The organism is Jannaschia donghaensis (genome assembly GCF_001403795.1).
Taxonomy (GTDB): domain Bacteria; phylum Pseudomonadota; class Alphaproteobacteria; order Rhodobacterales; family Rhodobacteraceae; genus Jannaschia; species Jannaschia donghaensis.
Map to the genome: position 1 here is coordinate 348,715 of NZ_CXSU01000005.1, position 54,706 is coordinate 403,420.

The following is a 54,706-nucleotide window of genomic DNA, read 5'->3' on the forward strand; positions in this document are numbered from 1 at the left end:
ATCGTGAGTGATGAGCAGCAGCGCCATGCCTTCGTCGCGGACCAGATCGCGCAGCAGGTCGAGGATTTGCGCCTGTGTCGTCACATCCAGGGCGGTCGTCGGTTCGTCCGCGATCAACAGGCGGGGACGGCGGGCGATGGCCAGCGCGATGCAGACCCGCTGCCGCTGACCCCCGCTGAGTTCGTGGGGGTACCGACCCAGTGGAATTGCCGAAAGACCGACGCGGTCCAGCTTTTCGCGCGCGATGCGCAGGGCTTCGGAGCGGGGCGTGCCGTTCAGGCGCAGCGTTTCGGACACCTGCGCGCCGATGCTGTGGACGGGGTTCAGGGCGGTCATCGGCTCCTGAAAGATCATGCCGATGTCGTTGCCCCGAATGCGGAGCCATTGGCGTTCCGTCACCGTCGTCAGGTCGATGTCGCCCATGCGGACGGCACCGGCGGTCGTGGCGCCTTTCGGCAGCAGGCCGATCATGGCGAGCCCAGTCAACGATTTGCCGGACCCGGATTCGCCCACCAGCCCCGTGATCTCGCCGGGGCGCAGCGTCAGGGACACGTCGCGCAGAATCGGGGTGCCGTGGATCGACAGCGAAAGCCGGTCGAGCGTGAAGAGCGCATCGGCAGGCGCGACCGTCGCCGGGGCAAGCGACGCCAAGGTCATGCCCGGACCCGCCGCAGACGCGGGTCGAGCGCATCGCGCAATCCGTCGCCCAGCAGATTGAGACCGAGGACCAGGAAGACGATGGCTAGCCCCGGCAGCAGGGCCAACTGCGGTTCGGTATAGATCATCGTCTGCGCATCGGCGAGCATCCGGCCCCAGCTGGGCGTCGGGGGCTGCGCGCCCAGGCCGATGTAGGACAAGGCCGCTTCGGCCAGAATTCCCAGAGAGAACTGGATGGTCGCCTGCACGATCAGCAGGTTGGCGATATTGGGCAGGATATGCTGTGCCGAGATCAATATACGCCCCTTGCCCGCCACCCGCGCCGCCATGACGTAGTCGAGCGTCCACAGCGGCAGCGCACCGCCGCGCGCGACGCGGGCGAAGACGGGGATATTGAAAATGCCGATCGCCAGGATCGCGTTGAGCGCCGAAGGGCCGAAGACGGCCGTGATCAGGATCGCGATGACCAGCGACGGGAAGGCGAAGATCAGATCGTTGCCCCGCATGATCACCTCGTCCAGCCAGCCGCCGCTGTGCGCCGCGGCCAGCAATCCCAGCGGCACGCCCAATCCGACGCCGATGCCGACCGCCACCAGGGCGACGGCGATTGACGTGCGCGCGCCGGCCATCAGCATCGACAGCATGTCGCGCCCGAAATGGTCGGTGCCGAAGAGGTGCAGGACCGACGGGCCGAGGTTTCGCTGCGAAATGTCCAGGACATCGGTGTCATGCGGCACCCAAACGACGCTCGTCAGCGCGGCGAGGGCGAAGATCGCCGTCAGGACCGCCCCGATGCGCATCCCGACGCTCATGCCCCGCGCCGCAGGCGGGGATCGGCAAGGGTATAGGCCAGTTCCACCGCGAACGTGACGGCGACGACCGCGAAGACCAGCAGCATCGTCACCGATTGAACCACGATCAGGTCGCGCTGGGTGATGCCCTGGAAGATGAGACGGCCGAGGCCGGGCAGAAAGAAGACGTTCTCGATAATGATTGCACCCGCCAGCAGAAAGCTGAATTGCAGGCCAAGGATCGTCAGCACCGGAATGGCCGCGTTGCGCAGGGCGTGGCGGATCGTGGTCGCGCGCCGTGACAGGCCCTTGGCGCGTGCGGTTCGGATATAGTCCTGGTCAAGTGTGTCGATCAGGGCCCCGCGCAACACGCGCGCCAGGATCGACGCCTGCGGCAGGGCAAGGGCCACGGCCGGAAGGGTCAGCGCGCCAAGTGCTGCCACCGGGTCGGACCAGCCCGGAAAGCCGCCCGCCGAAACCCAGCGAAGCTTGACCGCGAAAACCAGCACCAGAAGCATCGCGAACCAGAAGTTCGGGACCGCGATGCCCAGCTGCGTCGCCCCCATCACGCCCCAGTCCGACGGACGCCCCCGGCGTGTCGCGGCCAGCAACCCGGCGGGAACGGCGATCACGACCGTCAGGATCAGCGCATAGGCCGCAAGCGGCGCACTGACCCCGATACGGTCGACCACCAGGCCCGCTACGGGCACGCGGTAGGTGTAGGAGGTGCCGAAATCACCCGTCAGCATTTCCGCGACCCACGCGAGGTAGCGTTGCGGCAACCCGCCCTCCAGCCCCAGGTCGGCGCGCAGGGCGGCGACGGTGTCGGGCTGCGCGTTCAGGCCCAGCATGAAGGCCGCCGGATCGCCGGGCACGGCCTGCAGCATCACGAAGATGACCACGCTCGCCACAAGGAGGGAGGCGGCCATGGAGGCCAGACGGGTCAGGATCATGCGCACCATGGGCCGAACGCTAGACGGCGGGGCGCGCGGGGGAAAGGGCGCTCAGACGGCGCGCAATTCCACCAGGTGATCGTGCACATGCATGACATGCGCCTTGGCGTAGGCATCCTTGGTCAGCGCGCCGTAGGTGAAGTGTGGGGCCGGATCGGGATCGAAAGCCTGAAATGCCGTTAGGCTGTCGATCAGGCGCAGGCGTGCGGCGTCGGCACCGGTTGCGTCAAGAACCTCGCCCGGGATCGGCGCGGCGGTGTCGTGCGACATCTGTCCCCGCGTCTGAAAGACATTGAACGCCAAGGGGCCGACGGTGTGGCGAAAGAGCGCCGATTTGAGATCTGGATAGCCGCTCATGGAAAACTCGACGCTCTGGGCGAGATGGTTGAGCGTGCGTGCGACGTCCCAGCTGCTGGCGGTTTCAATACCATCGGCGCGCAGCCCGTGAAGCTGAGCCAAGAGACGGTCCATGCCAAGCTCGGGATGATCGCGCGGCACGGCAACATAGGCCAGGCCACCGGCCAGGGCGGTCGCCCCGGCGGCGGTCAACGACAGAATGGCGGTGCGGCGTTTCATCGTGAAACGGTAGGCGTCGAAAGGCGACCGGGCAAGCGGCCGATTTAATGGAACTGTCATCCGCCTGTCATCCAGCGGTCACGGCGACAGATCACTGGAGAGTTGCGGTTGCATCAGGCATTGCCCGACCGCTGCGCCCAAGACGATGCCACGGCGTGATCGCATTGAATGTTCCAAGGCCGATATTTCAGAAGGCATTTTCAGGAAGATCCGGCCCCGGCGTTCCCCGCGCCGGGGTCTTTTCGTCAATCCTGCGCCCGCAGCACGCCGGCGGGTCGCGCGGCCAGGGGACGCCACGCGAAAGCCAGTCCGGCCAACAGGGTGGCGAGCGCGCCGCCGACCACGATCAAGAGGGCCGAGCGCCATTCGAAGCTGTACGGGGCCTCCATCACGAAGGTCAGGATGCCCCAGCCGGCCAGCGCACCGACGACGATGGCGACCACCCCCGCCGCCGCCCCCAGCAAAGCGGAGCGGAGCGCGAAACTGGTCAGGATGGTCGCGCGCGTGGCCCCCAGGGTCTTGAGGACCGATGCCTCGAACGTGCGACCGCGTTCGCCCGCCGCCGCCGCCCCGATCAGCACGATGAAACCCGTCAGCAACGTCGCCCCCGCGCCCCAGGACGTGGCGGCGGCCAGTGCCCCCAGGGCTTCGGTCACCAGGGCGATGGCGTCGCGCACGCGGATCGCGGTGATGTTCGGCGCATCGCCCGCCACATCGCGCAGGATGGCGGCTTCGGCGGATTCCTCGGCGTAGACGGTCGACAGCCACGTGTGCGGCGCGCCCTGCAGGGCGGCGGTGTTGAAGATGATGACGAAGCCGATCCCGCCCGAGGAAAAATCGACCTCCCGGAAATTGGTGACGGTGCCGGTGATGTCGCGGCCCAGCACGTTCATCGTGACCGCGTCCCCGATCTCCACGCCCAGCTCCTCCGCCTCTTCGCGCGCGAAGCTGATCTGGGGGTCGCCGGTATAATCTTCGGGCCAGAATTCTCCGGCGACGATCCGGGTGCCGTCGCCCGGCGTATCGGCGAAACTGATGCGGCGGTCGCCGCGCGTGACCCAGTGGTCGAATTCCGACGCGGGCGTTCCCGCGATCGACCGGACGACACCGCCCAGCATTGGCGCGGTATCCACGCGGCTGACGGCGGGGTCATTCTCGACCCGGTCGAGGAAGCCTTCGATCTGGTCGGGTTGAATGTCGACGAAGAAATACGACGGGGCGATTTCGGGCAAGTCGCGGTCGATGGCGGCGCGCATGTTGGCGTCGATCTGACCCACCGCGGCCAGTACGGTGAGACCCAGGCCCAGCGACAGGACGACGGCCGTCGCCTCGCCGCCGGGACCGCCGACGGACCCAAGGGCCAGACGCAGGGCGGGCCAGCCGCGCACGGCTTTCGTGCCGGCCAGCATCCGCGACAGCCGGCGCACGCCCCAAGCCGCGCCGATCAGCAGCGCCAGCGCAAATGCGATTCCACCGGCGGAATACAGCGCCAGCATCGGAATGCCCGACAGCAATGCGGAACTGGCGACAAGGGCGACCACGGCCACGGCCAATGCCACGATGTAGCGCCGGCGCGGCCAGACGCGGGAGGTGCCGGTCGCGTCGCGGAACAGGCTGGCGGCGCGCACCTGTTCGGTCCGCGCCAGCGGCCAGAGCGTGAAGATGAGCGCGGTCAGGGCACCGTAGAGCGCCGCCTCGAAGAGGGGCCCCGGATGGACGCCGAGGGCGACGGGTACGGGCAGGCGCGCCTCGATCAGCGGGCCGACGGTGATCGGGATGAGCGTGCCCAGGACCAGGCCGATGGCGATGCCCAAGGCAGCCAGAACGCCGATCTGCATCAGATAGGCGGCGAAGATCACCCGGCCTTCGGCCCCCAAAGTCTTGAGCGTTGCGATGACGCCGGTCTTGCGGTCGAGATAGCTGCGCACGGCCGCCGACACGCCCACGCCGCCGACCGCCAGGCCCGCCAATCCGACGAGAACGAGGAAACTGCCCAGTCGGTCCACGACCCGCTGCACCTGCGGGGCACCGTTGCGTCGATCGCGCCAGCGCGCGCCGCTGCCCTCGAATGCGGTCTCCAGCTCGACCTCCAGCGCGTCAAGCTGCTCGTCCGTGGCACCGGGGATCAGCATTCGGTACTTTACCTCGAACAGGCTGCCTTCGGAGACGAGGCCCGATCCTTCCAGTGCGGCGGTCGAGACGATGGTCCGGGGGCCAAGGCCAAAGCCCGCACTGCCCGCATCGGGTTCGCGCGTCAGAAGCGCACGCAGCGTCAGCGCCCGCGTGCCCAGATAGATCGGATCGCCGATTTCCAGGCCCAGCCGGTCGGCCAGAACGGGATGGATGATCGCGCCGTCGTCGGCCAGCGCCTGCGCCACCGGGATCGGCGGGTCCAGCGTCAGCGTTCCGGTCAGCGGATAGAGATCGTCGACGGCCTTTACCTGCGTCAGCGCGCGATCGGCCTCGCGTCCCTCGCCCGTCGCGGCCATGGAGCGGAAATCATAGACTTGGCTGACGGTGCCGACCGCGTCGAGCAGGGCGCGTTCCTCCGGCGTGGCGGCGCGGTAGTCGAACTCCACCTCCGCATCGCCGCCCAGGATCACGCTGCCTTCCCGCTCCAACCCGGCAGTGATCGACACGCGGACGGAGCCGACGGCGGCGATGGCGGCGACGCCCAGAGCCAGACAGGCCAGGAAGATGCGAAAGCCCGACAGCCCCCCCCGCAACTCGCGCCGCGCGATGGTGGCGGCCTGCGTCAGCCAGATCATTCGCCGACCTTCGCGTATCCGGTCGTCGCGGCATCGGTGACCCGCAGATCGGGGGTGTTGCGGGTTTCGGCGTCCAGTCGACCGTCGACCAAACGGATCGTGCGGTCGCAGCGGGCCGCCAGATCGAGTGAGTGGGTGACCATGATCAGCGTGGCACCATGGCGATCCCGCAGATCGAACAGCAGGTCCATGATTGCGGCCCCCGTCGCCTGATCCAGGTTGCCGGTCGGTTCGTCCGCCAGCAGGATGTCGGGGCGCGGGGCGGCGGCACGGGCCAGGGCGACGCGCTGCTGTTCGCCGCCGGACATCTGTGCGGGGTAATGGTCGGTCCGGTGACCCAGGCCGACAGCGTCCAACTCCGCCTCCGCCCGCTCGAACGCATCGGCCGCACCGGCCAGTTCCAGCGGCGTGGCGACGTTTTCCAGCGCGGTCATCGTCGGGATCAGGTGGAAGGATTGGAACACCACCCCCATATGAGAGCGACGAAAGCGGGCCAGCTGGTCCTCGTCCATCGTGGTCAGGTCGTTGCCAAGTGCCAGGACCGATCCGCCGGTGGCACGTTCCAGCCCGCCCATCAGCATCAGGAGAGACGACTTGCCACTTCCCGACGGACCCACCAGCCCCAGCGTGTCCCCCTTGGCGACCTCCAGTGAGATGCCGTGCAGGATGTCCACCATTCCGGCGTTGCCTTGCAGCGAGAGTTCGACGTCGGTCAGGGACAGGACCATGGGGGTCTCCTTCGGGGGGGCGGCTGTGAGTGGATATGGGGTATTCGCACGAATGAACAAGACGGTTCACTTTTCGTTGGCTGCCTTGTTTTTAGGCGGGGCTGCGCAGGCGGACACCTTTCAGGTGGTGGCCCTGGGCGACAGTCTGACGGCCGGCTACGGCCTGCCCGACGACCAGGGCTTCGTTCCGCAATTGCAGGCCTGGCTGGACGCCGCGGGCGCGGACGTGGAGGTCGTGAACGCGGGCGTTTCGGGTGATACGACGGCGGGCGGATTGGCGCGGCTGGACTGGTCGCTGTCCGAGGAGACGGATGCGATGATCGTGGCGCTGGGCGGCAACGATTTGCTGCGCGGCGTGCCCGTCGCGTCCAGTCGAGGCAACCTGGAAGCCATCCTGGAGACGGTCGCGGTAGAGCGGGACCTGCCGGTCCTGTTGATCGGATTGGAGGCCCCGGCGAACTATGGCCCCGACTTCCAACAGGATTTCAACGCGATGTATTCGGAGCTGTCCGACGGATACGCCACCCTGCTGGAGCCAAATTTCCTGGGTCCGCTGGTGGCGGAGGTGGACATGGCGACGGCGCGGGCACGCTACATGCAAGGCGACGGCATCCATCCCAATAGCGCGGGCGTCGGCGTCATCGTGGAGGCGTTCGGCCCGCGTGTCCTGGACTTGATCGAAGCCGCCACGCCCTGAAGGGCAAGCGCCCCCGCCGGGGGGGGGCGGGGGCGCTGCGGCGACGTGCCGGCGGGGAGAGTCTGGGCGCGTCGGATCCTGAGGATTACTCGTCTTGTGCGCTTTCGGCGGCGATGTCCGCGAAGATGTCGGCGGCGCGCGTCGGCTGACCGGAATAGCGGGTCGCGCCGTTCAGGCCGCGAATGTCGTCCTGGCTGTCGGCATCGGCGTTGAAGATCGCGAAAGCGACGCCCGAATTGCCCGAGCGGCTGGACACGGTGACGCCGGTGCCGCCGTCGGTCAGGATGCTGCGGCCGTCCTGGCTGTCGGCGTCCTGGTTGAAGTGGGCGATGGCGGCGGCGGGTCCGGTGGCGACCTCGGCATAGGCGGGGGCGGTGAGGGCGGCGGCGAGGAGGGCGGCGGTAATGGTTTTCATGGGTCTTATCCTTAGATGCGGTGGACCGCGGGTTGATGCGGCGGATCCGGTTGAGAGGTGCGGGGCGCGGTGTGTGCCCTGCCGATGGGAGAGAGATACGGGTCCGTGAGCTGTCGTTCAACAAACGGAAGCGTGAGAATTGTGGGATATAGGTGCGCTTGCGCACAGACGCTGGTCTGACCCGCACCGCCCTCACGGGGCGTGGTCCGATTTTGACGCGCGCGTGAGCGGCGGGCGGAAAACTGAAATGGAAGGCGTGGGTCGGCGCGTCCGCAAACCTGGACCCGCGATTCGAACCGGATGCCTCAATGGCTTCGGATGCGATGCGGGTCCGCCCGTGCGCAGACGTCGGCCAGTCCGTCCGCCTTGCTCCGACCCCTCTCCTGCGGCAAAACCGGCCAAAGTCAGGGAGGCTTCGACATGACCCACATCCTCGCCATCGACCAGGGCACCACGTCCAGCCGTGCGATCCTGTTCGATGCGGACATGAAGATCGCCGCGACCTCCCAACAGGAATTCACCCAGCATTTTCCCGACAGCGGCTGGGTCGAGCACGAGGTCGAGGATTTGTGGCGGACCGTCGCCGAAACCTGCCGGGATGTCATGGACAAGACCGGGCTGACCGCATCCGATATCGCGGGCATCGGCATCACCAATCAGCGCGAGACGACCGTGGTCTGGGACCGGGACACGGGACAGGCCGTGCACCGCGCGATCGTCTGGCAGGATCGGCGGACCGCCGATTTTTGCCGCGAGATGAAGCACCATGAGCCGATGGTGATGGCGCGGACGGGCCTGCTGATGGATCCGTATTTCTCGGGCACTAAGCTGCGTTGGATCCTTGAGAACGTCGATGGCGCACGGGCGCGGGCCCGGGCGGGCAAGCTGCTGTTCGGGACGGTCGACAGCTATCTGATCTGGAAGCTGACGGGCGGCGTGCGCCATGTCACCGACGCGACGAACGCCGCGCGCACCATGCTGTACAATATCCACGAAGGACGCTGGGACGCGGAGATCTGCAAGCTGCTGGACGTGCCCATGGATATGCTGCCCGATGTGCTGGACTGCGCGGCCGACTTCGGGACGACGGACCTTCTGGGGGGCAAAACCCCGATCCTTGGGGTCGCGGGCGATCAGCAGGCGGCGACGGTCGGGCAGGCGTGTTTCGGCAAGGGGATGCTGAAATCCACCTATGGCACGGGGTGTTTCGCGCTTTTGAACACCGGCGATAGGCCCGTGACCTCCACGCACCGCCTGCTGGGCACGATCGCCTATCAGCTGGACGGGAAGCCGACCTATGCGCTGGAAGGGTCGATCTTTATCGCCGGGGCCGTGGTGCAATGGCTCCGCGACGGGTTGGGCATCATCGGGCAGGCGTCGGACACGCAGCCGCTGGCCGACAAGGCCGATCCGCAGCAGCGTCTGTATCTGGTGCCCGCCTTCACCGGCCTTGGCGCGCCCCATTGGGACCCTGACGCGCGGGGGGCGATCTTCGGGCTGACACGCGGATCGGGGCCTGCTGAATTCGCCCGCGCGGCATTGGAGTCGGTCGGCTATCAGACGCGCGACCTGTTGGAGGCGATGCGGGCGGACGTGCCGGATCTGGACGAAACCATCCTGCGCGTCGATGGCGGGATGAGCGCGTCGGATTGGTCGATGCAATTTCTGTCCGACATCCTGGGTGCGCCCGTCGACCGGCCAAAGGTGTTGGAGACGACGGCCCTGGGCGCGGCGTGGCTGGCGGGAATGCGGGCCGGGGTCTATCCCGATCAGGAGGGGTTTGCCCGGACCTGGGCGTTGGAGCGGCAGTTCGAACCAAAGATGGACGAGGATGAGCGGGCGACGCGCTATGCCGGATGGCAGGACGCGGTGGCCCGGACCCTGACGCGCTAGGGCCGGATCAGCCGATCCTTCAGATCGTCCAGCGACGACACCCCGATCTGCGTCATGTTGGATTTCATGTCCGCGGTCAGAATATGGTGCAGATGGTCGATCCCCTTGGGGCCGAACGCGGCCAGGGCGAAATACCACGCCTTGCCAAGGAAGACGAAATCCGCCCCCAAAGCCAACGCGCGCAGAATATCCAGTCCGCCCTGGATGCCGGAGCAGAAATAGACCGGAACGCGCCCCGCGACCCGCTCCGCCACCGGCGGCAGCGCGTCCAACGCGGCGGGCCCGCCTTCGAACTGACGACCCGAGTGGTTCGATACCCAGATCGCATCGACGCCAAGGTCGATCAGACGCGCGGCATCGTCCGGATCCTGCACGCCCTTGACCACCAGCGGGCCATCCCATTCGGCGCGGATCGCCTCGATATAAGACCAGTCGGGGAAGCCACGGATCAGCCGGCCCGCATGGGTGAATTTGTCCGCGCCCCTGGCCCCTTTGGAGTAGCTGTTGGGAAAGACCATTTCCGGCATCCCCATGCGCGCCATGCCCATGGCCCAAACGGGCGACGCGATGATGGATGCAACGATGCCGGGCGTCATCACCGGCGGCATCGACACATGGGCGCGGCGCTGGCGTTCGCGGCGGCTTTCGCCCGGCACGTCGACGGTGACGACCAGAACGCGCCAGCCGGAGGCCTTGATGCGGGCCAGCATGTCGCGGCGGATTTCGGGATCATTGACGGGGTAGTGTTGATACCAGCCCAGGTCGCCGACGATGGGACCCGTGTCTTCGGGGGTGGCGGCGGCGACGGTCGATTGGCCATAGGGCATCCGCAGGCGACAGGCGGCTTCGGCCATCAGGCGTTCCGCATCGGGCCAGAGCACACCGGCCAGACCCACGGGTGCGATGCCGAACGGCGTGGGGTTCGAATGTCCAAGGGTTGTGCAGTTCAGGTCGGGCGTAATCTCCCCCTGCAGGATCGCGGGGCGAAACCGGACCGCATCGAGGGCGGCGCGGTTCTGGGCGACCCCCAACTCCCGCCCGGTGCCGCTGTCGAGGTATTCGAAAGCGAAATGTGGCATGCGGCGCTTGGCGCGTTTGCGAAGGTCGGAGAGGGCGGGGTGCGTGACGTCAAGATCCATTTCCGCAACGTGCACGGTTCGCGCGCGGGGGGCCAGCCCCCCGAAACCGCACGCAATATCCCGAAACCAGAGAAACGCTGCGTTCAGCGGACCCTGAGGACGATCTTGCCGATGTGATCGCCCGCTTCCATGCGCGCATGGGCGGCGGCCGCATCCTCCAGGTCGAACACCTGATCCATCACTGGGGCGACGGTGCCCGCCTCGAGCAGCGGCCAGACCTTTTCACGCAGCTTTTCGGCGATCCGCGCTTTGGCCAGGACGGACTGTGGCCGCAGGGTGGAGCCGGTGACCGTCAGCCGGCGGACCATGATCTGTGCAAAGTTCACCTCGGCCGATGCGCCTTGCAGGAGGGCGATCTGCACCAGGCGGCCGTCATCGGCCAGCGCGCGCAGGTTGCGGTTGATGTAATCGCCGCCGACCATATCCAGGATCAGATCCGCGCCGCCCGCGTCGCGCAGGGCCTGCACCCAGTCGGTATCGCGGTAGTTCATCGCCTCGGCCCCCAGGCCATCGCAGACGGCGACCTTTTCGTCGGAGCCGGCGGTCGCGAAGACACGTGCGCCGAAGGTGCGGGCCAGCTGGATCGCAGTTGTGCCGATGCCGGACGTTCCGCCGTGAACGAGGAAGCGTTCCCCCCCGCGCAGGCCACCGCGGTCGAAGACATTGGTCCAGACGGTGAAATAGGTTTCGGGCAGGGCGGCGGCCTGCGCCATGGACAGCCCGTCGGGGATGCGCAGGGCGTGGTCGGCGGGGGTGGTGACATATTCGGCATAGCCGCCGCCGGGCAAAAGCGCGCAAACCCGGTCGCCCGCGTTCCAACGACTGACGCCAGCGCCCACGCCGACGACGGTGCCCGAACACTCCAGCCCCGGCAGATCGCTTGCCCCTTTGGGCGGATCGTACGCCCCCGCGCGTTGCAGCGCGTCTGGCCGGTTCACGCCGGCATGATCGACCGCGATCAGGATTTCGCCGGGGCCGGGTACAGGCACGGGACGTGTCGTGGGGGTCAGCACCTCCGGCCCGCCGGGGGCGGAGATTTCGACGGCGCGCATCGTGTCGGGAAGGGGCATCGGGCGTCTCCTGCTGTGTCTTGCATCGCTAGCAGGCCGGGATGGGCTCATCCAGAGCGGGTCGGGATGCGTAGAAGGCAGATGATCCAGATATCCCTTGCTTTGAATGTGCTGATCCTGATCCCTGTCACATGGGGGCTGCTGGCTGACAGCGCGGGAATGGCGCAGGCCTTCGGCCCCGATCAACCGTCACGTCGCATCCTGCTGGCGGTCTATCTGGCGATCGCGGCATGCAGCGCGGCTCTGCTGCTGTGGCCGGGCGGGCGGATGCTCGTGCCGGGTCTGCTGGCGGTTCAGGGGATCTACAAGGTGCTGACGGTGCCTCTTCTGGGGATCGGGCATCCGGTGGTGGTGACCAACCTTGGGATCGTTGTCGTGCATGGCGTGACGCTCGCGACGATCCTGCGCTGACATCCGCCGACCGCCAGGCGGTCGGGAACGATCCGCCGGATCGGGCGTTGATAGAGCAGAAACCCTGCAAGGAGAGATGACATGGCGAACGAAAACCAGACCGAAGGCAAGCTCAAGGACATCGGCGGCAAGATCAAGGAAGAGATCGGCGACGCCTTGGGCAACAAGGATATGGAAACCGAAGGCCAGGCCGATCAGGTCGAGGGCAAGGTCCAGAAGGGCGTCGGCGACGTCGAGGAAGACTTCAAGAAGAAATAATCGGCGCGAATGCGACGATCGACGGAAGGGCCGGCTGCAACCGGCCCTTTTTCATGTGCTCAACTCGGGTCGCGCCAGCGGCCGGGCAGGTCGGACCGCGGCCCGCGCGTCGGGGCCTTGATACGGTCCAGAATCATGTTCGGGCCGACCATCAGGCGCGACAGGATCGGGGATTTGCGCGCGCTGGCCTTCACCTTCTCGATCTGCATGACCCCGTCGATGCGCCGATCAAGGAAGTCCCAGGTGTCGCGAAACCCCTCGCTTTCGTCGCCCAGCCAGTAAAGTATCGTCGCCGAATAGACGCCCGACAGGGTGCCGCGTTTGGTGTACCAATTCACGTCGTTCGACGTGTCGCCCAACGCCTCCCATATCGCATCGGACGTGCCCCAAAGCGCGCGCAGCCCGTCGGCGGCGTGCATGGGCAGCGCAAACAGCGTCATGCCGCGGCGCACGGCTTCGCGGTTCTGGTTCGCGATTTCGATCCGGGTGCGTACGGCATGGGACACGCGGTCGCGGTAGCGCATGTCCGACATATCCTGCGCGCGGATCTGGGCCACCATGCGCGCGTCGTCGCGGGCATGGAACGCCAAAGCCAGGTCGAGCGCGCCGCGCGGGCAGGCGGCGCGGCCCTGTGCGGGGGTAATGTCGGCGTCTTCGACAGCGGCGCGGAACGTGGCCTCCGACCAGCCGTCGAAGGCGACATGGGGCAGGGCGGCGTCGAGCAGGCGGTCCTTGAGATCGGTCATGGCGTCCCTTCGGGGTTGCGGCAGGTGGATGCTGGACAAGATAGTGTCGTCCGCCTATATCGCCACTTCCTGCACGGATTTATCCGACCCACTCAAACCTAGAAAGGTGGTGAAAACCACATGCAGGTTAGCGTTCGTGACAACAACGTCGATCAGGCCCTCCGGGCTCTGAAGAAGAAGTTGCAGCGCGAGGGTGTCTTCCGCGAGATGAAGCTCAAGCAGCATTTCGAGAAACCCTCCGAGAAGAAAGCACGCCAGAAGGCCGAGGCCGTCCGCCGTGCCCGTAAGCTCGCACGCAAGAAGGCTCAGCGCGAAGGGATGATGTAAATCTTCCCGGCGTATGCCGCAGAATATCCCCCGGATGGCCCGCGCTGTCCGGGGGTTTTCATTTGTGCACGGTGGTCCAGGCAATGCCCGCCGACAGCATCGCCAGCGCGGCCCCGACCCAGGCGGCCAGCGCAAATCCCGCCACCAGATCGCCCGCCAGCACCAGACCCAGAAGTGCCGTGGCGACCAGACCGCCGATTCGGCTGATGGCGTTGTTCACGCCCGACGCGACGCCGGCCCGGTCTTCGCCTGCGCTGGACAGGACGGCGGTGGTAAGGGGGGCGACGGCAAGGGCCATACCCAAGGCCAGCGCCAGCAGACCCGGCAATAGATCGGTCGCATACCGCACGCCGGTGCCGGGCAGCTGCGTCAGCCAGCCAAAGCCCGCCGCCACGAGCAAGGCTCCGACGGTCAGCATCGCGCGGGTGCCGAACCGATCGACCAGCGCGCCACCGGTGAACCGCGACAGCCCGCCGATCAGAACCGGCAGTGGCAGCAGGGCCAGACCGGCAGCGGACGCGCCGTAGCCCAGGTCGGAGATCAGCATGTAGGGCAGAAGCAACATTAGCCCGCCAAGCGCGGCGTAAAGGAAGAAGGTGAAGAGGGTCAGGCCCGAGAAGGCCGCGTCACGAAACAGGGTCAGCGGTACCATCGCACGACCCGATTTGCCGTGTTCGACGGCGACGAACGCCAGGATCATGGCCGCGCCCCCGGCAAGGGCCGACAGGACCGCGGGCGACATGCCCCGTTCCGGCAGCGCGACAAGGCCCCAGATCGCGGCCAGCAGCCCGACGGACACCAAAGCCGCGCCCGCAAGGTCCAGCGGCGCGCGGTCGCCCTCGGCACCGTGGCTTTCCCGGATTCCGCTCTGGGCCAAAACAAAGGCCACGGCAGCGATCGGCAGAACCGTCACGAACGCCCATCGCCAGCCCGCCACATCGACGATCCAACCGCCCAGAACCGGGGCCAGCGCCCCCGCCGCCGCCCCCGCGCCCGCCCAGGTGCCCACGGCCCGTCCGCGGGCAGGGCCCGAAAACGCCTCGGCCAAGATCGCAAGGGACGTGGGTGCGATCAGGGCGGCGCCCACGCCTTCCAGCACACGGGCGATCAATAGGACGGGAAAAGACCAGGCGACCGCGGCCAGCAGACAGGATGCGGCGAAAAGCAATAGACCGCCCTGGAACACCAGCTTGCGCCCGTAATGATCGCCAAGGGCCCCGCCCAAGAGAACAAAGGCCCCCAACGGCAGCAGGTAGGCGTTGACGATCCACTGCGCGCCTGCGGGACCGGCATCGAAGGCCCCCTGCATCTGAGGCAGCGCCACGTTGATGATGGACCCGACGACGAAAGCCAGACTGGACGCGATGGTCGTCGCGATCAGCGTCGCGCGCGGGTCGTGGTCGCGCGGCGCGCAGTCGCGCATCGGGGTGCAAGGCAATGGCAGCGCGTTCGTCATGGCAATCTCCGCCGCCGAGCTTTGCAGATCGGCCGGGGTCTGTCATCCGGGCGCGCGTCAGCCCGCCGTCGTCTCGAACCCGTCGTCGGTGACGCGCGTGACCGTGGGCCGTTCGGGCGAATGGGGATCGACGGTGTCGTCGAATCGCTTGGTTTCGCGCACGCCGGGTACGGCGGCGAAGTCCTTCATGATGCGGTCGGGATACCAGCGGCGTTTCACTTGGGTGAAGCCCAATTGCTGCAGGATGCCGGAGATCGACTGCCCGCAGGTCGCCTTGGACGCCGGCCCATGCGCCTGCACCAGTTGCAGCGCCTGTGCGGCGAGTTCGGGCGAGACGCTGATTTCCTGGCTCACCAGGTGATAAGTCGGCCGCGCGTGGTAGTCGATGTAGAACTCCAACATCGTCGGCGTGATCCCATAGAGGACGTCGCCGCGTTCGGGGGCTGTGGGATGCCGCCAGGTTCCGGCCGGATCGAAGATGACCCGCTGATCGCCCGAAATCATCAAGGCGGAGTGCCCGCCCGCGCCGGAGCGATTGTTGATTGCCGTCAGCAGCGTCAGGGTGGTCGGCCCGGACGCCCGGTAGGCGCGGTTTTGAACCTCGGACAGTGGAGCGTAGATATTGTCCGCCCCGCAAGCCGCGAGCAGCGGCAGAAAGACCATCACGGCCAAGGCACGCAGCATTGCCGTCAAGTCCGGAAGATGGCCAGGAGGATCAGCAGGACGATGATCGCGATCACGGTCCATTTGGTGAAAGTCATGAACCCGGCAAAGGTCTTCTCCTGCTCGGTGGTGTCCATGCTTCCGGGTTTGTGGTCCTCGGCCATGTGGCGTTCCTTCGGTCGTCTCTGGTATCGGATGGGCGTCGTCTAGCCCATGTGTCAGGCGGTGTCACGACGTCCCGTCGGCCCCATCCCCGGCGTCTTCGCCTTCTTCGAGAGCACGGGCCAGCCGGAAACCGATGCGTTCGGGTTTGGGCTGATCCGCGGGCTTGGGGATCGCGCGCAGCAGCACGTTGAGTTGGCTGACGTGTTGAAGCGCCTGCATCGCATTGCCGTCCTTGTCGACGCCGGAAAACGTCACCAGATCGGGGGCGCTGAACCCCACGCCCTGAATGCGCAGAGTGCCCGACGGCCCGCCTGCGAACCCCATTGCGGAGACGTGGTCATCGTCCAACGTTTCCTCGAAGGCCTTCAGTTGCAGGATGACGCGCTGGAAGGCCCATTCGGCGGGGCTTTTGGCGGGCTTTGCGGCGACCTTGGCCGGCACCGGCACCGCATGGTCGCGACCGTCCGCGCGCAGATCCGCGCAGCGGTGCAGCGCGGCCCCTTCCATGGCGTCGGCGGTGGTGTGCGGATCGTTCATCGGCGCACCTTGGGCAAAGTCCGCGTTCGGTGCAACTCACCAACCCGTCAGCGGGGGATCAGATGGCCTGCCAGAGCCAGACGCCATCGTCGCGCGTGGTGCGACGCACACGTCCCGTCAGATGCAGATGCTGGATATGGGCAATCGCCTCGAAGAAGGCGAGGCCGTAGAGATCGCCAGTGATCTTGCGTTTGAACAGCGGCGCGAAGCAGTCGCCGCCGGTGCGCGGCTTGGCCAGATGGGCGTGCAGCCGGTCGAGCGCGGTGACGTGGTTCTGTCGCAGCGATTTCATCCGGGTCGGAAGGCCGCGATACGGCAGCTTGTGACCGGGCAGCACCATCTGATCGGGCCGCGCGAGCGGGGCAAGCCGATCGCAGGCCGCCAGCCAGTCACCGATGGGGTCGGCGTTCGTTTCCGACGGATAGAGGCCAAGATTGGGCGAGATACCGGGCAGAAGCTGATCGCCGCCCAGCACCAGATCGCCGCCGACTTCGTAGAGAACCGCATGTTCCGCCGCGTGGCCGTCGCCGCGCGCCACCGCCGCCCGCCGAACAGGATGTCCTCCCCTTCGTGCAACCGGGTCACACCGACGGGCAGGGGGGCCACGATGTCCGCGAAGTTGAACGGCCGCTCGGTCGCGCGCTTGGCCATGATGTCGGCGTCCATGCCCCAGCGGCGGCAGAACGCGATGGTTTCGGGCGTGGGCAGGGGTTGATCGTCCAGCGTCAGCATCCGCGCCATCAACCACGCCGTGCGCGTCATCAGAAGCTCGGTGCCCAGGGATTGCAGCCATCCGGCCAGACCGACGTGGTCGGGATGGTGGTGCGTGACGAGAAGTCGGGTGATCGGATCGCCGCCCAGCGGGCCGGCGCGCAGCTTTTGCAGGATCGCCCGCGTCCGTTTGGTGTCGAACCCGGTGTCGACCATGGCCCATCCATCGTCTTCGCGCAGGAAATAGATGTTCACGTGGTCCAGAGCCATCGGCAGCGGCAGGCGCGCCCAGAGAACGCCCTCGGACACCTCCGTCACCTCGCCTTCTGCGGGGGGCGTGGTCCAGGGGAACGTCAGCCCGGCATAGCCGTCGGGCAGGGTGTCATCGGGCATGTCACCCCCTCTTCTGGCCATAAACACGTCGGGGAGCGGGAGGGGCTGCCCCCCCCGCCCCCAATTTTTTAGGCTGCGATCACATCTGTGGACACGGCATACAGCTCCGCCGCACCGGTCCGGGCCTTGGCCATTTCGGCCATGGCTTCGGGGATCATGCGCCCGGCAGCATAGGCAGCCAGCGGCGCGCGAGTCGTTTCGGCAGCGGCGGCCTTGAGGTGATAGAACGCGCCCAGTACCCGGGCGAACGCCCCCAGATAGGACACAGCCCCGGCGAAGCGGTCCTGCATGTCCTGCTCCAGCATCCATTCCGTCAGCTTGCGCAGATGCGTCGCGGCGGTGGTCAGGTCGTCGTTGCCGAAGGCCTCCACCTCGTCCAGCAGGGCAAAGGCGGCGGCCCCACGATCCATCAGTTTACGCCCCACCAGATCCATCGCCTGGATGCCGTTGGTGCCTTCGTAGATCGCGGTGACACGCACGTCGCGCAGAAATTGAGCGGCCCCCGTCTCCTCCACGAAGCCCATTCCGCCATGCACCTGGATGCCGTCGCCCGCGACCTTGATGCCGGTGTCGGTGCCGAAGGCCTTGGCGATAGGCGTCAGGAACGCGCCGCGTGCCTTCCATGCGGCATCCCCCGTGGCCTTGGCCATGTCGAGCGAGACGGCGCAATCCATCGCCAAGGCGCGGGTCGCGAAGATGTCCGCCTTCATCGACAGGACCATGCGGCGCACGTCGGCGTGTTCCAGGATGTGGTCGGCGTCGCGGCCCGTCTTGCCCTGCTTGCGATCCATCGCATACCCGATGGCGTGTTGCAGCGCGGCCTCGGCCACCGACAGACCCTGAACGCCGACGCCCAGGCGCGCGTTGTTCATCATGGTGAACATCGCGGCCATGCCCTTGTGCGGCTCGCCCACCAGCCAGCCGGTCGCGCCGTCGTATTGCATCACAGCCGTGGGGGAGCCGTGCAGGCCCAGCTTGTGTTCCAGCGACACGACCTTGAGCGTGTTCGCGACGCCCGGTTTACCGTCCGCGTCGGGTATCCACTTGGGCACCATGAACAGGCTGATGCCCCGCGTGCCTTCGGCACCATCGGGCAGGCGGGCCAGAACCAGGTGGCAGATATTCTCGGAAAAGTCGTTGTCGCCCCAGGAGATATAGATCTTTTGGCCGGTAACCGCATAGGTTCCGTCGCCGTTGTCTTCGGCCTTGGACTTGAGCGCGCCGACGTCTGATCCGGCCTGTGGCTCGGTCAGGTTCATCGTGCCGCACCATTCGCCAGACACGAGCTTCGGGATATACAGATCCTGGATCTCGGGCGAGGCATGGGCCTCGAGCGCTTCGATCTGGCCCTGGGTCATCAAGGGGTTGAGTTGCAGCGCCAGACACCCCGACCCGATCATCTCGTTCACGGCCATCGTCAGGGTGATGGGCAGGCCCATGCCGCCGTACTCCGGGTCCGCCGACATCCCGATCCAACCGCCGTCGGCGATCGCACGGAACCCGTCGCCGAAGCCGGGCGACGTGCGAACGACGCCGTTTTCGAGGGCGGCGGGCGTGATGTCGCCGGCGCGGTTCAGGGGGGACAGCACCTCTTCGCACATCTTCCCGGCTTCGGTCAGGATCGCCTCGACCATGTCGGGCGTGGCCTCGGCGAAGGTATCGGTGGCGGCGACGCGGTCGAAGCCGACGATGTGATCGAGCACGAAACGCAATTCAGAGACGGGCGCGCGATAGGGCATGTGAAACCTCCCAATTAGGGGCAGGGACCGGTATGGGTCCGTGAATTGCACGAATACTAGGGCGCAGGCGCGCATGGCATCAACTGAAACACGACGTCACGGCCCCCGCGTCTTCGGGCCGCAGGAAATCGCGGCGGCGGCGGACGTCCTGCGCGGCGGCGGCCTTTTGGCCTTCCCGACCGAGACGGTCTATGGCCTTGGGGCCGATGCGACCGACGGGCGCGCGGTCGCGCGCATCTTCGCGGCCAAGGGGCGACCGGCGTTCAACCCGCTGATCGTGCACGTCGTCGACAAGGCCGCAGCCGAGGCCTTCGCCGTCTTCGACGCGGCTGCCGACGATCTGGCGATGCGGTTCTGGCCCGGTCCGCTGACGTTGGTTTTGCCCCTGCGTGACGACCATGAGCTTTCGCCCTTGGTGACGGCCGGCCTTGAAACGGTCGCGGTGCGGGTGCCGGCGTCACCTTTGGCGCGCGATCTTCTGGGCCGGGTCGGACGGCCCGTTGCGGCGCCTTCGGCAAATCCGTCGGGCCGTGTGTCGGCGACGCGGGCGATCCATGTGATCGAAGGTCTGGGCGACCGGATCGACGGCGTGCTGGACGGCGGGGCCTGCCGCGTCGGTCTGGAATCGACGATCCTGCGAACCGCACCGCTTGCCCTGTTGCGCGAAGGCGGATTGGCCGCCGAGGAGATCGAGGCCGCGCTGGGTCATGTTCTGACGCGTGACGTCACGCCGGGAAAGGTGCAGGCCCCGGGACAATTGTCGTCCCATTACGCGCCGGGGCGGCCCGTGCGATTGAGCGTGACCGACCGGGACCCGGATGCGGCGCTGCTGGGCTTTGGTCTGGTTGCCGGCGACCTGACCCTCTCGGCGCAGGGCGACCTGGTGGAGGCGGCGGCGAACCTGTTCGACCACCTGCACGCGATCGACCGTCTGGCCGGGGCGGCGGGGAAGACCCGGATCGACGTCGCGCCGATCCCCGAAAAGGGCCTGGGGCGCGCGATCAACGATCGATTGCGTCGCGCGGCGGCCCCGCGCGCGCCAAAAGGATGATGCGGCGGCCCCGCGCGCCTGATCTCGCAACGCCGACTGCCATCTTCATGCCGCAGGCGTGATTTCCAATGGATGCCACGCTTCGCTAGCACAGGTCCACCATGCTGACCTTTTTTCGTCTTCTGACCCTATTGCTCCTTCTGGGCCTCGTCGCCCCGACTGCGCGCGCGCAGGTCGCGGACGTGTCGCAGATCGTTTCCGTCGAGGTGGTGCCGGGATGGCGGCGGGCCGACGGCACCCACGTCGCGGGTCTGAAAATCCGTCTGGCACCTGGGTGGAAAACCTACTGGCGCAGCGCGGGGGCCGCCGGAATATCGCCGCGCATGGACTGGCGCGATTCGCGCGGTGTCCGTTCGGTCACGCCGGCCTGGCCCACGCCCACGGTCTTCCGGCAGGGCGCGGCGCTGTCCATCGGCTACGATCGCGATTTCGTCCTGCCGCTTCTGATCGTGCCGGGACGTGGCACGCCGGAGCTGCGCGGGCGCCTCGACATCGGCGTCTGTGCCGACATCTGCCTGCCCGCGCAGATCGATGTTGCCGCCGTCCTGACCGGGTCCGCCACGCCCGATCGCGCGTTGGAGGCTGCCTTGCGGGACCGTCCCCGCCGGGTAAACGCACGCGCGCGCTGCCTGCTTCGACCCATCGACGACGGCTTCGCCATCACCGGGCAGATCGACGTGCCGTCTCAGGGCCGTGCCGAGGCGGTCGTGTTCGAGATGGCCAACCCGAACGTCTGGGTGACGGACGCGCAGGTCACCCGGCGCGGCGGGCGAATCGACGCAACTTCGCAGCTTTTGATGGCGGGCAACGGAACGTTCGGGGTAGACCGAAGCCAATTGCGAATGACGGTAATCGGAACCCGAGGAGCGGTCGAGGTGTTTGGCTGCACGGGTTGAAACTGCTCGACGATGCGCAAATCCCCGCCGATCACGGCATAATGTCGCGGTTGGCACATCTTTCCCTTGAAGCACGGCGCGCACCGTTACATTTTGATTTACGGATGAGGAGAGTACGCATGGCCGACAAGCAAAGCGCCCTTGGCAAAGCGATCGACGCGGTGACCGACCGTCTGTCGGAACTTCTCGACTCCCTTGGACCGCAACCCGAGCGGATCCGCATTCCGGTACGCAATGACGACCGGCGCGGTCCACGCTAAGTCAACAGCTGCATAAGTATTCGATCAGCCGTGTCCCAAGGGATGCGGCTTTTTCATTTCCCACGTCAGGAATCAGCGGCGCGTCAGGACGCCGCGCGACGCAGCAGCGGGCCGGCGACGGGCACCTTCTTGGGCTTCACCGTCAGACGCGACAGCATGTCGGCCAGCTCCGGCTCATCGACCAGATCGGCGGCCTTGGACAGCGAGAACCACTTGCGGGTCCGCGCGTCGCGTTCCTTCCAATCCGTCTTCAGCTTTTCAACGATCATCGGATAGACGCGAACGCGGCACGGCTGCGGCGTGCCATCATCCATGATCTTGTCATAGCCGTAGGTGCCGAATACCTCGCGCGCGATATGGCCCTTGGCCCCGGCCTCCTCCAACGCTTCGATCGCCGCGGCGGCCCAAGGCTTCACATCCTTCATGGTCCACCCTTTCGGCACGACCCATCGGCCCGTATCGCGGGAGGTTATCATCAGGACTTCGACTTCGTTGTTGTCGTTCCACCGCAGCGGCAACGCTGCGATCTGTTCTCTTGCCTTGGCCACATCTGCTCCTTGGATGCTTGTGCATCCTTTCGCCAATCATCCCATATAAGCGATTCGTTTGCAAATACAGCCGCTGGATCAGGTGGATATCAGGCCCGCCACCCCGGCAATCGACGCGACCGTCCGCCATGGCGCGAAGTCGGGGATCGGCGTCGTCTGATAGCCGCCCTCGACGTGGACGTACGCAATTCCCGCCGCCCGAGCGGTGCGCCAGTCGGTGATGGAATCGCCCACGTAAAGCGTCGCGACCGGGTCCGCGCCCAGATCGGCGACGACCCGCAGCAGCGGAGCGGGATCAGGCTTGCGCTTCGGCAGGCTGTCGCCGCCCAGCACGGCGTCGAACGGACCCAATGGCAACGCGCGCAGGATGGCATGGGTCGGCCCTGCGGGTTTGTTGGTGCACAGGCCCAGCTTCAGACCCTGCGCCGCCAGCGCGTCCAGCAGATCCTGCGCGCCGTCGTAGGCGGTTGTGCCGATCATCGGATCGCGGCCGTAGTGGCGCAGGAAGACCGCCAAGGCGTCGGGATGCCGCACCGGATCCGCCCCTGCCCAGTGCAGGCACCGCTCCACCAGTTTGGGGGCACCGTTGCCGATGAAGCCGATCACCGTGGCAAGGTCGGGGCGCGGCAGGCCCAGATCGTCCATCGTGGTCCCGGCTGCCAGACAAAGACCGGGCGCGCTGTCGATCAGGGTGCCATCCAGATCGAAGACCACGGCTTGCAGGGGCCACGTCGGGGCGACTGGCGTCACGGGCAGGGTGCGCCGGCGTCGGCCCAGGCCAGGATCGCTGCGACAGTTTCTTCGGGTGTGCCGGGGGCAGGCTCCAGCCCCGGCCCGGGCGTCCAGCCCCACAGAACCAGCGGATCGTGCCCGACGTGATCGGCCACCTCGGCCAAGGTGCGGCCGCCGTTGCGATCTGGGTCTTTCAGTTGTTCGCAGATCTGGGCGGGTGTCCGCGCCGCCCATTGCATTTCGACCGGGGGCAGGGCCCAACCCTCGGCCCCGGGCGCACTGCCCTCCAGCACGCCGTTGCGGTTGGTGTGACAGGTCGAACAGGGCAACGTCTCGATCCCCATCCGGCTTTCGCCGCCCTGCATGTGGTAGCCATGGGGCTGTGTGCCGCCCGCTTCGGTGGACCACAGCGGAATGCCGTCGGCCCCGACATGACAATTCGCGCAGCGCGGATGCAGCAGCACCTCCGCGATTGGGTCGAAACTCTGCGCGGCGGCAGGCGCGGCCAGGGCGCAGAGGATCAGAAGCGCCCTCATGCGAAGCGCACCGATTTGGCGAAGGGCATGTCGCGCAGGCGCGTGCCGGTCGCCGCGAAGATCGCGTTGGCCAACGCGGGTGCGGCGGGCGGCAGGCCCGGTTCCCCTGCGCCACGGATGGTGGGCAGGGTTTCCAACGTGCGAACTTCTACCTGCGGGGTCTGCCACAACCGCATGCTTTCGTATTCGTGATAATTGGTCTGCTGGATGCGATGATTGTCGAACGTCACCTCCGCGTGCATCGCATGGCCCAGCCCGAACAGCGCGCCCCCCGACAACTGGCTTTCCAGGTTCACCGGGTCCAGCACCTGTCCGACGTCCGCCGCGATCCACAGCTTGTCGAGGCGGATGCCCGCCTCCGTATCCGACACTTCGATGATCTGCGCGCAGGGCACGCCGAAGGCGATGGTGAAGGCCACGCCCCGGCCCTTGCCGTCGCCCAGCGGGCCATTCCAGGACGCCATGTCGGCCACGGCCTCCAACACGCCGCGCGACGCGTCGTCGTGCAGCAAGCGCAGGCGTTCGGCCACCGGGTCGGCCCCGGCCTCGGCAATCAGCTCGTCCAGCAGGCTTTCGATGAAAAAGCCGTTGTGCGACGCACCCACGGACCGCCAGGACGACACGCCGACGCCGGCCGGCACCCGGTATCCGGTGATCCGCCGGTCGGGGATGGCATAGGGTGCATCCCACGCCGCGGCGACGATCGCGACGTCCGGACCGACGGCCGGAAGCCCCGCGCGCCCGATCTGGCTTTCGGTCACGGAATGCGCGGCGATCGATAGGTCCAGGCTGCGCACCTGTCCATCGTCGACCGTGCCGCGCCCGCGCGCGATTGCCATGGGGCGCAGGAAGCCGTGGGTCATATCCTGTTCCCGGCTCAGCGTCAGGCGCACGGGGCGTCCGGGCACCTGCACCGCGATTTCGGCGGCCTGTTGCACCCAAAGGTAATCGAGGCGGTGCCCGAAGCTGCCGCCCGACGGCTGATTGTGCACCTGCACCAGATCGGCGTCCTGCCCGGTGATGGCGGCGACGGCATCGCGCACGAAGATCGGCACCTGCGTCGCCGTCCAGACCTGCGTGCCGCCTTCGGTGTAAAGGACGGTCGCATTGGCCGGCTCCAACGGGGCATGGTGCAAGAATGGCGCGCGGTATTCCGCGGTCACCAGGTCGCCCGGGGCGGCGTCCACGTCGCCGTCGTCGGCAAACCGGCTGTCCTGGGCATCGTCGATGAAGGCGGCGGTATGCGCCTCCCACATGGCGTCGCTGTCGGCGGGGCGACCCGTGGGCACGTCCCATTCGATCGCCAGCGCGCGGGCCGCGGCCATCGCGCGCCAGGTGTTGTCGGCCAGCACGGCGAAACCGTCGGTGATCGGTACCACGTCCTCCACCCCGCGCATCGCCCGCGCGGCCGCATCGTCCACCGATACCACGCCGCCATCCATGGCGGGATTGGTGACGACCGTCGCATGGATCATGTCGTCCAGCACCAGATCCCCGCCGTAACGGAAGGTGCCGGTGGACTTGGCGACCATATCGGTGCGCCGCATGTTTTTGCCCAGCCATTTCCACCCTTCGGCCGCGCGGGGGGCGACTTCGATCGGGTCCAGCGCCGCCGCCTCCTGGGCCAGATCTGCATAGGGGACCGCGTCGCCGGTCGGCAGAATGACTGCGCCGCCTTCGGTGCGCAGATCGGCGCGCACGAAAGCGTAGCGGTTTGCGGCGGCCTGTTTCAGCGTCTCGCGTGCGGTCGCGCCGGCGGCACGCAGGCGGTCGTACATGTCGGGCACCGTGGTCGACCCGCCGGTGATGTGCAGGCCCAGAAACTTCGCCGCCGGGCCAGCCGCGCTGCGCCCCACACGCGACACAAGGCCGTCGTTCCAGGCCGCGAACGGCATCCCCTCGGCGGCGACCTTGCCGTTGTAATAGGCACCCGACGCAGGCCCGAACGACGTGCGCACCGTTTGCGGATCGACGTCCAGCTCCTCGGCCAGCAGATACGTCTGGATCGAGACCGCGCCCTGCCCGACATCGCTGCGCGGGGTGATCAGCGTCACACCGTCCGCGTCGATCATCACATAGGGGTTCAGCGTCGTGGCCCCTTCGGGCAGATCCGCCAGCAGCGGATTGTCGACCGGCTTGCGCCAGGCATAGACGCCGAAAGCCACGCCGCCGGCAACGGCGGCGGAGCCGATCAGGAAACTGCGGCGGGCGATTTTTCCGACACTTGCCATCACGCGCCCTCGCTTTGAATGGCGCGGCGAATGGCGGCGCGGATGCGGGGATAGCTGGCGCAGCGGCACAGGTTGCCCGACATCGCGGCGTCGATCTCCGCGTCCGTGGGGGCGGGGTTCAACGCCAGAAGGCTGGCCGCCTGCATCACCTGCCCCGACTGGCAATAACCGCATTGCGCGACCTGTTCATCGATCCAGGCCTGTTGCACCGGATGCGGCGCATCCGGCGTGCCCAGCCCTTCGATCGTGGTGACCTCGGCCCCCTCGACCTCTTGTGCCGTGATCTGGCACGACCGCACCGCCAACCCGTCCAGATGCACGGTGCAGGCCCCGCAGGCATCGATGCCGCATCCGTACTTCGGGCCGTGGATCCGCAACTCGTCGCGCAACAGCCACAGAAGCGGCATGTCCGGTTCTACGTCCAGATCGTGGGTCGTGCCGTCGACGGTGAGTTTCATCGGGTGCCTCCTGCGCGTTCGCCTTGCCACAGATACGCCTGACGCGGCGCGGCGCAAACCGTTCGATCCCGATTTCGTCTGCCCCGCCCCGTGACGTCGGGTCGGCGTGGCGCTGGACCTGCCCCGCGCGATGCGGCAGGACGGTGGGATGACAGCCGCGATGCCCGTAACGTCCGACCTTGCCGATGATTTCGCACGCGACGGCGCGGTCATCCTGCGCGGCCTGTTCGCGGATCACGTTCCGGCGCTGCGCGACGCGGTCACCGCGAACCTGGCCGACCCCGGCCCCCACGCCGGCGAAAACACCGCACTCGGAGAGGCGGGACGCTTCTTCGAGGATTACGTGAACTGGCACCGCTTCCCTGCGTTCGAGGCGGCGGCCCGCGACCCCGTGATCGCCGGCACCGCCGCCGCGCTCATGGCATCGCAGCGCGTGCAGTTATTTCACGAACACGTTCTGGTGAAGGAGCCGGGGACGGCGCGCCCGACGCCGTGGCATCAGGATGCGCCGTATTATTTCGTCGACGGGCGCCAGACCGTCAGCTTCTGGGTCCCTCTCGATCCGGTGCGCGACGCGACGCTTCGGCTGGTTGCGGGATCGCACCTTTGGGAAAAGCCGGTTCTGCCGACCCGCTGGCTGTCGCAGGAGGCGTTCTTCGCCGGCGACTACAGGCCCATCCCCGATCCGGACGCCGAGGGGATGCGCGTGGTGGAATGGAAAATGGAGCCTGGCGATGCCGTCGCCTTTTCGTTCAACACCCTGCACGGCGCGCGGGGCAACGTGGCGGGCGCGCGGCGGCGGGCGTTCTCGCTGCGTTACGTCGGCGATGACGCCCGCTACGTCGAACGCCCCGGCCCGACGTCGCCACCGTTTCCCGGTCACGGCCATGCGCCCGGCGACCGGCTGCGCGACGATTGGTTCCCGACCGTCTGGAGGACGACATGACGACACCCCCCGGCGGCCTGCCGCCGCAGACCGCGCTGATGACCGGGCGCGCCGTTTTCACCGAAAGCTACGCCGTGATCCCACGCGGCTGTCAGACCGACATCGTGACCTCCATCCTGCCCGGCTGGACGGGGATGCGGATGTGGATGCTGGCGCGCCCGATGTCCGGGTTTTCAGAGACCTTTTCGCATTATCTGGTCGAGTTGGAGACCGGCGGCGGCTGTCAGGCACCCGAGGTCGATCCGCTGGCGCAGTCGATCCTCTATGTCGTGGACGGCACCCTGACGCTGCGCGTTGATGGGACCGATCATGCGATGACGGCGGGGGGCTATGCCTATGTGCCCGCGGGGACCGACTGGTCGGTGAATGCACCGCAGGACGCCCGGTTTCACTGGATCCGCAAACGCTGGGTCGCGGCCCCCGGCACCACGACCCCGCCCGCCTTCGTCACGCGGGAGGCGGACCACGATCCCGTCGCCATGCCTGGCACCGACGGGCGCTGGGCCACCACGCGCTTCGTCGATCCGTCGGACACGGACCATGATTGCCACGTCAACATCGTGACGTTTCAGCCGGGCGGCCTGATCCCGTTCGAGGAAACGCATGTTATGGAGCACGGTCTCTTCGTGCTGGAGGGCAAGGCCGCCTATAAGCTCAACCGCGACTGGGTGGAGGTGGAGGCCGGCGATTACATGTGGCTGCGCGCCTATTGTCCGCAGGCCTGCTATGCTGGCGGGCCGGGGCAGTTCCGCTATCTTCTCTATAAGGACGTGAACCGGCATGCGGCGTTGGGGGGTGTGCTGGGCTGACGCAGCGGCACGGCGTTGGCAGGGGCGGCATAATCGTGATACGCGCCCAAAGGAACAGGCGAATGTTCGTTTAGGCGCGCTTCGCAAGCGATGTGAGGATCACCATGCGCCAGACCTACGACCTGTTCATCATCGGCGGCGGCATCAACGGCTGCGGCATCGCGCGCGATGCGGCCGGTCGGGGCCTGTCGGTCGGTCTGGCGGAAATGGGCGACCTGGCGGGTGCAACGTCGAGTTCGTCGACCAAGCTGTTCCATGGCGGCCTGCGCTATCTCGAATACTGGGAGGTGCGGCTGGTGCGCGAGGCGCTGCGCGAACGCGATATCCTGATCCGCAACATGCCCCACATCTCCTGGCCGCTGCGCTTCGTGCTGCCATTGTCACCCGATATGCGGTTCGAGGGGGGGACGCCGACCTCCAAGCTGATCGGTACGACCATGCCCTGGCTGCGGGGGCGTCGGCCCGACTGGCTAATCCGGGCGGGTCTGTTCATGTACGACAGTCTTGCCAAGTCGAAACTCTTGCCCGGCACCAAGACGATATCGCTTGTCGATACGCCCGAGGGCGCACCGTTGGAGGACCGCTTTCGCAAGGCGTTCGAATATTCCGACGGCTGGGTCGAGGATTCGCGACTGGTCGTGCTGAACGCGCGGGATGCGGCGAACCGGGGCGCGGACATTGCCGTGGGCACCAAGGTCGTGTCGGCGGAGCGTGACGGCGACGAATGGCTGGTGACCTTGTCGGGCGAACGCGAAGGCCAGATCCGCGCCAAGATGCTGGTGAACGCGGCCGGGCCCTGGGTCGGCGATGTTATCGCCGGCGTCGTGCGGTCGAACGCCAAGGAAGGCGTGCGCCTGGTGCGCGGGTCGCACATCGTGACCAAGCGACTCTACGATCACGACAAATGCTATTTCTTCCAGGGGGCCGACGGGCGGATCATCTTCGCGATCCCCTACGAATACGATTACACCCTGATCGGCACGACCGACGCCGAACATCACGATGCCGATGAAAAGCCGGTCTGCACGCCGGAAGAACGGGCCTACCTGCTGGATTTCGCCAACGGCTATTTCAAGCGCGACCTGACCGACGCCGACGTCGTCTGGACGTATTCCGGCGTGCGCCCGCTGTACGACGACGGCGCGACATCGGCCACGGCGGCGACCCGGGACTACGTGCTGAAGGTCGACTCGGGCGGGGCGCCCGTCCTCAACATCTTCGGCGGCAAGATCACCACGTTCCGCAAGCTGGCCAATGCCGCGATGGACAAGATCGGCGATCATCTGACCATAACCGGTCCCTGGACCCACGACGCACCCTTGCCGGGCGGCGATTTTGCGGTGGGTGGACAGGGCGCGCAGGTGATGGCGCTGCAAGCCGCCTATCCATTCCTGACCGACCATTGGGCGGTGCGGCTGGTGCGGGCCTATGGCACGCAGGCGGCGGACGTCTTGGGCACCGCCAAGGACGCGGCCGACCTGGGACATGACTTCGGGCACACGCTGACCGAAGCGGAAGTCATCTGGCAGATGGACCGCGAATGGGCGCGCACCGCGCAGGACGTGCTTTGGCGGCGCACCAAGCTGGGATTGCGGCTGAGCGCGGCCCAAGTGACCACTTTGGAGGCGTTCATGGCGGGCCGGTCGCCGCAGGATTGATCGCTGCGAGAATCACGCTGCGGTGCCGCTGCCGGTCTGGTTTACGCAACGGCATATAAAACGGGCAGTGCGATTTCAATTCGCCGCAAAACCGGGCATTCAAATTCGCAAAGCCGTGAATGCGGCCCTGTCGCTTGCCTGTGGCGAACCCCTGTCCCGAACGTCGGTCCGGTCAAAACAGGGGATCACCGATGACGTATCGCAAAGCACTTCTGAGCCTGCCGCTTCTGCTCGCCTCCACCGCCGCCCATGCGCAGGCCGATTGCCCGGTCAAGGTCGGCGTCCTGCACTCGCTATCGGGCACGATGGCCATTTCGGAAACCACGCTGAAGGACACGGTCGAAATGCTGGTCGACCGCCAGAACGAGGCCGGCGGCCTTCTGGGTTGCGATATCGAGGCGGTGGTCGTCGACCCGGCCTCCGACTGGCCGCTGTTCGCCGAGAAAGCGCGCGAGTTGCTGACGGTGGAGGAGGTCGACGTGATCTTCGGCTCCTGGACCTCCGTCAGCCGCAAATCCGCGCTGCCGGTGCTGGAGGAATTGAACGGCCTGATGTTCTATCCCGTGCAGTACGAAGGCGAGGAAAGCTCCAAAAACGTCTTCTACACCGGTGCCGCCCCGAACCAGCAGGCCATTCCCGCAGTCGACTACTTCCTAGAAGAACTGGGCGTCGAACGCTTCGCCCTGCTTGGCACCGACTACGTCTATCCGCGCACGACCAACAACATCCTGGAAGCCTACCTGAAGTCCAAGGGTGTCGCCGCCGAAGACATCTTCGTCAACTACACACCGTTCGGCCACTCCGATTGGGCCACGATCGTGGGTGATGTGGTGGAAATGTCCGAAGACGGTCGCCCCGTCGGTGTCATCTCCACCATCAACGGTGATGCCAACATCGGGTTCTACAAGGAACTGGCCGCGTCCGAAATTTCCGCCGACGACATCCCCGTCGTCGCCTTCTCCGTGGGGGAGGAGGAATTGTCGGGCCTCGACACGACCGATCTCGTCGGCCACCTGGCGGCCTGGAATTATTTCCAATCCGCCGAGACGGACGCCAACGCCGAATTCATCGCCGCCTGGAAAGAGCGGATGGGCGAAGATCGCGTGACCAACGACCCGATGGAGGCCCATTACATCGGCTTCAACATGTGGGTGAACGCGGTCGAGGCCGCCGGGACCACCGACGTCGATGCGGTCCGCGACGCGATGTATGGACAGGAGTTTCCGAACCTGACCGGCGGCACGGCCGTGATGCTGCCCAACCACCACCTGTCTAAGCCTGTCCTGATCGGGGAAATCACCGAAGACGGCCAGTTCGACATCGTGTCCCAGACGGCGGAGGTCGAAGGCGACGCCTGGACCGACCATCTGGTCGACAGCGCCAAGCTGACCTCCGACTGGCCGGGCCTGGGCTGCGGAATGTACGACACCGAGGCCGAGACCTGCGTTCAGATCCAGTCCAACTACTGATCTGACCTGAGCCGAAATCGCAGGGCGGGGGTTCACCCCGCCCTGCGCGCGTGGCGGGGTGAACCCCGTCCTACGGGAATATAAAATGCGCTTTCTCCTCGCCCTTGCCGTCGCCCTGTTGACGTCGCCTGTCGCGGCACAGACCGGCCCGGTTCAGGCCCTGCTTCAGACCCACGCCGAGGACATCGCCAAGCCGTCGCGCCGTACGATCCAGCCCGTGCTGGACGATCTGGCCGCCAGCGACCTGCCCGCGATGCCCGATTTCCTGGAGGCTTGGGCCGATAAGGGCGTGGTGCGGCACGACGCCGACGGCCTGTTTTTCTACGGCACCCGCGAGGGCGATATCTATGCGCTGCGGTCGGTCGAGGATGGCACCGACGTCGGAGAGGTCGCCCGCCGCGACGCCTCCGAACTCAAACCGAATGCCGGGGTGCGCAAGCTGATCGCGACGGCCCTCGTCCAGTTTCAGCTCAACGATCCGGACCCGGATCGCCGCCGTGCCGCGCTCGATTCACTCTCCCGCAATCCGACACCCGACCTTCTGGCCCCCCTGCGCGCCTCCATCGAAGCGGAGGAGGATCGCCTGATCCGCAACCGCAAGGAGGCGCTGGACCGTCTGATCACCATCCGCTTCGGCACGGACCAGACCGCGCGCCTGACGGCCATCGACTGGATGGCCGACCGCATCTCGCTGGAGGCGCGGGCCGCGCTCAACGCCGTGCTGACCACCGACCGCATTGTCGGGACCCCGCCCGAAGGTGCCAATATCGCCCGCACCCTGCAGGTCGGCACCGACATCACCGCAGAGGTCGCACTGGACCTTCTGGCGGACGAAGGCATCGTCCCCGATGCCGTGTCCCGCGCCGACCGCGATGCGGCCCTGGTCGCCAACATCGCCGGGGCTGCGGTCGCCGGCACGCCCGTCGCGCAACTCGACACCGAAGAGGCGCGCTGGACGGCCTATGCCGCGCTGTCGGGCACGGGCCTTGCCCCGCCGCGACCGCCGGTGGACGCGGCGGCGATCCTGCTGGCGATGAACCCGATCACCGAGGTCTACGACGAAGCCGACCCCGCCATAACCGAAGCCGCCGTGGCCGCGCTGGCACAGGTCGATGCCCGCGTGGCGCGCGCGCAAGCGGCGGACATGACGCTGGATGCGGTGTCGCTGGCGTCGATCTACTTCCTCGCCGCGATCGGGCTGGCCATCACCTTCGGTGTGATGGGTGTCATCAACATGGCCCACGGCGAATTCATCATGATCGGGGCCTATACCGGCTACGTGGTTCAGCAGATCGTGCCCGACTACACGTGGTCGCTTGTCATCGCCCTGCCGCTGGCTTTCGTGGTGGCGGGGGCGGCGGGTGTCGCATTGGAACGGCTCGTCATCCGCCACCTTGCCCACCGCCCGCTGGAGACCTTGCTCGCGACCTTCGGCATCTCGGTCGCGCTGCAGCAGATCTTCAAGAACATCTTCGGCACGCAGGCGGTGCCGCTCACTTCTCCCGACTGGCTGGCCGGGGCGTGGAGCCTGAACGACGTGGTGGGCATCAGCTATATCCGCATCGCGATCTTCGTGCTGGCCGCCGTCTTCCTGGCTCTCCTCGTCTATATCCTGCGCCGCACCCGCTTGGGGCTGGAGGTCCGGGCCGTGACGCAGAACCCCGGCATGGCCGCATCGCTTGGCATCGACCCCGACCGCGTGGGCATGGCGACCTTCGCGCTGGGGTCGGGCATCGCGGGGGTTGCTGGCGTGGCCATCGGATTGTTCGCGCAGGTGACATCCGAAATGGGCGCGGGCTACATCGTGCAGTCCTTCATGACGGTCGTCGTCGGCGGCGTGGGGTCGGTCTTTGGCACGTTGGCCGGGGCCGGCCTGATCGGGGGGCTGCAAAAGGGGATCGAATGGCTGAACCCGTCGAACACGCTGGCCGCACAAACCTACATGATCCTGTTCATCATCCTCTTCATCCAAGTCCGCCCCCGCGGGATCGTGGCGCAGAAGGGCAGGTTCGTTCAATGACCGACGCTGCCTCTTCTTCCGGCCAGAAATACCTCGGGGGTGCGGGGGCCGGCCCACGTCCGCTGATCGCGCGCGCGGATGTCCTCGTCTTCCTGTGCGCTCTGGCGTTCGTCACCATAGTGGCGACCCTGATGGCGCAGGCGGGATGGGTCTCGACCTCCTTCGTCAAACTGCTGGGCAAGACGCTGTGCCTGTGCATCGCCGCCCTCGCCATGGACCTCGTGTGGGGCTTCACGGGCATTCTGTCCCTGGGCCATTTCGCCTTCTTCGGGATCGGCGGCTACGCCATCGGCATGTGGCTCATGTGGAGCCGGACCGAGGGCATCGTCCTCGAAACCCTGTCCCGCGCACCGCTCCCCGCCACCCCGCTGGAGATCGAGGAGGCCATCGGCAGTCAGATCTTCGGCGTCGTCGGATCGTCAGATGTTCCCGCCCTGTGGACCTTTGCGGGATCGCTGCCCCTGCAACTGGCCTTCGCCGTTCTTGTCCCCGGCGCGATCGCCCTGATCTTCGGATGGCTGGCGTTCCGCAGCCGGGTGGTCGGCGTTTACCTGTCGATCCTGACGCAGGCCGGCACCCTCGCCCTGTCGCTGTGGCTGTTCCAGAACGACAACGGATTGCGCGGCAACAACGGCCTTTCGGGGCTGCAGAACATTCCCGGCCTGTCGGGCACCCCGCAATCCACCCTGTCGCTCTGGTTTCTTTGGGGGTCTGCCGTGGCATTGGCCCTCGCCTACCTTCTGGCCGCCTGGACCGTGTCGGGGCGGTTCGGCTCCGTCCTGCGCGGCATTCGCGACGACGAGGCGCGGGTGCGGTTCCTGGGTTACGAGGTGGAGCGTTACAAGCTGGCCGTCTTCACCGGGACGGCCATGGCCTGCGGCGTCGCGGGTGCCCTCTACTATCCGCAGGCGGGCATCGTGAACCCAGCGGAAATCGCGCCCATCGCGTCGATCTACCTGGCCGTCTGGGTCGCAATCGGCGGGCGCGGGCGGCTTTACGGCGCGGTCATCGGGGCCGCGGTCGTCAGCCTTGCGTCCAGCTGGTTCACCGGCGGCGGCGCGCCGGACATCGACTTGGGCTTCTATGAAATCAAATGGACCGATTGGTGGCTGGTTCTGCTGGGCCTGTCCTTCGTGGCCGTCACGCTGTTCGCGCCCAAGGGATTGGGTGGTCTGGTGGATTTATGGACGGCGCGCCGCGCCATGCGACGACAGGGCGATCTGGGCCCCGACCAAGGGGCCTTGCGAGCCGAGGAGGAAAGCCGGTGAGCGCGCTTCTGGAGGTGTCCGGCGTGACCAAGACGTTCGATGGGTTTCGCGCGATCGACGATCTCAGCTTCTCGGTCAACGAACCCGAGCTGCGGGCCATCATCGGCCCGAACGGGGCGGGCAAGACGACGTTCATGGACCTTGTGACCGGCAAGATCCGACCGGATGCGGGCACGATATGCTACGGCGATCTGTCGCGCGACCTGACGAAGATGTCCGAGGCGCAGATCGCGCGGGCGGGCATCGGGCGCAAATTCCAGAAACCCACCGTGTTTGAGGATCAGACGGTCGAGGAAAACCTGACCATGGCCCTTGCCGCCCCACGCGCGCCCTTTGCGGTTCTTTTCCGACGCACCGATGCGCGGGTTGCGGCGCGGGGGGCCGCGGCGCGGGTCGGGTTGGAGGACCGGATGCAGACGCCCGCCGGCGTCTTGAGCCACGGCCAGAAGCAATGGCTGGAGATCGGGATGCTGCTGGCGCAGGAACCGCGCCTGCTGCTGGTGGACGAACCCGCCGCCGGCATGACCAGCGCGGAGCGGGAGCGGACGACGGAAATGCTGGTGGAGGCGGCGAAGACGCGCGCCGTCGTGGTGATCGAGCATGACATGGAATTCGTACGCCGCCTGAATTGCCGCGTGACGGTCCTGCACGAAGGCCACGCGCTGGCCGAAGGATCGCTGGACCACGTCTGCGCCGATCCGCGGGTGATCGACGTCTATCTGGGACGACAGGAGGCGGCGGATGCTTGAGGCGCGCAACGTCACGCTGTTCTACGGGGGCAGCCAGATTCTGCACGGCATCGACCTGACGGCCAGACCCGGCGAAATCACCTGCGTCATGGGCCTGAACGGGACGGGCAAGACCTCGCTCCTCAAGGCGCTGGCGGGACGGCATCCGATGCGGGGCGTCGTTACGCTGGACGGCGACCCGTTGCCGCCGGGGGCCAAGGCGCGGGCCCAGGCGGGCATCGCCTATGTGCCGCAGGGCCGGGAAGTCTTCCCGCAGCTGACCGTCGCCGAAAACCTCGCCACCGGGTTCGCCTGCCTGCCCAAGGCGGACCGACGGGTGCCGGGGGAGATCTACGATCTGTTCCCCGTGTTGCGCGATATGGCCGGGCGGCGCGGCGGCGATCTGTCGGGCGGGCAGCAACAGCAGCTGGCCATTGCCCGCGCGCTTGTGACCAAACCGCGCGTCCTGCTGCTCGATGAGCCGACGGAGGGGATCCAGCCCAATATCATCGCCCAGATCGGGCAGGTGATCGCGGGGCTGCGTGATGCGGGCGACATGGCGATCGTCCTGGTCGAGCAGCGGTTCGATTTTGCCTGGGGCCTGGCCGACCGCATCGTGGCGCTACGGCGCGGTTCCGTCCTGCGCGACGAGATACGGGCCGGCGCCGACCGCGAGGCGATCCTGGCGGATGTCTCGGTCTAGAGAGGCCATTTGGGAAAAGCGGCCCTAGGTCGGCGCGTCCTGCCGGATCAGGCCCTCGCGCTTCAACTCGGCCCAGAGATCGGGCGGGATCGTGGCCGCGGCGGCGCGCAGATTTCCTTCGGATTCCGCAACGCCCTGCCCGCCGGGGATGACCGACAGCGTGGTGGGGTGAAGCAGTGGAAATTGGAACGCGGCGTCGATCAGACGGACGCCGTGATCGGCACAGATGGCGTCGATGCGGCCCACACGCGCCTTCACCTGCGCGGTGGCGGGTTCGTAGTCATAGAAGCTGCCGTCGACCGGGCCGGTGGCCAGAATCCCCGAATTATACGGCCCGCCCGTCACGATGCCGACGCCCCGCGCCGCGCACAGCGGCAAAAAGGACGTCAGCGCCTCCTGCTCCAGCAGGGTATAGCGGCCGGCCATCAGGAAGATGTCGAAGTCGCCGCGATGCAGAAGCTGCTCGCAAACCTCCCATTCGTTCACGCCCGCGCCGAAGGCCTTGATGGTGCCGTCCAGACGCATCCGCTCCAACGCGTGATAACCGCCTGCCATCAGTTGATCGACCTTGGCGTTCACGTTGGCGCGCGATCCCTGGTTGGGCACGTCGATGTCATGGGCGAAAAGCATGTCGATCCGGTCCACGCCCAGCCGTTCCAGGCTGAACTCCACCGATCGCATCACGCCGTCATAGCTGTAGTCGTAGATTTCGGTACGGGCGGGCACCTCGAACCATTTGCCATGTCCGTCGCGGGTCGCTTCGGTCGCGGGCTTCAGAAGCCTGCCGACCTTGGACGACAAGACGTATTCGTCACGCGGCTTGTCGCGCAGAAATCGGTTGAGCCGTGTTTCCGACAGGCCCAGGCCATAGAGCGGCGCGGTGTCGAAGTACCGCACCCCACCGTCCCAAGCACTTTGCAGCGTGGCCTGAGCTTCGTCATCGGTGATCGCGCGGTAGAGGTTGCCCAGCGGCGCGGTGCCGAACCCAAGTTCGGTAAAGGTCAGACCACCGTTGCCGGTGCGGTCCCAATGGCGGGTCCTGAGGGCTTCAGTCACAATATCGAACCTCCGTGAACCGGGCGCGCAGGGCGCGGACATCCGCAAGAACCGTTTCCGGGTCGTCGCGCAACGCGCGGGCGAACAGCGCCATGATGGCGGGGGCATCCGCCGGTGTCACCCCGCGCCGGGCCAGTTCCGGCGTGCCAAGGCGCAGGCCGTTCAGATCGCTGTCGACCCCGGGCAGGGGCAGGCCGATGCCGCAGGTCAGGAAGCCTGCCCGCTCCAAACGCCGCGCTGCTGTCTGGCCCCCGCCCAGGGTCCGCGCGTCGATGGCGAACTGGTGGCTGCGCGTGCCGCGATAGACGTCCAGCCCCTCGGTCGTGGCGGCCTTGGCCAATGCGGCGGACAGGTCGATCATTGCGCGCGCATAGGCTTCGCCGCGGCTGCGCCAGTCCTGCAGGGTGATGCCAAGTGCCGCCGTCTTGCCGGCGTCGAAATTGGCGGTCAGGCCAGGGAAGGCGATGGCCTCGATCTTGTGTGCCACATCCGCATCGTTCGATACGATCAGCCCGCCCGCCGGACCGCCCAGCGATTTATAGGTGCTCATGGTCATCACATGCGCGCCCTGTGTCAGCGGGTTGTCCCAGGCACGCCCCGCGATCATGCCGCACAGATGGGCGGCGTCGAACATCAGATGCGCGCCCACGGCATCGGCGATGGCGCGCACGTTTGCGACGGGATGCGCAAACAGGTTGAGCGACTGGCCCAGCGTGATGATCCGGGGGCGCACGCGTTCGGCCATCGCGCGCAGCCCGCCCACGTCGACGGTGTATCCATCCGCATCGACCGGAGCCTCGTGGATGTCCAATCCATAAAGCCCCGCGCAGCCCGCACCGTGATGCGTGACGTGACCGCCGATCGATGCGGGCGGCACGATGATCGCGTCACCGGGTTTCGCCAGGGCCATGAACACCATCAGGTTGGCGATGGCCCCCGACGGCACCCGCGCCTCCGCGTAGGTCGCGTCGAAGACGGCGCAGGCAAGGCGATGGGTGATCGTCTCGATCTCCTCGATCTGGTCCAGGCCCATCTCGTACTTGTCGCCCGGGTAGCCGAGCGATGGGCGGCTGCCGATGCCCGAGGCCAGCAGCGCCTCGGCCCTTGGGTTCATCACATTGGTCGCGGGGTTGAGGTTGAAGGCCGTGTCGTGAGTGATGACGGCGGCGCGGGCCAGATCCTCGATCCGGGCGGCGGGATCGGTGGGCAGCGCGATGGCGTCGATGCGGGCGCGCACGACGTCCGGCAACCAGGGGCGGGGGGCGAGGTCGGTCATGGATGTCTCCTTCCCGCCCATGTCGCCGGGCGACGGCCCTTCGGTCAATTCGTGTTTCGCGCGAATGAGCGGGCCGGCATGTCCGCAGCGACCGTCGGTCCGGATTGCGGAAGGGGGGCACGACGGCTAGCGTCGCGCCGGGGGGAACGCGGATGTCGATACTGGTCTTCGGGGACAGCAACAGCCATGGGACGGTGCCGCTTGCGCATCTGGGCGGCGTGGCGCGTCATCCCCCGGCGGCGCGCTGGCCCGACGTGATGGCGCAGGCGCTTGGGACGTCGATCATCTGCGAAGGGCATCCGGGGCGCACCACGGTGCACGACGACCCGATCGACGGGGCGCATAAGAACGGAATGCGCGCGCTGCCGGCCCTGTTGGAAAGCCACCGCCCGCTGGATTTGGTGATCGTCATGCTGGGCACCAACGATTGCAAGGCGCGGTTCGGTCTGCGCGGTTGGGATATCGCGGCGGGCGTGGGCAAGCTGGCGCAGGTGGTGCAGGCGTCCAACGCCGGGCCCGAGGGTCGGACACCGCAGGTGATGCTCGTCGCGCCCGTGCCGGTGGAGGAGGCGGGGGTGCTGGCCGAGATGTTTCAGGGCGGGCGCGTCCGATCGCGGGCCATCGCACCGGCCCTGCGGGACGAGGCCGCGCGGCTGGGCTGCGCCTTCTTCGATGCGGGCCGCGTGGCGCAGGTGGACATGACCGACGGAGTTCACATGGCGGCGGATGCGCAGGCCGCCCTGGGCCTGGCGATGGCCGATGCCGTCGCTGCGATGTCGAAGGAGACATGACATGCTGATCGGACTTCACCCGGCGCTGAACGCCGACGTCCTGCACGCGCTGCGGGCCATGGGGCACGGCGATACGCTGGTGCTGGTGGACACGAATTTCCCGGCGGATTCGACCGGGCGACGCACGACCTATGGCCGGTCCTTGTCGATGGAAAACGTCGACACGCGCGATGCGATGGACGCCATCCTGTCGCTGTTTCCGCTGGACAGTTTCACCGACGATTTCGCCGCTACCATGGCCGTCGTCGGCGATGCGGCGACGGTGCCGCAGGTCCATCTGGACGCCAAGGCCGCGCTTGAGGCCGTGGGCGAGACGCGCCGGGTTCCGGCGGTCGAACGCTTCGCCTTCTACAAGCTGTCCAAGGCCGCCTATGTCATCATCCAGACCGGCGAACGCCGCCCCTATGGCAACGTGATGCTGCGCAAGGGCATCGTCGGACCCGACGGGCGGGCGGGCTGATGGGACATGTCGCGATCCTGGGCGTTTTCGTCGCCGACACCACCTTCAATGCCGACCGCCTGCCGCGTATCGGCGAAACGGTTCTGGGACACTCCTTTACGCTGGGGCCCGGCGGTAAGGGGTCGAACCAGGCGGTCGCGGCGGGTCGCGCGGGGGCGGACGTGCATTTCATCGCCCGCATCGGGCGCGACCCCTTCGGAGATATGGCGCGTGGGGTCTGGGCCGACGCCGGCGTGACGTCCGCAGTGATCGAAAGCGAGGAGGCGACGGGGGCCGCGATGATCTTCATCGAGGCGGCCACGGGCGACAACGCCATCATCGTGGCACCGGGTGCGGCCGGGGGGATCACCCCGGCGGATGTGGAGGCACGGTCGGACGTGATCGGCGGCGCGTCGGTCTTCGTCACGCAGCTGGAGCAACCGATGGATGCCGCGATGCGCGGCCTGCAGATCGCGCGGGCGGGGGGTGCGGCGACGATCCTGAACCCGGCCCCCGCGGCGACCCTGCCGGACGGGATGCTGGCGCTGTGCGACTACGTTACCCCAAATGAGACGGAAGCCGAGGCGTTGTCGGGCGTGGCCGTGCGCGACCTGCCGTCGGCACGGGCGGCGGCAGATACTCTGCTGGCGATGGGCGTGGCGCGGGCGGTCATCGTGACGCTGGGCGCGCAGGGGGTTCTGTACCACGACGGCGACCGGTCGGTGTCGATCCCGGCGGTGTCCGCCGGTCCGGTGGTCGAGACGACGGGGGCCGGCGACGCCTTCAACGGCGCTTTCGCCTGCGCGCTGGCCGAGGGGATGGATCCGGTCGCCGCCGCCCGCTTCGGGTGTGCCTGCGCCGGGATTTCGGTGACGCGACCGGGGGCGGCGGCGTCCATGCCGTCGCGGGCGGAAATCGACGCGCTGCTGTGATGCGACTGCCACCCGACGGTCCGAACATGCGCAAGATGCCGGTTGTCACGTCACAGCGGCCATCACCCCGCGAAGTTCCGCCAGCCCGCGCATCCGACCGATGAGCGGATAACCGGGGGCCGAGGCGCGGGTCAGATCCGACAGGATCTGCTGACCGTGATCGGGACGCATCGGGATGGCGTGGTCGGCGCGCCCGTCATCGCGGCGGCGCGCTTCCTCGGCCATCAGGGCCCGGATGGTGGCGACCATGTCGGTGTCGCCGTCCAGGTGCAGCGCTTCGTGAAACCCGGTGCGCGCGCCGTCGGGTATGCCGTCCCGGCGCGTGTTGCGCAGATGGGCGAAGTGGATGCGATGGCCCAACGCCCCGACGAAGGCGACCGGGTCGAAGGCGGGATCAACGCCCAGCGATCCGGTGCAGAAAGTCACGCCGTTCGCGGGTGTGTCGACCGCCTGGATCACGGCCGCATAATCCGATTGCGACGACATCACCCGCGGCAGACCCAGAAGCGGGAAGGGCGGATCGTCGGGGTGACAGCACAGCCGCAGGCCCAGCTCCTGAGCGAGGGGTGCGACTTCGGACAGGAAATCGATCAGGTTGACGCGCAACCCCGCCGCGTCGATGTCGGCATAGGCGGCAAGATGTGCGCGCACCTCCTCCAGCGTCCAACCGTCGTTGGCGCCCGGCAGTCCGGCAACGACGTTGTCGACCAGCGCCTTGCGGGTGGCATCGTCCATCGCGGCGTGGCGCGCATGGGCGGCATCGCGCAGGGCATCGCCATAATCGTGCACGGCCCCCGCTCGGTTCAGCAGGCACAGATCGAAGACCGCGAAATCCGTCAGGTCGAAGGCCATGGCATTGCCGCCGTGGGGCATGGGCCTGCGCAGGTCCGTCCGGGTCCAGTCGAGAACGGGCATGAAATTATAGCAGATCGTCTCGATCCCGCAGGCCGCGAGGTTTCGCAGCGAGACCCGGTAAGCGTCCAGATGGTCGGCCAGGTCCGGACCTTGCGTCTTGATCGCCTCCGAGACTGGCAGGCTCTCCACCACGTCCCAGCCCAGACCCGAGGGCGTGCCATCCGGCAGGAATGCGATCGCCCGCTGCCGGTCCTGGATTTCGGCGGTCGACCAGACCGCGCCGGGCGGGATGTGGTGCAGGGCCGTCACCACGCCTTCCACCCCGGATTGCAGCATGTCGGCTGTCGTGACCGCATCCTGCGGGCCGAACCATCGCCAGGTCTGTTTCATCGCGTCCCCTCCGCCATCATCTGCGCCGTGATCGCCAGTTCCATCGTCTTGAAGGCATGGGCCTGCGGCATCGCCGTCTGCGTCCGGTCGCGGACGTCCGCCAGCAGCCGCGCGAAATAGGGCAGACCGGCACCGGATGCGTCGATCTTCCGACAGGTGTCGCCGTTGACCAAGATCAGGTGGTCGGTGCCGGGCGCGCCGCCGACGTCGACGTATTTGCGAAGCTCGATATACCCTTCGGTTCCCAAGATCGTCAGCCGCCCGTCGCCCCAGGTCGGCAGGGCGTCGGGCGTGTACCAATCCACGCGGATGTAGCCGTGGGCCGCGTTCGGTCCGCTGCCCGATTGCAGCACGATTTCCCCAAAATCCTGAAGTCCGGGCCGATCGCGGTTGGCGTAATTTGCCGCATGGGCGCAGTGGATCGTGGCATCGGTGCTGCCGGTCAGGACCAGGAATTGGTCGATCTGATGACTGGCAATGTCGGTCAGGATGCCGCCATATCGCGCGCGCTCGAAGAACCAATCGGGCCGGGTCGCCGCGTTCAGGCGGTGGGGGCCCAGGCCGGTGGTCTGCACCACGCGCCCGATTGCGCCCGCCGTCACCAGATCGGCCGCGCGGGTCATCGCCGGCACCTCGAACCGCTCCGAGAAGTCGATGGACCAGATGCGCCCCGTCCCGGCCTGCGCGGCGCGGAGCATGTCCAGCTGATCCAGCGTCGTGCACCCCGGCTTGTCCGTCATCACGTCCTTGCCCGCCCGCATCGACGCCACGGCCAAATCGGCGCGGTCGGCGGGCACGGCAGAAATCACGATCAGGTCGATGTCCGGGTCCGACACGATGGCGTCTCGGTCGCGAAACGGCACGTCGGGGAAGCGTTCCCGGAAACCGGGCAGGGTTTCGGGCGTGCCGTCGGTCCACCACGCAGCGAAGACCGCGCCTTCGGCCATCAGGTTCGCAGCCATGCCGTAGATGTGCCGGTGGTCGAGGCCGAGGGCCGCAAAGCGGATCGGTCGGGTCATGGTCGCACCTCCACCGCGCATCCCCGGGCCGAGGAACGGACGATCGCATCGATCAGGGCATGAACGCGCAACGCTTCGCGCCCGGTGCAGGCGACGGGGCAATCGTCGCGCAGGGCGGCGGCAAAATCCTCGATCACGGCCCGATGCCAGGCATGGGTGAAGGCCATTGGATCGGCCCCGCCGCCCGTGCCGGCCGCATCGCCCAACGTCTCGGTTGTGCCATCGGCCCAAGTCAGCGTCAGCTGCCCCGAGGCCAGACGGGCGGAGCCTTGTGTGCAGTGCAGGGTGATGCTCTCTGCGTCGCCCGGACGGCTGGCGGTGCTTGCCGTCAGGCTGCCGACGGCCCCGGAGGCGAAATCCAGGCCGGCGGTCACGAAATCCTCCGCTTCCATCGCGTGCAGCCGGGTCGTCCGTGCCATGGCCTGCACTCGGGCGACCGGACCGGTGTAGGTGAGGGCCAGGTCCAGCGTGTGGATCGCCTGACTGATAAGAACGCCGCCGCCGTCGCGGGCATAGGTGCCGCGTCCCGGTGCGTCGTAGTAGGATTGGTCGCGCCACCAGGGCACCGCGATGTCCACCGCCGCGATCGGCCCCAGTCGACCGGTAGAGAGGAGATCGGCCAGATCGCGGGACGCTTGCCGCATCCGGTGTTGGAACACGATGGCAAGCGGGACACCCGCCGCCTCGCAAAGTTCGACAATCCGCGTCGCCGCATCGGTCGTCCGCTCCACCGGTTTTTCCATCAGGATGGGTTTGCCAGCGCGGGCCAGCGCGGGCACGATATCCGCCCGCGCGTTCGGCGGTGTGCACAGGATGGCGAAATCCACGTCCGACGCGGCAAGTGCGGGCAGGTCGTCGAAAACATGGGGGACGCTGCCGATGATCGGTGCCACCCGGTCGGCGAAGGCGCGTGCGCGGGCGGGGTCGCGCGACAGCACGCCCGAAAGCGTGACGCCCGTCGCATCGTGCAGGGCGCGCACGTGGGTTTCCGCCACCATGCCAAGACCGATCAACGCTGCCTTCATCCCGCCTCCTGCGGTCAGGGGTGGGGTGCGGCCGCGCGGCTGTCAAGACGGGTGGCGTCTGATCCGAAAGGTGCCGTCAACCGACGGCGAGGCCGGCATGGGTGTCGAGCAGGAATTGGGAGGAGATCGGTCCGCTGGCCGCCCCGACGGCGCGGGCGCCGATGCCGATGGTGCCCCCCTCGATCTGCGGCGCGATCAGGCCGCGCACGTCCTGGTTCGCCAGATAGCGGCGCACCCGCTCCACCAACTCGGTGCGAATGGCGGGGGGGAAGGCCCCGTCGATCAGCACCGCTTCGAAGTCGATGACGGCGCAGATCGACAGGCAGGCGCGCGCCAGCTCCTGCGCGATCTGGCCGAGCCAGGGGTCGACGTGACGGGCGATGCCGCCCCAATCCTGCGGTTGGGCCCATAGAATAGCAGGGTCGATGTCCGATTCCCGCAATCGCCGTTCCAGCGTGTGGATGGAGGCCGTATCGACCAGTTGCTGGCTTTCGCCGTTCGGACCCAGCGTGGGGAGTGAGCCGAGCGCGCCGGCATTTCCCTGACGCCCCTCATAGACGGAATGGTTCAGAACGACGCCGCCGCCGACGAAGGCCCCGACGAAGAAATAGGCGTAATCGCGGAATTCCTTGCCGCGCCCGAAGATCTGTTCGGCCTGACAGGCGGCGGTCGCATCATTGGTCAGGGCCGCGGGCAGGCCGGTGACCGCGCAGGCCCGCGCGCGGATGTCGACGCCCGCCCAGGCGGCGAACGGCCCGGTCCGCTGCGGCGCGTCGCCGGTGGCCTGCAATTCGAACGGGGCGGCGACGCCGATCCCGCACAGACGGCCGTATTGCGTAGGCGAAAGGTCGGCTGAAATCTCGGACGTGGCGGCGTCAAGGAAGGCGAAGACGGCCGCAGGCTCCGGCCCGTCATAGGTCAGGCGGCGCGTGGCACGCGCCACGCCTGCCAAGTCCAGCAGGACCAGTTCGGCAGAGCGTCGACCGATCTTGAGACCCCATGACAACGCCCCGTCCGGCGACAGACGCATGGGGCGAGACGGTTTGCCGACCTTGCCGCGCACAGGCTCCCCGCGTTCGAGGAGACCGTCGGCCTCCAACCGTTTGAGGATCGCGGACACGGTGGGCGGCGACAGACCGGCGCGCCGGGACAGATCACTTGCCGGAAGCGATCCGTGGCGTTGCAGCAGCGACAGCAGAAGCCGTTCGTTATGGTTCCTGACGCCCTTCTGGCTCAGCCCGGTCGAGATGGATCTGACGACGGCGGTACTCATGCGGGTCCTTTGACACGTCCGGTGGGGGCAATCTAGACGGGGGTCCGGGGTTAGTAAAGAAACCTAATTAACTAATTGACACGGTTTCGTGACGCTGGCAGGAAATGGCGCACAGGGCGGAGGAGGCGTCGGGAAGAATCCCGGTGTGCCGCCAAAAAGAGCGTTCTTGGGAGGAACCGAAATGAAAAAACTGCTTATCTGCACCACGCTTGCCGCCACTTTTGCCGGCGGGTCCGCCTTTGCCGACGCGCATGGGACGTCCGCCTGCTTGATCACCAAGACCGACACCAACCCGTTCTTCGTCAAGATGCGCGAAGGGGCCGAGGCGGCTGCGGCCGAAAACGGCATCACCCTCAGTTCCTACGCCGGTCAGGTCGACGGCGACCACGAGACGCAGGTGGCCGCGATCGAGACCTGCATCCTGGACGGGGCAAGCGGCATCCTGATCACCGCGTCCGATACGTCGTCCATCGTCGGAGCCGTGACGCAGGCGCGCGACGCGGGCCTTCTGGTCATCGCGCTTGACACCCCGCTCGACCCGATCGACGCGGCCGATGCGACCTTTGCGACCGACAATTTCCTGGCCGGGGAGTTGATTGGCAAATGGGCCGCCGCGACCTTGGGCGATGAGGCCGAGAACGCCAAGATCGCCATGCTGGATCTGGCTGTCAGCCAGCCGACCGTCGGCGTTCTGCGCGATCAAGGCTTCCTGCAGGGCTTCGGCATCGATCTGGCCGACCCGAATGTGAACGGCGACGAGGACGACCCCCGCATCGTCGGAAACGACGTCACCCAAGGCAACGAGGAAGGCGGTCGCCGCGCGATGGAGAACCTGCTGGCCGTCGATCCGGAGATCAACGTCGTCTATACCATCAACGAGCCTGCCGCCGCCGGTGCCTATGAGGCGCTGCGGTCCATTGGGCGCGAAAACGACGTGCTGATCGTGTCGGTCGACGGCGGCTGCCCCGGTATCCAGAACATCGAGGATGGCGTGATCGGTGCCACGTCGCAGCAGTATCCGCTGCTGATGGCGTCCAAGGGGATCGAGGCGATCGCCGCTTTCGCCGCCGACGGCACCCTGCCCGAGCCGACCGAGGGCAAGGACTTCACCGACACCGGCGTGGCCCTCGTCACGGATGCGCCTGCCGACGGCGTCGACAGCATCTCGGTCGCCGAAGGCAAGGACCTTTGCTGGGGCTGATCGCCTGAAGATATGCTAAGGGTAAGCGAAGGGGCACCGTCGTCGGTGTCCCTTTGCACAAGGCCAGGTCGAGGGGGAGCGAAGCCGATGGCATCCGAGAATTACGAAGCCGCCAGCAACCGGGCCGAGGGCGTCGCCCAGTTCGGAGAGTCGCGGCGCGGCGCGTTGGCCAAGCTGCAGCACGCGCTGCACGTCAATCCCGCGCTGGTCCCGCTGTTCGTTCTGTTGGTGTCGATCGCGGTCTTCGGTCTGCTGCTGGGATCGCGGTTCTTCAGCCCCTTCGCCATGACCCTGATCCTGCAACAGGTACAGATCGTCGGCATCGTCGCCGCCGCCCAAAGCCTGGTGATCCTGACGGCGGGCATCGACCTGAGCGTCGGGGCCATCGCCGTCATCTCCTCGGTCATCATGGGGCAATTCACGTTCCGCTACGGCGTTCCGGTCGAGGTTTCGGTCGCCTGCGGCCTGCTGGTGGGCACGGCCATCGGCGCGCTCAACGGCTTTCTGGTGGCGCGCATGAAGTTGCCGCCGTTCATCGTGACGCTGGGCATGTGGCAGATCGTGCTGGCGGCCAACTTCCTCTATTCCCAGAACGAGACGATCCGCAGTCAGGCGATCGAGGCCGAGGCCCCGCTGCTGCAATTCCTGGGCACGACCTTCAAGATCGGCGCAGATGCCGATGGGCGGGGCGGGGCGACCTTCACCTATGGCGTGATCGCCATGGTCTTGATCGTGGTCGTCCTGGCCTATGCCTTGCGCCAGACCGCCTGGGGACGGCACGTCTATGCCGTGGGCGACGACCCGGAGGCGGCGCAGCTGTCGGGCGTGAACGTGAACCGCACCATCATCTCGGTCTATGCGCTGACGGGGTTCATCTGCGCCATCGCGGGCTGGGCCTTGATCGGACGGATCGGATCGGTGTCGCCCACATCGGGTCAGCTTCTGAATATCGAAAGCATCACGGCCGTGGTGATCGGGGGCATCAGCCTGTTCGGCGGGCGCGGCTCCATTGCGGGGACGTTCTTCGGCGCGCTGATCGTGGGCGTGTTCACGCTGGGCCTGCGTCTTGCGGGCGCGGACGCGCAGTGGACGTACCTGTTGATCGGCGTCCTCATCATCGCCGCCGTCGCGGTGGATCAGTGGATACGAAAGGTCTCGGCATGACCCAGAGCAGCACACCCATCCTTCAGGCCCGCGGTCTGGTGAAACGATACGGGCGCGTCACGGCGCTGGACCAATGCGATTTCGACCTGCACGCGGGCGAGATCGTGGCCGTGATCGGCGACAACGGCGCGGGCAAATCCTCGCTCATCAAGGCGATGTCCGGCGCGGTCGTCCCCGACGAGGGCGAAATCCTGCTGGAGGGCAAGCCCGTTCGGTTCAACACGCCGACGGACGCGCGCGCAGAAGGCATCGAGACGGTGTATCAGACGCTGGCCATGTCGCCGGCCCTGTCCATCGCGGACAACATGTTCATGGGGCGCGAGCTGCGCAAGCCTGGCTGGCGCGGGTCGGTCCTGCGGCAGTTGGACCGCGCCCGGATGGAGCAGATTTCCCGCGACAAGCTGTCGGAACTGGGGCTGATGACGATCCAGAACATCAACCAGGCGGTCGAGACTTTGTCGGGCGGGCAGCGCCAGGGCGTGGCCGTCGCCCGCGCCGCCGCCTTCGGGTCCAAGGTCATCATCCTGGACGAGCCGACGGCGGCACTGGGCGTCAAGGAATCGCGCCGGGTGCTGGAGCTGATCCTGGATGTGCGGTCGCGGGGCATCCCCATCGTCCTGATCAGTCACAACATGCCCCATGTCTTCGAGGTGGCAGATCGCATCCATGTCCATCGTCTGGGCAAGCGGCTGTGCGTGATCGACCCCAAAGACTATACGATGTCCGACGCGGTGGCGTTCATGACCGGGGCCAAGGACGCGCCGCTGGCGGCATAGGCGGCCCGGCCACGACGACCGGGCCGGACCCGTCAGTCCCCGTGACCGTCGTGACCCTCGGTCTTCGCGGCACCGCGTTTTTCGACGTTGAAGATGACATCGACGTCGCCCGCATCGCGGAACGTCAGGGTCGCGGGAATCTCCTGCCCGTCTTTCAGACCTTCCTGCAGGCGCATGAACATGACGTGCAGGCCGCCGCTTTTCAGGACGACGGTTTCACCCGCCGGGATCGCGATGCCGCCCGCCACCTCGCTCATCCGCATGATACCGTTGTCGATCGACATCTCGTGAAGTTGGACCATGCCGGCCACCTCTTCTGGGACCGTGGCCGAGAGGAGGACGTCGTCGGTATCGCCCGCGTTGGTGATTTCCATATAGCCGCCGCCGACGGGCGCGTTGCCCACGGTGGCGAGGGCGAAGGGGTGGGCGATCGTGATGTCGCCCACGCGGTAGTCATGCGCGTGCGCCGCGCCGCCGATCAGGAGAGCGGCCAGAAGAATAAGGTTTTTCATATCGGAGTTCCGTTCGGATGAGAGTCGTCGCACGCCTTCCCGGCTTTGCGAGACGAGGCGTGAATTCGGGGGCGCATGGCACCCGCGTCGAAATCAGACCCGAGCCGGAGGACCCCGATTTGCGACATCGCGCGGGCGAAGGCCCAGGACCGTCTGCGTCTGACGCGCGGGATAATCGGCCCGTGACAGACCGGCCATCGGGATTAGATTGGCCGCGACCGGCCCCGGCAAGGCAGGGGATGCCGCGTCTTCCCACGGACAGTCGGGATGTGCGACCGGGGCATGGCCCGGTGGTGCCTCGTCTGCGGGCACGACGATCCGGGCCAGGTCGTCGCCGATGCAGATGACGATCGTGACGAGGCCCGTATCCGCGCGCACCGGCATCGTGCCGGCGGCGAGCATCGACGCAAGCAGGAACGGCAGCAGCAGCGCACAGAGTGCGGCGCGTCTCAGACGGGTCAACGGGTGCCGGATCCGGGGCAAGGCAATCTCCGAAAGATCTATGACAGGTTTGCCATATCGCCCATTGCGGCGAAAGGGACGGTCTGTCGCGTTTCATCGCGGCCCCCCGCGTTTTCCGCCATGGGACTGTCGCCGGACAGACCCGCCACACACGGTCCAGCCGATGCAGGAACCCAACGCGCCATGTCGACAGGCGCTGTCGATCGGGGCGACATGGGTCGCTGTTGGCACGAGCCGGTCGCGACGACGCCGGGCCCATCGCGCTCAACGCAGTGGACGAGGATCGGATCGAGATCCGAAATTGCCCGGATGCTTTGCGCAGCAGACCGTCGAGACCGTCGGGCGCCTGCAGCCGCGCCATCGTCGACCGGGTGCCCGTGCCGGCTATGCATTTGCCCGCGTCTTGCGAGGATACGGGCCAAAAACCGGGTCGCCTGATCTAGGATGCCGCTTTCGTGCGGCCCAGCATCAGATGGATGCGTTCGGACTGAACGGTGACATGCGCGCGCAGGGCGGCGGCGGCCCCGTTGGCATCGCCGTCGCGCAGGGCTGCGGCGATTGCGCGGTGTTCGGACAGCGACTGCTCCATCCGGCCCCGCATCAGAAGCTGGGAGCGTCGGTAGGGTCGCAGTCTGTGGTGCAGGCGCAGCAACTCCCCCTCCAGAAAGGCATTGGCCGTCGCGGCATAGATCACGGCGTGGAACACGGCGTTCTCGGAATAATAGCGGTCGGCATCCCCGGCGGCGGCGGCCGCGGCACATGCGGTGTCGGCCGCCATAAGCCGCGCTAGCCCTTCGCCGTCGATCCGCATCGCGGCCAGCCGCCCCGCCACGCCTTCCCATTCGGCCATCGTCTCGAACATCTGAAGCAATTCGACCAGATCGGGCTGTCGGACGAAGACGCCGCGACGGGGCAGATGTTCGACCATACCGCTTGCGGTCAGCAGTTGCAGCGCCTCGCGCACCGGCGTGCGGGAGACGGCATGACGCTCCGCGATGCTGACCTCATCGAGCCGGACGCCGTGGTCCAGCTCTCCGGTGACGATCCGGTTCTCGATGTCCTTGGCGATAATGTCAGCCTGTCGCATCCGACGTTCCATGTCTTCGGGTTTGCACCTTGTATACAATATGATTGACCCTGTGTCCAAGATATGTTGGTCTTGCGCAGTCGGCCCGGGAGAGCCGTTCCAAGGGAGGAATACCATGACCATCAAGACCGCTATCCTGACCGGCGTCGTCGCGACGCTCGTCACTGGAGCCGCGACCGCCGAGACGCTGCGCCTGTCGCACCAATGGTCGACGCAGGACGTCCGTCACAAGGTCGCCCAGATGATCGCCGACGAGGTGGCCACCGCCGAGGTCGACCTCGACATCCGCATCTTTCCGTCGCAATCGCTGTTCAAGGCGCGCGAACAATACACACCGCTCAGCCGCGGTCAGTTGGACATGACGGTCCTGCCGCTCAGCTATGCCGGCGGGCAGCGCCCCGAGTACAATCTGACGCTGATGCCGGGCCTGGTGAAGAACCACGATCACGCCGCGCGCCTGAACGAGAGCCCGTTCATGGAGCAGATCAAGGCAACGGCCGCGGAAGACGACGTGATCGTTCTGGTCGACGGCTATCTGGCCGGGGGTTTCGTCGGCAAGGACAGGTGCGTGACCGGTCCCGCCGACATGGAAGGCCTGCAGACCCGCGCCGCCGGCAAGGCGTTCGAGCAGATGCTGGCCGGGGCCGGGGCGTCCATCGCGTCGATGTCGTCGTCGGAGATTTATTCGGCGATGCAGACGGGCGTTCTGGATGCGGCCAACACCTCCTCCTCGTCTTTCGTCAGCTACCGCATCTACGAGCAGGCGGCCTGCTACACCCCGCCGGGCGATTATGCGCTGTGGTTCATGTATCAGCCGCTTTTGATGAACAAGACGACGTTCGACGGCCTGACAGACGATCAGCAGACGGCCCTTCTGGCAGCCGCCGACAAAGCCGAGGTCTTCTATCTGGAGGAAGCCAAGAAGGAAGATGCCGACAGCCGTCAGGTGTTCGCCGATGCGGGTGTCGAGATAAAGGACATGACCGCCGAGGAGTTCGAGGCGTGGCGCGCCCTGGCGCAGGAAACGTCCTATACCGCCTTCGTGGAAGAGGTGCCCGGCGGGCAGGAGCTTCTCGACAAGGCCCTCGCCGTCGAGTGATCCGCCACCTGGGCTGACGGCAACGGACCCCGGCGCGCGATGTGCCGGGGTCGTACGGAACGGCGGGGAGCATCTTTATGGACGGATTGGAACGCGGCGACGGGGTGACTCGGACCATCGGGTGGATTTCCACCATCGCCGGCTGGATCGCGGCGACGATGATAGTGGTCGCGGTCGCCATCACCTGCCAGATGATCTTCGTGCGTTTCGTGCTCAACAGTTCGACGGTCTGGCAGACGGAGATGGTGATCTACCTCGTCATTTCGGCCACCTTGGTCGGTTTGCCTTATGTGCAGAAGTTGCGCGGCCATGTGAACGTCGATCTGATCCCGATCGCGCTGCCGCCGGGACCGCGCCGCGCGATGTTCTACTGCACCCTGTCCGCGTCCACCCTCATCATCGCGATCATGACGTTCTACGGGGCCGAATTCTGGTACACCGCCTGGTCGCGGGGCTGGCGGTCGGACACGGTTTGGGGCGTCCGGCTGTGGATCCCGTATCTGTCGATCCCGGTCGGCTTCGGCCTGCTGGCGTTGCAGATGATTTCCGACGTCTGGGCTGTGGCAAAGGGCTATGACAAGCCTTTCGGCTTGCCTGACAAGGACCCGCTGGCCGCCCGCGCGGCATCCGCCGCTGAAGGGGGGCACTGACATGGATCCGCTGCTGCTGGGTGGCCTTGTCGCCATCGTCACCATCCTCGTGCTGTTTTCGGGCATGTCCGTGGCCGTCGGCCTGCTGGTGGTCTCTGCAGGGTTTCTCATCATCTTCGACGGGATCCGCTCGTTGGAGCTGATGCCGGAGATCCTGTTCGGCAAGCTCGACAATTTCGCGCTGCTGGCGATCCCGATGTTCATCATCATGGGGGCGAGTATCGCCTCCACACGGGCGGGGGCCGACCTTTACGAAGCACTGGAACGCTGGCTCACCCGCGTGCCGGGCGGCCTCGTGGTGTCGAACCTGGGGGCCTGCGCGCTATTCTCGGCCATGTCGGGGTCCAGCCCCGCGACCTGTGCCGCCATCGGCAAGATGGGCATCCCGGAAATGCGCCGGCGCGGCTATACCGACGGGGTGGCCGCCGGTTCCATCGCGGCGGGCGGCACGCTGGGCATCCTGATCCCGCCGTCCGTCACCATGATCGTCTATGGCATCGCCACCGAAACCTCGATCGGGCGGCTGTTCCTCGCAGGGGTCATTCCGGGCCTGCTGCTGGTGGGTCTGTTCATGGCGTGGTCGATCTTTGCCACGTGGAAGTCGGGCAACCTCGCCGTGCTGACGCCCACCGACTACACCTGGAAGCAGAAGTTCGAGGTGCTGCCCCGCGTCCTGCCGTTCCTCGTCATCATACTGGGCGTGCTCTACGCGATGTACGGCGGCATCGCGACGCCGTCGGAGACGGCGGCGGTCGGTGCGCTGCTCTGCCTTGTGATCGCGATGGTGATCTACAAGCTCTGGTCGCCGGCGGCCCTGTGGACCGTGCTGCGCGACAGCACGCGGGAATCGGTGATGATCCTCTTCATCATCGCCGCCGCAGGCGTGTTTTCGTACATGCTGTCGTCGCTCTACGTCACGCAGAGCATCGCCGAATGGATCAGCACGCTGGACGTGAACCGCTGGGTTCTGATGATCGCGGTCAACATTTTCCTGCTGATCGCGGGGTTCTTCCTGCCACCGGTCGCGGTGATCCTGATGGCCGCCCCCATCCTGCTTCCGATCATCCTAGCGGCCGAATTCGACCCAATCTGGTTCGCTGTCATCCTGACGATCAACATGGAAATCGGGCTGATCTCTCCGCCCGTGGGCCTCAACCTCTATGTCATCAATGGCATCGCGCCGGAAATCCCGCTCAAGACGATCCTCACGGGCTCGCTGCCCTACGTGGGCTGCATGGTCCTGGCGATCCTGCTTTTGTGCCTGTTTCCGGGTCTGGCGACGTGGTTGCCCGATGCAGTCATGGGATCGGCGGTATGACGACGCTGGCCGGCCTTCTGTCGACCGTGTTCGACCGGCGATACGTCGGGTCGGCGGCGGGGGACCGGCGCGATATCATGACCCTGTGTTCGGGCCTGATGGCCGCGCGCGACGAGGTGTCGGGCATGGATCTGGCCCGCCGGGTGCTGGACCGCTACCGCGGCCTGGACGACGATGCCCGCGCCGCATTCTTCGGTTGGCTTGCCGGCGAGATGGAGATCGACGCCGGCAAGGTGGCGACCGCTCTGGCCGATTATTCCGCCGACCCGACGCCGCTGGCCCATGCCGCGCTGATGACGGCGAGCGAGCCACCGCGTCAGGACCTGTTCCGACGTCTCAACCGGGTGCCGGGGGCGACGGGACAGCTGGTCGAGATGCGCGCCGATCTGCGCCGGGCGGCCCGGACCGACGGCGCGCTTACGGTCGTCGACGCCGATCTGTCGCATCTGTTGCGCTCGTGGTTCAACCGCGGCTTTCTGGTTCTGCGACCGGTGAATTGGGATAGCCCTGCAAGTCTTTTGCAGAAGATCATCGAGTACGAAGCCGTGCACACGATCGACAGCTGGGACGACCTGCGTCGCCGGCTTCAGCCCGCAGACCGGCGCTGTTTCGCCTTTTTCCACCCCGCCATGCCGGACGAGCCGCTGATCTTCGTGGAAGTGGCTCTGACACGGGGAATCCCCGGCAAGATAGGCGCGCTGCTGGCCGAGGATCGCGTTCTTCTGCCCAAGGCGCAGGCGGATACGGCCGTCTTCTATTCGATTTCGAACTGCCAGCCGGGCTTGGCCGGTATCTCTTTCGGGAACCTGCTGATTAAGCAGGTCGTCGCCGATCTGACGGCCGAATTGCCCGGCCTGCGCACCTTCGTGACCCTGTCACCCATTCCCGGCCTCGCCGATTGGCTGACCGCCGCGGGGGTCGCGCCAGCCGACGACGCGGCGCTGCGACAGGCGGCGGCGCATTACCTGACGCGCGAACGCCGGGGCGCACTGCCGCGCGATCCGGTTGCGAGGTTCCATCTGGGCAACGGTGCCACCATCCACGACATCCACGCGGATGCCGACCCTTCAGCAAGCGGGCAGCGTCAATCGCGGGGGGCCATGGTGAACTACCTCTACGAGCCCGACCGGATCGCCAAGAACCTGGAGGGGTTGAACGAGGGACGGATCGCCGCGACCCGGTCCGTCCAATCCCTCGCCCGTCAGGCCCAGATCCCGGAGGCACAGGCATGACCAATCCGCTCTACGATACGCTTTTCGCGCCGCAGGTGGGACGTACCGACACGTTCCTGCATCTGCCCGACGGCGCGACGCTGACCCACGACGCTTTCGCATCGCGTGCCGCCCGGATGGCCGGGGCCTTGATCGGGGCTGGGCTTAGGCCCGGTGACCGCCTGGCTTGCCAGATCGCGAAATCGCCCGATGCCCTGGCGCTTTATGCGGCCTGCGCGCGGGTGGGGATCGTTCTGCTGCCGCTCAACGTGGCCTATACCGCGCCCGAGGTTGCGTATTTCGTCGGCGACGCGCAGGCCGCCATGCTGGTTTGCGACCCCGCCGATGCCGAAGCGCTGAAATCCATCGCGGACGACGCGGGGGCGGCGCTGATGACGCTGGGACCGGACGGCGATGGAACGCTCGCCCAGGCCACCGACGCGGCGGATCCAGCGGATGTGGTGCCCCGCACGGGAAGCGACCTTGCCGCGTTCCTTTATACGTCCGGCACGACAGGCCGATCTAAGGGTGCGATGCTGAGCCAGGACAACCTGCTGTCGAATGCCCGCGCCCTGACCGACGCGTGGCGATTCACGTCCGACGACACGCTGATTCACGCGCTACCTATTTTCCACACGCATGGATTGTTCGTGGCGGTGAACGTCACGCTGACGGCCGGCGGATCGATGATCTGGTTCGACACGTTCGACCCCGCCGCCGTGCTGGACGCGATGCCGCGGGCGACCGCGATGATGGGGGTTCCG

At 67.0% G+C, this 54,706-nt stretch carries 56 protein-coding genes and 1 pseudogene; 27 read left to right on the forward strand and 30 right to left on the reverse strand.

What is annotated here, in order from left to right; all coding sequences use genetic code 11:
* The 6 genes from JDO7802_RS02350 to JDO7802_RS02375 form a co-directional block, all read right to left on the reverse strand.
* Nucleotides 1–657 (reverse strand): ATP-binding cassette domain-containing protein (locus JDO7802_RS02350; protein WP_144430514.1); only part of this gene is annotated, 657 nt, incomplete at its 3' end.
* Nucleotides 654–1,469, reverse strand: coding sequence for an ABC transporter permease (locus tag JDO7802_RS02355; protein WP_055082215.1), 816 nt, complete (start codon nucleotides 1,467–1,469; stop codon nucleotides 654–656). The genes JDO7802_RS02355 and JDO7802_RS02350, both read right to left, overlap by 4 nt.
* Nucleotides 1,466–2,410, reverse strand: a complete 945-nt coding sequence (locus JDO7802_RS02360; protein WP_055082217.1) for an ABC transporter permease — start codon at nucleotides 2,408–2,410, stop codon at nucleotides 1,466–1,468. Before JDO7802_RS02360 ends, JDO7802_RS02355 begins: the two co-directional genes overlap by 4 nt.
* A gap of 42 nt (nucleotides 2,411–2,452) precedes the next feature.
* The gene (locus tag JDO7802_RS02365; RefSeq protein WP_187298074.1) at nucleotides 2,453–2,977 is read right to left on the reverse strand and encodes a DUF1569 domain-containing protein; all 525 of its coding nucleotides are present in this window, start codon (nucleotides 2,975–2,977) and stop codon (nucleotides 2,453–2,455) included.
* Between the two features lie 245 nt (nucleotides 2,978–3,222).
* On the reverse strand, nucleotides 3,223–5,745 hold the full coding sequence (locus JDO7802_RS02370; RefSeq protein ID WP_144430481.1) for an ABC transporter permease: 2,523 nt from the start codon (nucleotides 5,743–5,745) through the stop codon (nucleotides 3,223–3,225).
* Nucleotides 5,742–6,473 carry an ABC transporter ATP-binding protein gene (locus JDO7802_RS02375; protein ID WP_083480969.1) on the reverse strand — a complete coding sequence of 244 codons (732 nt, stop codon included), beginning with the start codon at nucleotides 6,471–6,473 and terminating at the stop codon, nucleotides 5,742–5,744. The genes JDO7802_RS02370 and JDO7802_RS02375 overlap by 4 nt, the downstream gene beginning before the upstream one ends.
* Before the next feature lie 52 nt (nucleotides 6,474–6,525).
* Between JDO7802_RS02375 and JDO7802_RS02380 the strand changes: the two genes are divergently transcribed.
* Nucleotides 6,526–7,170, forward strand: coding sequence for an arylesterase (locus JDO7802_RS02380; protein ID WP_055082221.1), 645 nt, complete (start codon nucleotides 6,526–6,528; stop codon nucleotides 7,168–7,170).
* 85 nt (nucleotides 7,171–7,255) lie between these two features.
* On the opposite strand, the gene JDO7802_RS18150 is transcribed toward JDO7802_RS02380, so the two are convergent.
* Entirely contained in the window at nucleotides 7,256–7,585 is a 330-nt protein-coding gene (locus JDO7802_RS18150; RefSeq protein WP_055082223.1) for a hypothetical protein, read from the reverse strand.
* A gap of 420 nt (nucleotides 7,586–8,005) precedes the next feature.
* On the opposite strand from JDO7802_RS18150, the gene glpK reads away from it, so the two are divergent.
* A complete protein-coding gene (gene glpK, locus JDO7802_RS02390; RefSeq protein ID WP_055082225.1) occupies nucleotides 8,006–9,478 on the forward strand; it encodes a glycerol kinase GlpK in 1,473 nt (490 codons plus the stop codon).
* Here glpK and JDO7802_RS02395 read toward each other — a convergent pair.
* The gene (locus JDO7802_RS02395; protein ID WP_055082227.1) at nucleotides 9,475–10,617 is read right to left on the reverse strand and encodes an alpha-hydroxy acid oxidase; all 1,143 of its coding nucleotides are present in this window, start codon (nucleotides 10,615–10,617) and stop codon (nucleotides 9,475–9,477) included. The genes glpK and JDO7802_RS02395 overlap by 4 nt on opposite strands.
* An 83-nt stretch (nucleotides 10,618–10,700) precedes the next feature.
* Nucleotides 10,701–11,687 (reverse strand): NAD(P)H-quinone oxidoreductase, encoded by a 987-nt coding sequence (locus JDO7802_RS02400; protein WP_055082229.1) that lies wholly within the window; start codon nucleotides 11,685–11,687, stop codon nucleotides 10,701–10,703.
* A gap of 81 nt (nucleotides 11,688–11,768) precedes the next feature.
* On the opposite strand from JDO7802_RS02400, the gene JDO7802_RS02405 reads away from it, so the two are divergent.
* On the forward strand, nucleotides 11,769–12,098 hold the full coding sequence (locus tag JDO7802_RS02405; protein WP_055082231.1) for a hypothetical protein: 330 nt from the start codon (nucleotides 11,769–11,771) through the stop codon (nucleotides 12,096–12,098).
* 81 nt (nucleotides 12,099–12,179) lie between these two features.
* Nucleotides 12,180–12,356 (forward strand): CsbD family protein, encoded by a 177-nt coding sequence (locus tag JDO7802_RS17550; RefSeq protein ID WP_083480971.1) that lies wholly within the window; start codon nucleotides 12,180–12,182, stop codon nucleotides 12,354–12,356.
* Between the two features lie 59 nt (nucleotides 12,357–12,415).
* Here JDO7802_RS17550 and JDO7802_RS02410 read toward each other — a convergent pair whose 3' ends face one another.
* Nucleotides 12,416–13,102 carry a COQ9 family protein gene (locus JDO7802_RS02410; RefSeq protein ID WP_055082233.1) on the reverse strand — a complete coding sequence of 229 codons (687 nt, stop codon included), beginning with the start codon at nucleotides 13,100–13,102 and terminating at the stop codon, nucleotides 12,416–12,418.
* 120 nt (nucleotides 13,103–13,222) lie between these two features.
* Between JDO7802_RS02410 and rpsU the strand changes: the two genes are divergently transcribed.
* Nucleotides 13,223–13,429: a 30S ribosomal protein S21 gene (gene rpsU, locus JDO7802_RS02415; RefSeq protein WP_055082236.1), complete on the forward strand. Its 207-nt coding sequence runs from the start codon at nucleotides 13,223–13,225 to the stop codon at nucleotides 13,427–13,429.
* Nucleotides 13,430–13,487: 58 nt separating this feature from the next.
* On the opposite strand, the gene JDO7802_RS02420 is transcribed toward rpsU, so the two are convergent.
* The 6 genes and pseudogenes from JDO7802_RS02420 to JDO7802_RS02445 form a co-directional block, all read right to left on the reverse strand.
* Complete coding sequence (locus JDO7802_RS02420) at nucleotides 13,488–14,885, reverse strand: MFS transporter (protein WP_055082238.1); 1,398 nt, start codon at nucleotides 14,883–14,885, stop codon at nucleotides 13,488–13,490.
* Nucleotides 14,886–14,942: 57 nt separating this feature from the next.
* Entirely contained in the window at nucleotides 14,943–15,569 is a 627-nt protein-coding gene (locus JDO7802_RS02425) for a hypothetical protein (protein WP_055082240.1), read from the reverse strand.
* Nucleotides 15,570–15,574: 5 nt separating this feature from the next.
* Nucleotides 15,575–15,712, reverse strand: a complete 138-nt coding sequence (locus JDO7802_RS02430) for an aa3-type cytochrome c oxidase subunit IV (protein WP_055082243.1) — start codon at nucleotides 15,710–15,712, stop codon at nucleotides 15,575–15,577.
* 64 nt (nucleotides 15,713–15,776) lie between these two features.
* Nucleotides 15,777–16,250 carry a DUF6173 family protein gene (locus JDO7802_RS02435; RefSeq protein WP_055082245.1) on the reverse strand — a complete coding sequence of 158 codons (474 nt, stop codon included), beginning with the start codon at nucleotides 16,248–16,250 and terminating at the stop codon, nucleotides 15,777–15,779.
* A 58-nt stretch (nucleotides 16,251–16,308) separates the two neighbouring features.
* Nucleotides 16,309–17,354: pseudogene (locus JDO7802_RS02440) on the reverse strand (MBL fold metallo-hydrolase).
* 68 nt (nucleotides 17,355–17,422) lie between these two features.
* A complete protein-coding gene (locus tag JDO7802_RS02445) occupies nucleotides 17,423–19,093 on the reverse strand; it encodes an acyl-CoA dehydrogenase family protein (RefSeq protein ID WP_055082247.1) in 1,671 nt (556 codons plus the stop codon).
* A 73-nt stretch (nucleotides 19,094–19,166) separates the two neighbouring features.
* Between JDO7802_RS02445 and JDO7802_RS02450 the strand changes: the two genes are divergently transcribed.
* The 3 genes from JDO7802_RS02450 (at nucleotide 19,167) to JDO7802_RS18155 (ending at nucleotide 21,300) form a co-directional block, all read left to right on the forward strand.
* Nucleotides 19,167–20,144 (forward strand): L-threonylcarbamoyladenylate synthase, encoded by a 978-nt coding sequence (locus JDO7802_RS02450; protein ID WP_055082249.1) that lies wholly within the window; start codon nucleotides 19,167–19,169, stop codon nucleotides 20,142–20,144.
* Between the two features lie 101 nt (nucleotides 20,145–20,245).
* Complete coding sequence (locus tag JDO7802_RS02455) at nucleotides 20,246–21,040, forward strand: protein-disulfide reductase DsbD domain-containing protein (protein ID WP_055082251.1); 795 nt, start codon at nucleotides 20,246–20,248, stop codon at nucleotides 21,038–21,040.
* A 119-nt stretch (nucleotides 21,041–21,159) separates the two neighbouring features.
* Nucleotides 21,160–21,300 (forward strand): hypothetical protein, encoded by a 141-nt coding sequence (locus JDO7802_RS18155; protein ID WP_187298075.1) that lies wholly within the window; start codon nucleotides 21,160–21,162, stop codon nucleotides 21,298–21,300.
* An 83-nt stretch (nucleotides 21,301–21,383) separates the two neighbouring features.
* Here the strand turns inward: JDO7802_RS18155 and JDO7802_RS02460 are convergent, their stop codons facing one another.
* From JDO7802_RS02460 to JDO7802_RS02480, 5 genes are all read right to left on the reverse strand, one after another.
* Complete coding sequence (locus JDO7802_RS02460) at nucleotides 21,384–21,848, reverse strand: NUDIX hydrolase (protein ID WP_055082253.1); 465 nt, start codon at nucleotides 21,846–21,848, stop codon at nucleotides 21,384–21,386.
* A 78-nt stretch (nucleotides 21,849–21,926) separates the two neighbouring features.
* Nucleotides 21,927–22,598, reverse strand: coding sequence for a phosphoglycolate phosphatase (gene gph / locus JDO7802_RS02465; protein WP_187298076.1), 672 nt, complete (start codon nucleotides 22,596–22,598; stop codon nucleotides 21,927–21,929).
* The gene (locus tag JDO7802_RS02470) at nucleotides 22,595–23,116 is read right to left on the reverse strand and encodes a hypothetical protein (protein WP_055082255.1); all 522 of its coding nucleotides are present in this window, start codon (nucleotides 23,114–23,116) and stop codon (nucleotides 22,595–22,597) included. The genes gph and JDO7802_RS02470 overlap by 4 nt, the downstream gene beginning before the upstream one ends.
* On the reverse strand, nucleotides 23,113–25,347 hold the full coding sequence (locus JDO7802_RS02475; protein ID WP_055082257.1) for a xanthine dehydrogenase family protein molybdopterin-binding subunit: 2,235 nt from the start codon (nucleotides 25,345–25,347) through the stop codon (nucleotides 23,113–23,115). The genes JDO7802_RS02470 and JDO7802_RS02475 overlap by 4 nt, the downstream gene beginning before the upstream one ends.
* Nucleotides 25,347–25,805 (reverse strand): (2Fe-2S)-binding protein, encoded by a 459-nt coding sequence (locus JDO7802_RS02480; RefSeq protein WP_055082259.1) that lies wholly within the window; start codon nucleotides 25,803–25,805, stop codon nucleotides 25,347–25,349. Before JDO7802_RS02480 ends, JDO7802_RS02475 begins: the two co-directional genes overlap by 1 nt.
* Nucleotides 25,806–25,953: 148 nt before the next feature.
* Between JDO7802_RS02480 and JDO7802_RS02485 the strand changes: the two genes are divergently transcribed.
* The 8 genes from JDO7802_RS02485 (at nucleotide 25,954) to urtE (ending at nucleotide 35,406) form a co-directional block, all read left to right on the forward strand.
* Complete coding sequence (locus JDO7802_RS02485; protein ID WP_245624087.1) at nucleotides 25,954–26,751, forward strand: phytanoyl-CoA dioxygenase family protein; 798 nt, start codon at nucleotides 25,954–25,956, stop codon at nucleotides 26,749–26,751.
* A complete protein-coding gene (locus JDO7802_RS02490) occupies nucleotides 26,748–27,560 on the forward strand; it encodes a bifunctional allantoicase/(S)-ureidoglycine aminohydrolase (protein ID WP_055082261.1) in 813 nt (270 codons plus the stop codon). Before JDO7802_RS02485 ends, JDO7802_RS02490 begins: the two co-directional genes overlap by 4 nt.
* A gap of 104 nt (nucleotides 27,561–27,664) precedes the next feature.
* Nucleotides 27,665–29,218: a glycerol-3-phosphate dehydrogenase gene (glpD, locus tag JDO7802_RS02495; protein WP_055082263.1), complete on the forward strand. Its 1,554-nt coding sequence runs from the start codon at nucleotides 27,665–27,667 to the stop codon at nucleotides 29,216–29,218.
* A 191-nt stretch (nucleotides 29,219–29,409) separates the two neighbouring features.
* Entirely contained in the window at nucleotides 29,410–30,687 is a 1,278-nt protein-coding gene (urtA, locus tag JDO7802_RS02500; protein ID WP_055082265.1) for an urea ABC transporter substrate-binding protein, read from the forward strand.
* A gap of 85 nt (nucleotides 30,688–30,772) precedes the next feature.
* Nucleotides 30,773–32,707 carry an urea ABC transporter permease subunit UrtB gene (gene urtB, locus JDO7802_RS02505; RefSeq protein ID WP_055082267.1) on the forward strand — a complete coding sequence of 645 codons (1,935 nt, stop codon included), beginning with the start codon at nucleotides 30,773–30,775 and terminating at the stop codon, nucleotides 32,705–32,707.
* On the forward strand, nucleotides 32,704–33,975 hold the full coding sequence (locus JDO7802_RS02510; RefSeq protein WP_055082269.1) for an ABC transporter permease subunit: 1,272 nt from the start codon (nucleotides 32,704–32,706) through the stop codon (nucleotides 33,973–33,975). The genes urtB and JDO7802_RS02510 overlap by 4 nt, the downstream gene beginning before the upstream one ends.
* On the forward strand, nucleotides 33,972–34,724 hold the full coding sequence (gene urtD / locus JDO7802_RS02515; protein WP_055082271.1) for an urea ABC transporter ATP-binding protein UrtD: 753 nt from the start codon (nucleotides 33,972–33,974) through the stop codon (nucleotides 34,722–34,724). Before JDO7802_RS02510 ends, urtD begins: the two co-directional genes overlap by 4 nt.
* Nucleotides 34,717–35,406: an urea ABC transporter ATP-binding subunit UrtE gene (gene urtE / locus JDO7802_RS02520; protein ID WP_055082273.1), complete on the forward strand. Its 690-nt coding sequence runs from the start codon at nucleotides 34,717–34,719 to the stop codon at nucleotides 35,404–35,406. The genes urtD and urtE overlap by 8 nt, the downstream gene beginning before the upstream one ends.
* A gap of 24 nt (nucleotides 35,407–35,430) precedes the next feature.
* Here urtE and JDO7802_RS02525 read toward each other — a convergent pair whose 3' ends face one another.
* Nucleotides 35,431–36,462, reverse strand: coding sequence for an aldo/keto reductase (locus JDO7802_RS02525; RefSeq protein WP_245624088.1), 1,032 nt, complete (start codon nucleotides 36,460–36,462; stop codon nucleotides 35,431–35,433).
* The gene (gene glyA, locus JDO7802_RS02530) at nucleotides 36,455–37,738 is read right to left on the reverse strand and encodes a serine hydroxymethyltransferase (protein ID WP_055082277.1); all 1,284 of its coding nucleotides are present in this window, start codon (nucleotides 37,736–37,738) and stop codon (nucleotides 36,455–36,457) included. The genes JDO7802_RS02525 and glyA overlap by 8 nt, the downstream gene beginning before the upstream one ends.
* A gap of 152 nt (nucleotides 37,739–37,890) precedes the next feature.
* On the opposite strand from glyA, the gene JDO7802_RS02535 reads away from it, so the two are divergent.
* From JDO7802_RS02535 to JDO7802_RS02545, 3 genes are read left to right on the forward strand one after another with little or no spacing between them, the layout of a single operon-like run.
* A complete protein-coding gene (locus JDO7802_RS02535) occupies nucleotides 37,891–38,529 on the forward strand; it encodes an SGNH/GDSL hydrolase family protein (RefSeq protein WP_055082279.1) in 639 nt (212 codons plus the stop codon).
* 1 nt (nucleotide 38,530) lies between these two features.
* The gene (locus tag JDO7802_RS02540) at nucleotides 38,531–38,989 is read left to right on the forward strand and encodes an RbsD/FucU family protein (protein ID WP_055082281.1); all 459 of its coding nucleotides are present in this window, start codon (nucleotides 38,531–38,533) and stop codon (nucleotides 38,987–38,989) included.
* Nucleotides 38,989–39,900, forward strand: a complete 912-nt coding sequence (locus JDO7802_RS02545; protein WP_055082283.1) for a ribokinase — start codon at nucleotides 38,989–38,991, stop codon at nucleotides 39,898–39,900. The genes JDO7802_RS02540 and JDO7802_RS02545 overlap by 1 nt, the downstream gene beginning before the upstream one ends.
* Before the next feature lie 45 nt (nucleotides 39,901–39,945).
* On the opposite strand, the gene uxuA is transcribed toward JDO7802_RS02545, so the two are convergent.
* The 4 genes from uxuA to JDO7802_RS02565 all read right to left on the reverse strand — a co-directional run bounded on the left by uxuA (nucleotide 39,946) and on the right by JDO7802_RS02565 (nucleotide 44,462).
* Nucleotides 39,946–41,145, reverse strand: a complete 1,200-nt coding sequence (gene uxuA / locus JDO7802_RS02550) for a mannonate dehydratase (protein ID WP_055082285.1) — start codon at nucleotides 41,143–41,145, stop codon at nucleotides 39,946–39,948.
* A complete protein-coding gene (locus JDO7802_RS02555; protein ID WP_055082286.1) occupies nucleotides 41,142–42,164 on the reverse strand; it encodes a Gfo/Idh/MocA family protein in 1,023 nt (340 codons plus the stop codon). Before JDO7802_RS02555 ends, uxuA begins: the two co-directional genes overlap by 4 nt.
* Nucleotides 42,161–43,189, reverse strand: a complete 1,029-nt coding sequence (locus JDO7802_RS02560) for a Gfo/Idh/MocA family protein (RefSeq protein ID WP_055082288.1) — start codon at nucleotides 43,187–43,189, stop codon at nucleotides 42,161–42,163. The genes JDO7802_RS02555 and JDO7802_RS02560 overlap by 4 nt, the downstream gene beginning before the upstream one ends.
* A gap of 76 nt (nucleotides 43,190–43,265) precedes the next feature.
* Entirely contained in the window at nucleotides 43,266–44,462 is a 1,197-nt protein-coding gene (locus JDO7802_RS02565; RefSeq protein WP_055082290.1) for an ROK family transcriptional regulator, read from the reverse strand.
* 181 nt (nucleotides 44,463–44,643) lie between these two features.
* On the opposite strand from JDO7802_RS02565, the gene JDO7802_RS02570 reads away from it, so the two are divergent.
* The 3 genes from JDO7802_RS02570 to JDO7802_RS02580 all read left to right on the forward strand — a co-directional run bounded on the left by JDO7802_RS02570 (nucleotide 44,644) and on the right by JDO7802_RS02580 (nucleotide 47,603).
* Complete coding sequence (locus JDO7802_RS02570; RefSeq protein ID WP_055082292.1) at nucleotides 44,644–45,663, forward strand: sugar ABC transporter substrate-binding protein; 1,020 nt, start codon at nucleotides 44,644–44,646, stop codon at nucleotides 45,661–45,663.
* A gap of 87 nt (nucleotides 45,664–45,750) precedes the next feature.
* Nucleotides 45,751–46,827 carry an ABC transporter permease gene (locus JDO7802_RS02575; protein WP_055082294.1) on the forward strand — a complete coding sequence of 359 codons (1,077 nt, stop codon included), beginning with the start codon at nucleotides 45,751–45,753 and terminating at the stop codon, nucleotides 46,825–46,827.
* Complete coding sequence (locus JDO7802_RS02580; RefSeq protein WP_055082297.1) at nucleotides 46,824–47,603, forward strand: ATP-binding cassette domain-containing protein; 780 nt, start codon at nucleotides 46,824–46,826, stop codon at nucleotides 47,601–47,603. The genes JDO7802_RS02575 and JDO7802_RS02580 overlap by 4 nt, the downstream gene beginning before the upstream one ends.
* Nucleotides 47,604–47,635: 32 nt before the next feature.
* On the opposite strand, the gene JDO7802_RS02585 is transcribed toward JDO7802_RS02580, so the two are convergent.
* The 3 genes from JDO7802_RS02585 to JDO7802_RS02595 all read right to left on the reverse strand — a co-directional run bounded on the left by JDO7802_RS02585 (nucleotide 47,636) and on the right by JDO7802_RS02595 (nucleotide 49,664).
* On the reverse strand, nucleotides 47,636–48,115 hold the full coding sequence (locus tag JDO7802_RS02585) for a copper chaperone PCu(A)C (RefSeq protein WP_055082298.1): 480 nt from the start codon (nucleotides 48,113–48,115) through the stop codon (nucleotides 47,636–47,638).
* A 93-nt stretch (nucleotides 48,116–48,208) separates the two neighbouring features.
* Entirely contained in the window at nucleotides 48,209–48,577 is a 369-nt protein-coding gene (locus JDO7802_RS02590; RefSeq protein WP_055082300.1) for a DUF2946 family protein, read from the reverse strand.
* Between the two features lie 439 nt (nucleotides 48,578–49,016).
* Nucleotides 49,017–49,664: a GntR family transcriptional regulator gene (locus tag JDO7802_RS02595; protein WP_245624089.1), complete on the reverse strand. Its 648-nt coding sequence runs from the start codon at nucleotides 49,662–49,664 to the stop codon at nucleotides 49,017–49,019.
* Between the two features lie 121 nt (nucleotides 49,665–49,785).
* Between JDO7802_RS02595 and dctP the strand changes: the two genes are divergently transcribed.
* The 5 genes from dctP to JDO7802_RS02620 form a co-directional block, all read left to right on the forward strand.
* Nucleotides 49,786–50,763, forward strand: coding sequence for a TRAP transporter substrate-binding protein DctP (dctP, locus tag JDO7802_RS02600; RefSeq protein ID WP_055082988.1), 978 nt, complete (start codon nucleotides 49,786–49,788; stop codon nucleotides 50,761–50,763).
* 77 nt (nucleotides 50,764–50,840) lie between these two features.
* Nucleotides 50,841–51,413, forward strand: a complete 573-nt coding sequence (locus tag JDO7802_RS02605) for a TRAP transporter small permease (RefSeq protein ID WP_055082304.1) — start codon at nucleotides 50,841–50,843, stop codon at nucleotides 51,411–51,413.
* 1 nt (nucleotide 51,414) lies between these two features.
* The gene (locus tag JDO7802_RS02610) at nucleotides 51,415–52,731 is read left to right on the forward strand and encodes a TRAP transporter large permease (RefSeq protein ID WP_055082306.1); all 1,317 of its coding nucleotides are present in this window, start codon (nucleotides 51,415–51,417) and stop codon (nucleotides 52,729–52,731) included.
* Nucleotides 52,728–53,963: a malonyl-CoA decarboxylase gene (locus JDO7802_RS02615; protein ID WP_055082308.1), complete on the forward strand. Its 1,236-nt coding sequence runs from the start codon at nucleotides 52,728–52,730 to the stop codon at nucleotides 53,961–53,963. Before JDO7802_RS02610 ends, JDO7802_RS02615 begins: the two co-directional genes overlap by 4 nt.
* Nucleotides 53,960–54,706: AMP-binding protein (locus JDO7802_RS02620; RefSeq protein WP_144430515.1), on the forward strand; the 747-nt coding region annotated here is incomplete at its 3' end. The genes JDO7802_RS02615 and JDO7802_RS02620, both read left to right, overlap by 4 nt.

Coding starts and splice junctions, on each gene's coding strand:
- JDO7802_RS02475 (WP_055082257.1), bottom strand. CDS start 25,347: ATGGCAAGTGTCGGAAAAATCGCCCGCCGCAGTTTCCTGATCGGCTCC.
- JDO7802_RS02395 (WP_055082227.1), bottom strand. CDS start 10,617: ATGGATCTTGACGTCACGCACCCCGCCCTCTCCGACCTTCGCAAACGC.
- JDO7802_RS02470 (WP_055082255.1), bottom strand. CDS start 23,116: ATGAGGGCGCTTCTGATCCTCTGCGCCCTGGCCGCGCCTGCCGCCGCG.
- JDO7802_RS02510 (WP_055082269.1), top strand. CDS start 32,704: ATGACCGACGCTGCCTCTTCTTCCGGCCAGAAATACCTCGGGGGTGCG.
- urtB (WP_055082267.1), top strand. CDS start 30,773: ATGCGCTTTCTCCTCGCCCTTGCCGTCGCCCTGTTGACGTCGCCTGTC.
- JDO7802_RS02610 (WP_055082306.1), top strand. CDS start 51,415: ATGGATCCGCTGCTGCTGGGTGGCCTTGTCGCCATCGTCACCATCCTC.
- JDO7802_RS02435 (WP_055082245.1), bottom strand. CDS start 16,250: ATGAACGATCCGCACACCACCGCCGACGCCATGGAAGGGGCCGCGCTG.
- uxuA (WP_055082285.1), bottom strand. CDS start 41,145: ATGAAACAGACCTGGCGATGGTTCGGCCCGCAGGATGCGGTCACGACA.
- JDO7802_RS02480 (WP_055082259.1), bottom strand. CDS start 25,805: ATGAAACTCACCGTCGACGGCACGACCCACGATCTGGACGTAGAACCG.
- JDO7802_RS02430 (WP_055082243.1), bottom strand. CDS start 15,712: ATGGCCGAGGACCACAAACCCGGAAGCATGGACACCACCGAGCAGGAG.
- glpK (WP_055082225.1), top strand. CDS start 8,006: ATGACCCACATCCTCGCCATCGACCAGGGCACCACGTCCAGCCGTGCG.
- JDO7802_RS02450 (WP_055082249.1), top strand. CDS start 19,167: ATGGCATCAACTGAAACACGACGTCACGGCCCCCGCGTCTTCGGGCCG.
- JDO7802_RS02595 (WP_245624089.1), bottom strand. CDS start 49,664: ATGCGACAGGCTGACATTATCGCCAAGGACATCGAGAACCGGATCGTC.
- urtA (WP_055082265.1), top strand. CDS start 29,410: ATGACGTATCGCAAAGCACTTCTGAGCCTGCCGCTTCTGCTCGCCTCC.
- JDO7802_RS02455 (WP_055082251.1), top strand. CDS start 20,246: ATGCTGACCTTTTTTCGTCTTCTGACCCTATTGCTCCTTCTGGGCCTC.
- JDO7802_RS02570 (WP_055082292.1), top strand. CDS start 44,644: ATGAAAAAACTGCTTATCTGCACCACGCTTGCCGCCACTTTTGCCGGC.
- JDO7802_RS02380 (WP_055082221.1), top strand. CDS start 6,526: ATGAACAAGACGGTTCACTTTTCGTTGGCTGCCTTGTTTTTAGGCGGG.
- JDO7802_RS02560 (WP_055082288.1), bottom strand. CDS start 43,189: ATGAAGGCAGCGTTGATCGGTCTTGGCATGGTGGCGGAAACCCACGTG.
- JDO7802_RS02375 (WP_083480969.1), bottom strand. CDS start 6,473: ATGGTCCTGTCCCTGACCGACGTCGAACTCTCGCTGCAAGGCAACGCC.
- JDO7802_RS02420 (WP_055082238.1), bottom strand. CDS start 14,885: ATGACGAACGCGCTGCCATTGCCTTGCACCCCGATGCGCGACTGCGCG.
- JDO7802_RS18150 (WP_055082223.1), bottom strand. CDS start 7,585: ATGAAAACCATTACCGCCGCCCTCCTCGCCGCCGCCCTCACCGCCCCC.
- JDO7802_RS02545 (WP_055082283.1), top strand. CDS start 38,989: ATGGGACATGTCGCGATCCTGGGCGTTTTCGTCGCCGACACCACCTTC.
- JDO7802_RS02615 (WP_055082308.1), top strand. CDS start 52,728: ATGACGACGCTGGCCGGCCTTCTGTCGACCGTGTTCGACCGGCGATAC.
- JDO7802_RS02445 (WP_055082247.1), bottom strand. CDS start 19,093: ATGCCCTATCGCGCGCCCGTCTCTGAATTGCGTTTCGTGCTCGATCAC.
- JDO7802_RS02540 (WP_055082281.1), top strand. CDS start 38,531: ATGCTGATCGGACTTCACCCGGCGCTGAACGCCGACGTCCTGCACGCG.
- JDO7802_RS02490 (WP_055082261.1), top strand. CDS start 26,748: ATGACGACACCCCCCGGCGGCCTGCCGCCGCAGACCGCGCTGATGACC.
- rpsU (WP_055082236.1), top strand. CDS start 13,223: ATGCAGGTTAGCGTTCGTGACAACAACGTCGATCAGGCCCTCCGGGCT.
- JDO7802_RS02360 (WP_055082217.1), bottom strand. CDS start 2,410: ATGGTGCGCATGATCCTGACCCGTCTGGCCTCCATGGCCGCCTCCCTC.
- JDO7802_RS18155 (WP_187298075.1), top strand. CDS start 21,160: ATGGCCGACAAGCAAAGCGCCCTTGGCAAAGCGATCGACGCGGTGACC.
- JDO7802_RS02400 (WP_055082229.1), bottom strand. CDS start 11,687: ATGCCCCTTCCCGACACGATGCGCGCCGTCGAAATCTCCGCCCCCGGC.
- JDO7802_RS02585 (WP_055082298.1), bottom strand. CDS start 48,115: ATGAAAAACCTTATTCTTCTGGCCGCTCTCCTGATCGGCGGCGCGGCG.
- glpD (WP_055082263.1), top strand. CDS start 27,665: ATGCGCCAGACCTACGACCTGTTCATCATCGGCGGCGGCATCAACGGC.
- glyA (WP_055082277.1), bottom strand. CDS start 37,738: ATGACCGACCTCGCCCCCCGCCCCTGGTTGCCGGACGTCGTGCGCGCC.
- JDO7802_RS02580 (WP_055082297.1), top strand. CDS start 46,824: ATGACCCAGAGCAGCACACCCATCCTTCAGGCCCGCGGTCTGGTGAAA.
- urtE (WP_055082273.1), top strand. CDS start 34,717: ATGCTTGAGGCGCGCAACGTCACGCTGTTCTACGGGGGCAGCCAGATT.
- JDO7802_RS02425 (WP_055082240.1), bottom strand. CDS start 15,569: ATGCTGCGTGCCTTGGCCGTGATGGTCTTTCTGCCGCTGCTCGCGGCT.
- JDO7802_RS02405 (WP_055082231.1), top strand. CDS start 11,769: ATGATCCAGATATCCCTTGCTTTGAATGTGCTGATCCTGATCCCTGTC.
- JDO7802_RS02485 (WP_245624087.1), top strand. CDS start 25,954: ATGACAGCCGCGATGCCCGTAACGTCCGACCTTGCCGATGATTTCGCA.
- JDO7802_RS02575 (WP_055082294.1), top strand. CDS start 45,751: ATGGCATCCGAGAATTACGAAGCCGCCAGCAACCGGGCCGAGGGCGTC.
- JDO7802_RS02410 (WP_055082233.1), bottom strand. CDS start 13,102: ATGACCGATCTCAAGGACCGCCTGCTCGACGCCGCCCTGCCCCATGTC.
- JDO7802_RS02555 (WP_055082286.1), bottom strand. CDS start 42,164: ATGACCCGACCGATCCGCTTTGCGGCCCTCGGCCTCGACCACCGGCAC.
- JDO7802_RS02535 (WP_055082279.1), top strand. CDS start 37,891: ATGTCGATACTGGTCTTCGGGGACAGCAACAGCCATGGGACGGTGCCG.
- JDO7802_RS02605 (WP_055082304.1), top strand. CDS start 50,841: ATGGACGGATTGGAACGCGGCGACGGGGTGACTCGGACCATCGGGTGG.
- JDO7802_RS02565 (WP_055082290.1), bottom strand. CDS start 44,462: ATGAGTACCGCCGTCGTCAGATCCATCTCGACCGGGCTGAGCCAGAAG.
- JDO7802_RS17550 (WP_083480971.1), top strand. CDS start 12,180: ATGGCGAACGAAAACCAGACCGAAGGCAAGCTCAAGGACATCGGCGGC.
- JDO7802_RS02370 (WP_144430481.1), bottom strand. CDS start 5,745: ATGATCTGGCTGACGCAGGCCGCCACCATCGCGCGGCGCGAGTTGCGG.
- JDO7802_RS02365 (WP_187298074.1), bottom strand. CDS start 2,977: ATGAAACGCCGCACCGCCATTCTGTCGTTGACCGCCGCCGGGGCGACC.
- JDO7802_RS02355 (WP_055082215.1), bottom strand. CDS start 1,469: ATGAGCGTCGGGATGCGCATCGGGGCGGTCCTGACGGCGATCTTCGCC.